A 57,671-nucleotide genomic window follows, 5' to 3' on the forward strand; every position below is an offset into this window, starting at 1 on the left:
CGGCATCGAGCGATGCGCGCAGGCGCGGACCGTCGGCCAGGGCCTGCAGCAAGGCGCGCTGCGCGCGATTGCGTTCCGGAAGCTCGGCCAGGGCCTGACGACCGGCGACGGTCAGCGCATAAGCCAGCGGTTCGATCAGCTCGGCCGGCTCGCCGTGGCGCAAGCGGCCCGGCAGCGCCGCGCCGAGCACTTCGCCGAGCGGATGGTGGTAATAGCTCGCCGCCCATTCGCAGAGTGCCAGCAGCTCGGTCGGCAACAGGGGGCTGTCGTCGAGCACCGCGCGGATCGGCCGCAACGTGGCGCCGTCGGCTTCGCCTTCATAGGGTGCGCGGACGACGATTCCGACCAGTTCGCGGCGGCCAAAAGGCACCCGCACGCGGCTGCCGCGGCGCAGCCCCGCGACCAGTTCCGCAGGGACCTGATAGTCGTACTGCGCGAACAGCGGTACGGGGACGCAAACGCTGACCAGAATGCTGCTCAAGGCCTGTGGATAAGCTTGTGGATGTCCTGCCGACCTACTGGTGTATAGGAGGTCGCAGTGCAAGATCGGGGCCCGCCCGCAAGTTGGGCAAAGGGTAAATTTCGTTTGCAAACATTGGCTTCCACGAACATTGCAAGAATCTTACGGAAGATGACCTTGATTGTGCCGCGGAACCGTGATGAGCGACTGTTGTGCATAAGGAACCGTGGCCGGCTCCCTGCAGCGCCCAGATCATAAACGCCAGCGCCCGGTGGTGGCTGCTAATCTCCGCCACCATGTTGCTCTCCTCGACGGCGTTCCCAGCGCAAATTTCACGGCGGTCGGCCATGCCGGCCGCGGTCGTTCTGGCGTGAGCGGCCCAGCCGTCGCCGCGCGGGCGCTGCCGGCGCTGATTGTCGGCGCCGTGCTCATCGGGCTGGCGCCGATTTTCGTCCGTGCCGCCGGCGTCGGGCCGTCCACCGCGGCGTTCTGGCGGCTGGCGCTCGCCTTGCCGGTCCTGGCCCTGCTGCTCTGGCGGCAGCGCCCGCCCACCGCCGCAACCACTGCTGCGAGCGGCCATCTGCCCTGGCTGTGGCTGGCGGGTCTGTGCTTCGCCGCCGATCTGGTGCTGTGGCACCAGGCATTGCGCTACACATCGGTCGCCAACGCCACGCTGCTGTCGAATGTCGCGCCGCTGTTCGTCGCACTCGCCGCCTGGCTGCTGTTCCGCGAGCGCACCGGTGGCCGCTTCGTGGTGGGCCTGTTGCTGGCGATGGCCGGCGCGGCGCTGCTGGTCGCGGACAGCCTGAAGATCGGCGTCGAGACCGTCATCGGCGATCTGCTCGGGGTCGCGTCGGCGGTGTTCTATGCCGGCTATCTGCTGACCGTCAGCCGCCAGCGCCGCTGGTTCACGACGGTGCAGGTCATGTTCTGGAGCACGCTGGTCGGCGCCCTGGTCACCGCGCCGCTGGCCTTGTTGCAGGGCGAAACCCTGCTGCCGCCGGATCAGCATGCCTGGCTGATGCTGGCCGGTCTCGCGCTGCTGTCGCATGTCGGCGGCCAGGGGCTGATCGCCTATGCCCTTGCGCATCTGCCGGCGACGTTCTCCTCGGTCAGCCTGCTGGTGCAACCGGTGGCCGCCGCGGTGTTTGCCTGGGTGCTGCTCAACGAGCGCTTTGGTCCGCAGCAGGCGATCGGCGGCGCCATCGTGCTCGGCGGCATCGTGCTGTGCCGCTTATCGATGCAGCCGGCCGTAAAGACCGGGCCGGACTGAGCGCGGTCCGCTCATCCGTGGCGCAGGTCGCAGACGGGCGCCTGCCGCTGTGGAACATTCGCCGGGCTTGCCGCCATGATGCGGCAGGGGTGATCGGCGGGGTGTGTGATGAGACTCGACCTATGCGACGAGCGGTTTTCCGAGCAGGCCACTGAACAGGACATCGCCGCGGCGCTGGCCAGGCTGCCGCGCGACGACCACTGGTCGCTGCTGCTCGAAGCCGGCAACGACTTCCTGCTCGCCGACATCGGCGAAGGCCAGGACCGCTTCGATGTGCAGTGCAGTCGCGGCGACGAACTGCTCCAAGCCCGGGCCAGACTCGACGATGCGCAGCTGCAGACCCTGTTCGTCAGTTTCCTGAATAGAGACGATCGCTGGCGCAGCCTCTGCAAGTGGCGATCCGCGGAAGCGAATGCACCGGAAGACGAGGCGCAATACTCTTCGTCGACCAACCGGGCGGCCGGAATCTACGGCACCGCCTTCGCCGCGCTGTTCTTCCTGATCGCGATCTTCCCCGACAGCTGGCTGCCCAACTGGCTGCCGTCTTCGCTGCAGAACACCGGCGGCTGGTTCGTCGTGCTGTTCGTGCTCGGCATTCCCGGCATTCTGGTCGCGGCCACGCTCGTCAAGCTGTACGAAGTGCACAAGGCGTCTTCGTGGCCGAAGACCCTCGGCAAGATCGTCAGCAGCGAGATGATCACGACGCGACGCAAGCTCAGCGGCGAAGCGGCGCGTACCGTCAATCGCCCTTCGGTGCGATATCAATATCAGGCCGGCGGCCATCGCTACACCGGCAGCCGCATCAGCATCGGCGAGATTGCCGACAACGATCCGCGCATCCAGGAAATTCTCAAGCTCTACGCGGTCGGCAACAGCGTCACGGTCTACTACCAGCCGGACCGGCCGGGCAACAGCGTGCTCGAGCGCGATCCGCCGGTCGGGCTGCACATCATCTGGGCCGTGGTCGGAACGATCTTTGTCGCGCTGGCGGGCGTCGCCTGCCTGTTCCTGTTCCCCGATCAGATCAAGGGCTGGTTGCTGCCGTTGTTGCCGCAGGTTCGCCATCCCTATCTGCTCGTGCTGTTCTCGGTACTGAGCTTTCTTGCGCTGCTGCGCACGATCCGCCTGCTACTGCGCCCGCAAGGCGCCGGCGACTGGGGCATTGCGCCGGGCAGGATCGAGATCAGCGCCGTCGAAACCCGTCAGGAAGGCTCACGCAAGCACGGCTACGCGAACCTCGAATACAGCTACAGCGTGGACGGCAGCGCGTATCGCGGCAGCCAGATCCGCAAGGGCGTGCAGATTTCCGGCTCGGCCTGGATCATCCGCCGGCAGATCGGCAAGTATCCGGTCGGCAGCAGCGTGGACGTTCACTACAACAAGGCCAACCCGGCGGAAGCGGCGCTGCAGGCGGGGTCATCCGGCAGCGTTGGCGGCGGCCTGTCGGCGCTGCTGATCTGCGGTTTTCTGGCCTGGTACTTCGCGACCCACTGAGCGGGGCTCAGTCCGCCTCGCGGAGCCGGTAGCCAACGCCGGCCTCGGTCAGGATCAGCGACGGCTGCGCCGGATCGCTTTCGATCTTGGTGCGCAGCTGACGGACATAGACGCGCAGATACTGCACATCGGATTCCAGCTCGCTGCCCCAGACCGCACGCAGTAGATGTCTGTGGGTCAGCACCTTGCCGGCATGCAGCACCAGTTGCTGCAGGATCTCGTATTCCTTGGGCGACAGATGCAGTTCCGCGCCGTCGAGCAGCACGATGCGACGGACTAGATCGACGCTCAGCCGGCCGCTGCGGAACACCGGCTGCGCGCCTTGCTGCTGCAGGCGATGGCGCAGCGCGGTGCGGATGCGCGCCATCAACTCCTCGGCGCCGAAGGGCTTGGTGACGTAGTCGTCGGCACCGCCATCGAGCGCGGCCACCTTGCTGCGCTCGCCATCGCGGCTGGTCAGCACGATGACCGGCACTGCCGAAGCCTTGCGCAGCTCGGCAAGTACTTCGAGTCCGTCGCGATCCGGCAGGCCGAGATCGAGCAGCAGCAGGTCGGGCTTGTGTTCATTCACTGCAGCGAGTGCCTGCGCCGCAGTTGCCGCCTCGACGACCGCAAAGCGCTGCGCCTGCAGCGTCGTGCGCAGCAGGCGGCGGATCGGCACTTCGTCTTCGACTACCAGTATCGTGCCGGCGTCCATCGTTCAGTCGGTCTGCGAAGCTTCCATGAACAGCGATGATGGCAGTTCGATGCCGAACACGCTGCCGCTGCGGTCCTTGCGGTTGCTCGCGCGAATCTGGCCGCCCATCGCCTGCACGAAACCGCGACACACCGCGAGGCCCAGACCGATGCCGGCGCGCTGGCGGTCGCCGCCGCGGATGCGGAAGAACGGATCGAAGATGCGGGTCAGGTCGGCCTCGGCAATGCCTGGGCCTTCGTCGCGCACTTCGACGACCAGCGCATAGCGATGGCGCTGCACCGAGATCTCGATGCGGCTGCCTTCCGCGGCGTACTTGCCGGCGTTCTCCAGCAGGTTGACCAGCACCTGTTCCATCAGCACGAAGTCCAGCGTCAGCATCGGCAGCTGCGGTGCGTAATCGGTGACGACGACATGCCCCGCCAGCAGGCGCGCCGTGCGGCGCAGCGCCGAGCCGACGATCTCCTGCATGTCGCAGCTCTCGCGCTTGGGCTGCAGCGCGCCCGCGTCGAGGCGCGTCATGTCGAGCAGGTTGCCGACGAAGCGATGCATGCGCTCGGTCTCGTCCTGCGCGGTCGTCAGCAGCTCTTCGCGCTGCTGCGTGTCGTAGAGTTTGTCGTAGGAACGCAGCGAGGAGATCGCGCCCATGATGCTCGCCAGCGGCGTACGCAGGTCGTGCGAGATCGAGGTCAGCAGGGCGGATCGCAGCTGCTCGGTTTCGGTCAGCATGCGGGTCTGGTCGATCTGCTTGGCGAGGCGGATACGCTCAACCGTGATCGCGGCCAGATCGGCGATCGTCTCGACCATGCGGCGTTCCGGCGGATCGAGCAGCGTATCGCCGCTGGTGCGGCGCACGCTGAGCACGCCGACGGTTCCCGACGGCGCGCGCAGCGGCACGAACAGGCGGCTTGCGCCCGGCAGCGTGTCGGCGCCGCGGCCGGTGGCCTGGGCTTTCTCGAAGCACCATTGCGCCGCCGCCAGATCCTTCTCTTCCAAGGGGCCGCCGTGGCCGCCAGGATGGGCCCGCAGGCGCTTGCCGCTCTCGTCCGGCAGCAGCACCAGCGCCTCGAGATCGAGAATCCGCGTGGCCTGCTCGGCGGTGACGGTCTGCAGCTCATCGAGCTTGCGCATGCCGGCGAGCCGCCGCGTGTAGTTCAGCAGCTCGGCGGTGCTGTGCGCCTGCTCGCGGGTCGCGATGCCCTGCAGGCGCAGCCGCGACATCAGCTGGCTGATCAGCACCGAGACGGAAACGAAGAAGATCAACGACAGCACGTTCGCCGGGTTGGTGATCGACAGCGTGTAGCGCGGCTCCAGGAAGAAATAGTTGTAGGCGATGCAGCTCGCCAGCGCCGCGTACAGGCTCGGCAGCAGGCCGTAGCGCGTGGCGCTGAGCATCACCGCGGCCAGGAAGATCAGCGAGACGTTGTGGACATGCGTCGCCGCATGCAGCAGCCAGCCCAGCGCGGCTGCCGCCGCGACCAGCAGGCTGACCGGAATCAGGCTCGCGAGCGTCGAGCCGGTGGCCGCCAGCCGCGGCCGCCGCGCCGCGGGCACTTCGACTTCGGCATCGGCGATGACGTGAATGGAAATATTGCTGGCGCTGCGCACCAGCCGGTCGACGACCGACCCGTGGCGCAGCTCGAACCAGCGGCTGCGGCGCGACTTGCCGGTGACGATATGCGTGATGTTGTGCTCGGCGGCATACGCCAGCGCGTCGGCGGCGATATCGCTGCTGCCGGGAATCGACAGCGCGTTGCCGCCGAGGCGCTCGGCGAGACGCAGCGTCTCGGCAATCCGGTCGCGCTGGTTTTCGTCGAGCTGCAGGCTGCGCGCCGTCTGAAGATACAGTGCCGTCCACGGCGCGTTGTAGCGGTCCGCGATCTGCTTGGCGCGGCGCACCAGGCCCGCAGCGCCGGGCGATTCGTTGACGCAGACCAACACGCTGTCCGCCGCGGCCCACACCTCGCGGATGCCCTGCGCGCGACGGTGATCGCGCAGCTGCGCATCGACCCGCTGCGCGGTGCAGCGCAACGCCAGCTCGCGCAGCGCGGTCAGATTTCCCGGTGTGAAATAGCCGCGCAGCGCGCGTTCGCCGCCGTCGCCGTGATAGACCTTGCCGTCCTGCAGTCGCTCGATCAGCTCCTCCGGCGTGATGTCGATGACCTCGATCTCGTCGGCCAGATCGAGGATCGCGTCCGGCACGGTTTCGCGCACCCGAACGCGGGTGATGCTGGCGACCACATCGTTGAGGCTTTCGAGGTGCTGGATGTTCAGCGTCGTGTAGACATCGATGCCGGCCGCGAGCAGTTCCTCGACATCGAAATGACGCTTGGGATGACGGCTGCCCGGCGCGTTGCTGTGCGCCAGCTCGTCGACCAGGACCAGCTGCGGCCGGCGCAGAAGAATGGCGTCGAGGTCCATCTCCTCCAGCGTGTGGCCCTGATAGGCCACGCGCTGGCGCGGCACAACGATCAGCTGCTCGAGCAGCGCCGCCGTCTCGCGGCGGCCATGGGTTTCGACGATGCCGACGACGAGATCGACGCCGTCGCGGCGCTTGCGCTGTGCCGAGCTGAGCATCTCCCAGGTCTTGCCGACGCCGGGCGCGGCGCCGAGAAAGATCTTCAGGCGTCCACGCTCCTCGCGCCGCGCACGTTCCAGCAGCGCCTCCGGAGAGGGCCGTGCCGGCTCAGCCGAAGCGGGGCTTTTCATGCCGTCATTCTAGTTCGTCCAGCGCCAGATTCAGTGCCAGGACGTTGACGACCGGCTCGCCGAGAACGCCGAACAGCGGCGGCTCGACATGCGTGGCAACCAGCGCCGCGAGCCGGCTTTCGGCAAGGCCGCGTGCGGCGGCAACGCGGGCAATCTGGAACTGCGCGGCGGCGGGGCTGATGTGCGGATCGAGGCCGCTGGCCGATGCGGTGACCAGATCGGCCGGAACCGCGCGCGACGCCTGCTCGCTGCGGGCGCCGGCAACATCTGCGCCGATGCGCGCCATCAGCGCCGCGGAGGTCGGGCCCAGGTTGGAGCCGCTGGACGCGGCGGCGTCATAGCCGCCGCTGCCGGCGGCCGAAGGCCGTCCATGGAAATACTGCGGCGAGGAGAAGCGCTGGCCGATCAGCGCCGAGCCGATGACGCGGCCGTCGCGCTCGACGAGGCTGCCGCGGGCCTGCGGCGCGAACAGCAGCTGGCCGAGTCCGCTGACGGCCAGCGGATACAGGCCGCCGGTCAGCAGGCTGAACAGCAGCAACAGAACCAGGGCGGGGCGTAGTTGAGTCAGCATGGAAGGCTCCGTGTTCAGACGATGTGCAGGGCGACGACGGCGAGATCGATCAGCTTGATGCCGATGAACGGCGCGACGATGCCGCCGAGGCCGTAGATCGTCAGGTTGCGTGCGAGCAGCGTCGTCGCCGGTGCCGGCCGGTAGGCGACGCCGCGCAGTGCGAGCGGGATCAGCGCGAGGATGATCAGCGCGTTGAAGATGATCGCCGACAGGATGGCCGACTGCGGCGAATCCAGCCGCATCAGATTCAGCGCATCGAGCTGCGGATAGAAGGCAATGAACAGCGCCGGGATGATCGCGAAATACTTGGCGACGTCGTTGGCGATGCTGAACGTCGTCAGCGCGCCGCGCGTCATCAGCATCTGCTTGCCGATGCCGACGATCTCGATCAGCTTGGTCGGGTCGGAGTCGAGATCGACCATGTTGCCGGCCTCGCGCGCCGCCGCGGTGCCGGTCTGCATCGCAACGCCGACGTCGGCCTGCGCCAGCGCGGGGGCATCGTTGGTGCCGTCGCCGCACATGGCGACGAGCTTGCCCTTGGCCTGTTCGTCGCGGATCAATTCCAGCTTGCGCTCAGGCGTCGCCTGGGCGAGGAAGTCGTCGACGCCGGCTTCGGCGGCGATTGCCGCCGCCGTCATCGGATTGTCGCCAGTGATCATCACGGTACGGATGCCCATCGCGCGCAGCTCCGCGAAGCGCTCGCGGATGCCGCCCTTGACGATGTCCTTGAGGTGCACGACGCCGAGTACGCGACCATCGCGCGCGACGGCCAGCGGCGTGCCGCCGGAGCGGGCGATCTGCGCGGCGATCGTGTCGAGTTCGGCCGGCAGGCGATGCTGCTCGCCGTGCGACTTCGCATAGTCCTTGATCGCATCGATCGCACCCTTGCGGATCTGCTGGCCGTCGATGTCGATGCCGGACATGCGCGTCTGCGCGGTGAACGGCACGACCGTCGCGTCGAGGTTCGCGAGGCTGCGGCCGCGCAGGCCGTAATGCTCCTTGGCGAGCACAACGATGGAACGACCTTCCGGCGTTTCGTCGGCGAGGCTGGCGAGCTGCGCCGCATCGACCAGTTCACGTTCGTTGACACCGGGCAAGGCGATCAGCGCGGTGGCCTGGCGGTTGCCGAGCGTGATCGTGCCGGTCTTGTCGAGCAGCAGGGTATCGACATCGCCCGCGGCCTCGACGGCGCGGCCCGAGGTCGCCAGCACGTTGAAGCGCATCAGGCGATTCATGCCGGCGATGCCGATCGCCGACAGCAGCGCGCCGATCGTGGTCGGAATCAAGGTCACGAACAGCGCCGCCAGCACGATGACCGGCACGCTGCCCCTGGCATAGCTGACGAAGGCCGGGATCGACGCCACCGCGAGCACGAAGATCAGGCTCATGCCGGCCAGCAACACGTTGAGCGCGATCTCGTTCGGCGTCTTCTGCCGCGCGGCGCCTTCGACGAGTGCGATCATGCGGTCGAGAAAGCTCGAACCCGCTGCCGCGGTGATGCGCACGACGATGCGATCGGACAGCACGCGGGTGCCGCCGGTCACCGCCGAGCGATCGCCGCCGGCTTCGCGGATCACCGGCGCCGACTCGCCGGTGATCGCCGACTCGTCGACGGTGGCCATGCCTTCGACGATGTCGCCGTCGCCGGGAATGATCTCTCCGGCCAGGACCTCGACCCGGTCGCCGACTTTCAGCGTGCCCGCTTCGATCTGTTCGACCCGCCCGTCGCGCAGGCGTCTGGCAAGCGTCTGGCTCTTGGTCCGCCGCAGTGCGGCGGCCTGCGCCTTGCCGCGGCCCTCGGCCATTGCTTCGGCAAAGTTCGCGAACAGCACGGTGAACCACAGCCAGGCGACGACTTGGCCGGAGAACAGCAGCCGACCGGAGCCGGCGATCGCGTCGCGCGCAAACAGCAGGGTCGACAGTGCCGCGACCACGGCGGTGATGAAGATGACCGGATTGCGCGCCAGCTTGCGCGGCGCCAGCTTGATCAGGGCATCGATCGCGGCGTTCTTCAGCAGCGCCGGATCGAGCAGGGCATGGGTTGTCGTTTTCATGATGGGCTCCGGGTTCAGTAGCTCGCGCCCTGCAGCAGCGCGAAGTGCTCGGCGATCGGTCCCAGTGCGAGCGCCGGGAAGAAGGTCAGCCCACCGACGATCAGGATGATCGCGACCAGCAGCACGACGAACATCGCGCCGTTGGTCGGAAAGGTGCCGATCGACGCGGCGGTCTGTTTCTTGCCTGCCAGCGAGCCGGCAATCGCCAGCGCCGGGACGATGATCGCGAAGCGGCCGAGCAGCATCGCAATGCCGAGCGTCGTGTCGTAGAACGGTGAGTTGGCGGTCAGCCCGGCGAACGCGCTGCCATTGTTGGCGGCGGCCGACGTGAAGGCGTAGAGCATTTCGCTGTAGCCGTGCGGACCGGCATCCTGCAGGCCGGCGAGCCCCAGCGGCAGCACCGCGGCGAGTGCGGTGAAGCCGAGGATGCAGAGCGGCGAGATCAGGATCGCGAGGATCGCCAGCTTGACCTCGTGCGCCTCGATCTTCTTGCCGAGATACTCTGGCGTGCGACCGACCATCAGGCCGGCGACGAACACGGTCAGCAGCGCGAACAGCAACATGCCGTACAGGCCGGCGCCAACGCCGCCGATGACGACCTCGCCGAGCTGCATGTTGATCAGCGGGATCATGCCGGCGAGCGGCATCAGGCTGTCGTGCATGACGTTGACGGCGCCGCAGGAGGCGGCCGTCGTCACGACCGCGAACAGCATCGACGCGGCGATGCCGAAGCGCGTCTCCTTGCCTTCCATGTTGCTGTCGAGCCCCAGTGCCGCCAGCTGCGGATGCGGCATCGACTCGGCCCAGTAGGCCGCCGTGACGCCGGCCAGGAACAGTACACCCATGGCGCCGAGCAGCGCCCAGCCCTGCTTCTCATCGCCGACCATGCGGCCGAACACATTGGTCAGCGCGGCGCCGATCGCGAAGATCGACAGCATCTGCAGCAGATTGCTCAGCGCAGTCGGGTTCTCGAAAGGATGCGCGGAGTTGGCGTTGAAGAAGCCGCCGCCGTTGGTGCCGAGCATCTTGATCGCCTCCTGCGAGGCGACCGGACCCTGCGCGATGAGCTGCGTGGCGCCTTCCAGCGTCGTCGCTTCGCTGTAGCTGAGGAAGTTCTGCGGCACACCCTGCCAGATCAGCAGCAGCGCGAAGACGATGCAGATCGGCAGCGGCACGTAGAGCGTCACGCGGGTCAGATCGACCCAGAAGTTGCCGAGCGCGTCGCCGCCGCGACGGACGAAGCCGCGCACCATCGCGACCGCAATCGCAATGCCGGTCGCGGCCGACAGGAAGTTCTGCACCGTCAGGCCGGCCATCTGGCTGAAGTAGCTCAGCGTCGATTCGCCGCCGTAGGATTGCCAGTTGGTATTCGTGACGAAGCTGATCGCCGTGTTGAACGCCAGGTGCGGCGACAGCGCGCCGAAGCCCTGCGGATTGAGTGGCAGCCATTGCTGGGTGCGCAGGATCAGGTACAGCAGGCCGAACCCGGCGGCGCTGAACACGAGGATCGCCAGGGCGTAGTCGCGCCAGGATTGCTCGGCGCGCGGATCGACGCCGGCAAGCCGGTAGAAGCCGCGCTCGAGCGGGCCGAGCGCTGCGGACAGCAGCGTCCGTTCACCGTGCAGCACGCGAAACAGATATCCGCCGAGCGGGCGCACCAGCAACGCAACCAGCGCGCAGTAAACAACGATCAACAGCCAGCCTTGGAGGGTCATGTAAATCTCCGCGGCGCTAGAAGCGTTCCGCGCGGATCAGCGCGTAGACCAGATAAACCAGGATCCCGGCGGCGGCCAGACCGCCCAGCACGTATTCGACGTTCATGTCAGAGCGTCCCTGCCGCGCGGACATACCAGGCCAGGCCGGCGAAGCCGGCGGCGCAGAGCCCGAGAAAAATCAGATCATCCATTGCCGCTCTCCGCAAACACGCCTTCAACGGCGTGAGCGCATTAGGCGGCGGAGGAGCATAGGGATTCGAGACGGGAGCACCCGTCGCGACATAAAGAATGCATAAAGATCGCCGCGCAGAGCGGGCGGCGAGTTTGCCTGCCGCTGACGAGGGTCAGGCTACGGCGCGACGCGCATCCGGCGCGACGGCTTGGCGCCGCGGGCGTTGCGCTGGATGTCGGGCGGCACGTCCATCAGGATCGCGATCTTCGCGAGTACCGGCAGCACGACGCCCTGCGACAGGGCCTTCGCCACGGTCTTGACCGGCGGCGCGTTCGGATCCTTGAGCCACCAGGTCAGCACTTCGATCGTGCCGCCGACCATCAGGCGCACGCACATCTCACCGGTCGCGCGGGCCTGCGCGGGCAGTTGTGCCGCCGCCAGGCCCAGTGACAGCCTCAGCATCTCTTCGCGCACATCGCCGGCGGCGCCGCCATTGAGGAAGGTCGACCACAGCGCGCGGTGCTCGTCCGCATAGGCGAACAGGGCTTCGCAGGCGGCCTGCGAGCCCTGGGCGTCCATCAGCGGTGCGGTCAGGCCGACCAGGCTCTGGACCTCGTCGGCGGCGAGATCGTGAAGCAGGGCTTCCTTGGTCGGATGGTGGCGGTAGAACGTGGCATGGCCGATGCCGGCCTCGGCGGCGATCTCGCGGATGCCGATCTCGTCCAGCGGCTTGCGCTTGAGCAGTGACAGCAGCGCGCCGCGCAGCGCTTCGCGGGTGCGGATCGCGCGGGCATCGCTGGCCGTCGACAGGTGTTGCCTGAACTTTTTGTTGCTGCGTGGCGCTGTTCTGGTTGCCGTCATGATGTGAGACATGCTATACCATTGAGACACGATGTACCACATCGTAGCCAATCGATCAGGCACTCGACTTCCCTTCCCGCCCGCCTCGCCAAAGGGCAGGCACGGAAGTGGCCCGCAGTTTGCGAGCGGGGCTGATCGAGCAGCGAGCGGATTCGTCTTTAAGCGCGGGTAGAGGGGAGCTTCCAGTGTCGAGCGTCGGGTTTTACAGCCGTCTGTCCGTCGCCGCAGTTGCGGCAACGACCGTGTGGCTTGCGGGCTGCAGTGGAGAGACGGCGGAAGCGCCGCCGGCACGCCCGGTGATGGCGGTCGAACTGGCCACGGCGATTCCCCGGCAGTGGCCGGACGTGCTGGCCGCCAGCGGTGAAGTCACGCCGTGGCAGGAGGCGATCATCGGTGCCGAAGTATCCGGAGTCCGCCTCGACGAAGTGCTGGCCGACGTCGGCGACGTCGTCACCAAGGGCCAGGTCCTCGCGCGCTATAACGAAGACAGCCTGCGCGCCGAGCTGGCGCAGCTTGACGCGATGGTCGCGGAAGCCGAGGTCAATGTGCAGAAAGCCCAGGCCGACGCCACGCGCGCCGACCGGCTCGAAACCTCGGATGCGCTGTCGAAGCAGGCGATCCAGGCCTATCGCGCAACCGCCGCGATCGCCGAAGCGCAGCTCGCGTCGGCCAAGGCCCAGCGTCAGGCGCAGTCGCTGCGCCTGCGCTACGCAAAGATCGTCGCGCCCGATGACGGCGTGATCTCGGCACGCACGGCGACGGTCGGCGCGGTCGGCACCCTGGGCATCGAACTGTTCCGGCTGGTGCGGCGCGGACGCCTGGAGTGGCGCGCCGAAGTGCCGGCCGAGGCGATGGCGCGGCTGGAGCCGAACGCCGGCGTCGAACTGCAGCTGCTCGACGGCACCGTGGTGGCCGGCAAGATCCGCCAGCTGTCGCCGACGGTCGATGCGCGCACGCGCAACGGTACCGTCTATGTCGATCTGCCCAAGCACGGCAGTCTGGCCGGCGGCATGTACGTCAGCGGCCGTTTCACGCTGGCCGAGCGCCAGGCACTGACGGTGCCGGAGTCGGCGATCGTCATGCGCGACGGCAATCGCTACGTGATGCGGATCGACGCCGACAACCGGGTGCAGCAGGTCAAAGTCGTCAGCGGCCGCCGTCGCGATGGCGCGCTGGAGATTCTCGACGGCCTCGGGCCCGATCAGAAGTTTGTCGTTTCCGGCGGCGCTTTCCTCAGCAACGGCGATCTGGTCGGCGTCACCGCAGCCGCGGCGCAGCCATGAACTTCTCCGCGTGGGCGATCCGGCAGCCGACGCCGTCGATCCTGCTGTTCTTCATGCTGACCATCGCCGGCCTCGTCGCCTTCCAGCGGCTCGGCATCCAGAGCATGCCGGACATGGTGTTTCCGACCGTGTCCCTGGTCGCGACCGTGCCGGGCGCGTCTCCCGAACAGCTTGAAGCCGAAGTCGCGCGGCCGATCGAAGATGCGGTGTCGAGCATCGGCAGCGTGCGCCATGTGACGACCATCATCAACGACGGCTCCGTCAGCCTGATGGCGGAATTCGCCTACGAGAAGGACACCCAGGAAGCGGTCATCGACGTGCGCGACTCGGTCGCGCGCATCCGCTCGACGCTGCCGGCGGAGATGCAGGAGCCGGTGGTGTCGCGCGTCGAGATCGCCGGCTTGCCGATGATTACCTACGCGGTATCGTCCGACGCGATGGACGAAGCCGACCTGTCCTGGTTCGTCGACGATGTCGTCGGCCGCGCGGTCATGCGCTGCCGCGGCGTCGCACAGGTCAAGCGCCAGGGCGGCATCATGCGCGAGGTGCGCGTCGAGCTCGATCCGGCGCGGATGCAGGCAATGCACGTGACGCCCGGTGAAGTCAGCACCCAGCTGCGGCGCATGCAGCAGGAAGCGCCGGGCGGCCGCGGCGATCTCGGCGGGCTTGAGCAGACCATCCGCACGCTGGGCACGGTCGCGAGCGCCGAAGAGCTGGCGCAGATGTCGCTGCCGATGCCCGACGGCCGTCGCCTGCGGCTCGCCGATGTCGCGACCATCAAGGACACGCATGCCGAACGCCGCGCGCTGGCCCTGCTCGACGGCGCCCCGGTGGTCGGCATCGACATCATGCGCGCGCGCGGTCATGACGACGTCCGTACCGCGAAGAAAGTCTATGAGGCAATGGACGAACTGAAGCGGGCCTATCCGCAGATCAAGTTCGTCGAAGTCGCGAACACCGTCGACTTCAGCCAGTCGGAATACGACGCCGCGATGCGCGCGCTCTACGAGGGCTGCATCCTTGCCGTGTTGGTCGTCTGGTTGTTCCTGCGCGACTGGCGCGCGACGTTCGTCTCCGCGGTGGCGCTGCCGCTGTCGATCATTCCGACCTTCATCGTCGTGATGGCGATGGGCTACTACCTCAACATGCTGACCTTGTTGGCGCTGACGCTGGTGATCGGCATTCTCGTCGACGACGCGATCGTCGAAGTCGAGAACATCATGCGGCATCTCGAGATGGGCAAGCCGCCGCTGCAGGCGGCGACCGAGGCCGCCGACGAGATCGGCCTCGCGGTCATCGCCACCTCGCTGACGCTGGTCGCGGTGTTCCTGCCCACCGCCTTCTCCGGCGGCATGACCGGCAGCCTGTTCCGCCAGTTCGGCTGGACCGCCGCCGCCGCGGTGCTGTTCTCGCTGCTGGTTGCACGCCTGCTGACACCGATGATGGCGGCGCGCATGCTCAAGCCGAGCAAGCACAAGCATGTCGACGGCCGCCTGATGCGCCAGTACCTGTTGTCGGCGCGCTGGTGCATCGAACATCCCTGGACGACCGTGATCAGCGCCGGCGTGTTCTTCCTGGTCTCGCTGCTGATGATCCAGCAACTGCCGATGGCTTTCCTCGCCGGCGCCGACTCGTCGGACGAAATCGCGACGATCGAAGGTCCGCCGGGCAGTTCTCTTGAACAGACCCAGGCGCTGGCCGAACGCGCGCGTTCCCTGCTGATGGCGCTGCCGGAAGTGAAGACGGTCTACACGACGATCGGCGCCGGTTCGCAGACCGGCAACATCCGCTCCGATCGCGCCGCCGCGGAGGTGCGCAAGGCGCAGCTCACCGCGGTGCTGCTGCCGGCGAAAGAGCGCAAGCGCAACATCGAAGAGATGCGCGTGGCGATGCGCGAAGCGCTCGCGGTGTTGCCGGGTGCGCGCGTGAGCATCGGCCGCGGCACGCCGGGCGAGAAGATGAACCTGATGCTGACCGGCGACGATCCGGACGCGCTGTACAGAAGCGCGCGCGCCCTCGAGGCCGAGCTGCGTTCGCTGCCCGGCCTGGGTTCGGTGACCTCCACCGCCAGCCTGCTGCGCCCGGAGATCGTCATCCGCCCGGACTTCGCGCGGGCGGCCGAACTCGGCATCACCTCGGCGGCGATCGGCGAAGTGGTTCGCGTCGCGACGGTCGGCGACTACGACTTCAATCTGCCGCGCCTCAACCTGCCCGGCCGTCAGGTCTATGTGCGCGTGCAGCTGGATCCGGCCGCGCGGGCGGACCCGTCGATGATCGGCCAGTTGCGCGTCAACAGCGACCGCGGCGTCGCGGTGCCGCTGAGCAACATCGCGCAGATCAGTCTTGGCGGAGGCCCGGCGCAGATCGACCGCTATGACCGCGCGCGCATCATCACGCTGACGATCGATCTCGAAGGACGGCCGATCGGCGAGGTGCTGAAGGAAGCCCAGGCGCAGCCGACGCTCAAGGCCCTGCCGCCTGGCGTGAAACTCGTACTTTCGGGCGATCTCGAATACATGACCGAGATGGTCGAGGGCTTCATGCTGGCGATGCTCGCCGGCATCTTCTGCGTCTACGCCGTCATGGTGCTGCTGTTCCACGACTTCTGGCAGCCGGCGACCGTGCTTGCGGCCCTGCCGCTGGCATCGACCGGTGCGCTGGGCCTGCTGTGGCTGTTCGGATTGCCGCTGTCGATGCCGGCGCTGATCGGCTTGTTGATGTTGATCGGCATCGTCACCAAGAACTCGATCCTGCTCGTCGACTATGCGGTGATGGCGCGCCGCGATCTGGGCATGAATCGCGTCGATGCATTGATGGATGCCTGCCACAAGCGTGCGCGGCCAATCGTCATGACCACCGTCGCGATGACCGCCGGCATGCTGCCGATCGCGATCGGCCTCGATGGCGACGACAGCTTCCGTCTGCCGATGGCGCTGGTCGTCATCGGCGGCCTGATCACGTCGACGGTGCTGAGCCTGCTCGTCGTGCCGGTCGTCTACGAGATCATCGACGAGATCAAGGTCCGGCTGTTCACGCGCCGCGCGCCTGCGCCGCATCGCACGGCGGACGGCGCCTTGTGACCGGGCGCGCTGCCGCTACGGCAGCGCGCTTGCTCTCGCATCAGTGGCCCCTCACAAAGACTCGACCGCAGTCGGCGGCTTCATTGCCCTTCGATGTAGCTCAAGCGTCTTGTGTACGAACTCGAGTTTTGCGATCACCGAGTCCGATATCACAAACGGATAGGCGTCGCGCAAGCCCAGCGCGCGGTTCAGCTCGTTCAATACATAGGTCAGCGAACGCCAGCGGTCGAGCATGCTGCCGAAGGAGCGGGAATGCCCCCCGCCGATGCCCGGGCGAGATGTGAAGCTGGGGTCGGAGACGTGCTTCGGCCTGAGTGTCAGGCCGCCTTCGTGGGCGGTCTCCAGACTATCGAGCATGTGCAGATAATGCGCCCAGGTTTCCGCCCAATCTTCCCAAGGGTGCGAGCTGGCATACGCGCTGATGAAATGCTGCTGCCAGTTCGTCGCCGGGCCGTTCTCGTAGTGGGTTTTCAGCGCTGCCGAATAGTCGGCTCGCTCGTCGCCGAAGACGGTGCGGAATGTCCGCAGACGCCGCGACGATCCGATCAGGCGGTCCCAGTAGTAGTGGCCGACCTCGTGCCGAAAGTGACCGACCAGCGTCCTGTACGGCTCATGCATGGTGACGCGTCTGCGCTCACGTTCCGCATCGTCGGCCTCGGCGATGTTGATCGTGATGACGCCGTTGCTGTGCCCGGTGAGGATGGGCTTGGTCTCGACCGGCGTGACTTCGTCCGCCTTGAACTCGAAGCTCAACGCGTGCGCGCCGGGATCGTCCGCGGCGTCCAGCGGCAATGACATGCCGACGAGTCCGACAATGACGCGGCGCTTTGCCGCCTCCATCCAGAACCAGCGGGTGAGATTGCCGGCAACCGTGAGATCCGGAATGATCTTGGTCAGGCGACAGGACAGACAAAGGTCTGAACCATCGTCCGCCGCGACAGCCCAGTTGCAGATGTTGTGCTCGATGTAATTGCGGCAGAGACGATAAGTTGTCTGCGCCGGTCCCAGCTCGCGGGTCGCGGTCTTGTCCGCGCCCATGCCGCCCCAAGCGACCATCTCCTGCAGATCGGGCACGAACGCCAGGCGGCTGCCGCAGTTCATGCATTGGTCGTTCCTGAAAACGACGAGAGCCTGGCATTGATCGCAGCGGAAACGTTTCACGAGGGACCTGTCACCGTCGATCCCGCGCTCAGGTACTTGCGAGGGTTCTCACCATCTTCGCAAATTCACGGCGATATCGCTTCGCCTGCCGTACCTTCTGCGTATCGCTCAGAATCTTTCCGGAGACCTGGAAGAACTTCTTCTCTTCCTCACGCAAGTGATGATGAACCTTGTCCGACAGCTTGTGCGCATTGGCCATCCACGAGCGCCCGGAGTGATCGAGAACCTGAAGATCCTCGATCAGCTCATCCATCTGATGGTGCTCATGCAAAGCGTGCCGGGCCGAACTCAGACCCATGTCTTCCATCAGGATCGGCACATAGAGGTGGCGCTCCTCGGCTGCCGCGTGCGCGGCGAGCTCGATTCTCAATGCGCTGAAAGTCTGGATCCGATGCTCGGTATGCGGCTTCGACAGCAACAGCTTCCGGCACAGCGAGCGCTGGCGGTCGTGACTCTCGCGCAAGGCGTCGAAGATGCTTTCGGTCATGATCTATCAACTACGCGTGGAACAGCGCGCGTTCAACCTGCAGCGACTTGTTGCGCAGGTAAGCATGGCGCGGACGCCGTGCTCTGGAAGCCAGGGCCGGGCTCGCCGAAAGATCGGGCTGGGAAATCAGATCGTGCGTCACGATCTGCTGATCGTCCCAGCCCTCGGCGATGCGTAGCCGCAGCGTGCGGTCGGTAACGCAGTTCGGGACCAGCGGGCGCAAGCGGCGTGCGCGTTCGAGATTGGATTCGGTCATGAGTCTTTGTTCTTTGATGGTGAATTCGCAATCGAATCTAGACATGCCCGCTGAACCCCGACTGAGCCTCTATATCTGTCCCATCAATACGAGGATGAGGAGCACGACCACGACCAGGCCAAGCCCGCCGCTCGGGCCGTAGCCCCAGTTACGACTGTGCGGCCAGGTCGGAATGGCGCCCAGCAACATCAGGATCAGGATGACGAGAAGAATGGTTCCGAGACTCATGAGGCTTCTCCGCACTTGAAGAGGACATCGAAGAACATCGCTGTTGTAGGTGTTGCAAGTGCCACGGCTCGGAACCTAGGCCGCTGGATATGAATATCAGCTGAGTTGGGAGCAGCGAGCGTGGGAATGGCGATTGCTCAACTTCATTGATGGACGGGGTCGACCATTGGTCATCCACCGATGGCCCCGCAAGGAGGAAGAGATGGATACCGCACTGCCAGTTTTTCTACTGCTGTCGCTGATTGCCCTGGGCGGGCTGACGTTCCTGCTGCTGGCCGGCCGCAAACGTCAGACGCCGCGCGGCACGGTCAACGCGCCTGCGCCGGGTAGCCCGGAATCTCCGTTGTTCGGCGAGCCCGAGCGGAAGCCGAAGAGCTGATCTGTCCGTTGCAAATAAGCGGTGTGCGAAGCCGCGTCCGTGCATTGTGCTTGGCGGACGCGGCTTGTCTGCTGTTGGCGAAACAGCCCCGCTTCGAGAATCGCGCCGGGCGCTCGCCAAGATACTGCGGCGCGCGCCAAACGGATGGCGTCACCTCACTGCAAGGGTTTCGCGCTGCCTGAGTCGCCCAAGGAGAACGGCGTGAAGCGGGTGTCGGTGTCGTAGATGTCGACGCCTTCGGCGCGCTTCAGACGATTGACGACGAAGTAAGTCACCGGCGTGAAGACGATTTCGACGCTGACCTTCATCGCGAAGTTGAAGATGATGACCGCGATCAAGGCATCGTTGGTCCAGATGCCGTAGAACGCCAGCGGATAGAACAGCAATGAGTCGCTGGCCTGGCCGCAAGCGGTGGAGCCGATCGTGCGCATCCACAGATGGCGACCTTCGCTCCAGACCTTCATCCTTGCCATCACGTAGGAATTGACGAAGTCGCCGACCCAATAGGCGAGCATGCTGGCGGCGACGATGCGCCAGGTGTTGCCGAACACGATCTCCAATGCCGGCTGCAGCGTCGCGTTCCAGGGTTCGTCCGGACTCGGCGTCATGTTGACGATGATGGCCGACATGGCGGTGGCGAAGATCATCGCCGCGAAGCCGGCCCAGATCGCGCGGCGCGCCCGCGCGTAGCCGTAGACCTCGGTCAGCACGTCACCAAAGATGTACGCGACGGGGAAGAACAGGTTGCCGGCGCCGAAGGACAGCGGGCCGAAGAACGGCAGCGTGATCGTGCAGACCTTGCCGGGGCCGATCAGGTTGGAGCACAGCAGTACCGCCACCATGCCGGCGAGCAGGAAGTCGTAGTAACGGAATGCGCGCATTGAAACCCCCGAATCCCCGTCGAGTGCGACCACTTCGATCACAAGCGGCAGTCTACGCGAGATGCGCGTCACGCCGGTGCGGCAACGGGGCTGGCACCGCCGCGGCCGGCTGACGACAATCGGTGGGAGCGTCGACCGGGGGCATGAGATGGAACTCGAACTTTGCGAGCGGCACCTGACGGCGCATGCCGGCGCAGAAGATTTTGCTGCGGCGATTGCACAGCGCCCACGCGAGCCGTTCTGGTCCTTGTCTCTGGATGACGCCGACCGCTCGCTGTACGCCGAGGCGGCGGAAGATGGCCGCAGCTTCGACCTGCATTGCCAGCAGGACAGCGAGGACCTGGTCGCCACCGAGGCGCTCGACGACCGGCAACTCAACGCGCTGTTCCTCAGTTTCCTGCAGCGCGACGAACGCTGGCGCGAGCTGTGCCGATGGCGGCCCTTTGAGGAACAGGAGGTATCGGACGAATCGGCCGATGAGGATGCGGCTGCGCCGATCGACGCTCCCGAGCCGTCGACCGTGCCGCTGTCATGGACGCTGCTGCTCTGTGTGCCACTGCTGCTGGCCGGGCTGGCCTGCTGGTGGTGGTTTCCGGAGCGCATCGACCAGTGGGTGGCGCCGCTGCTGCCGCAAGGCGCGCGGCCCCATCAGGCGCTGTTCTTCGCGATCACCGCGGTGCTGTCGTTGCTGCATATTCTTGCGGAGCGCATCGATCATCGACGCCGCGGCTGGGCGAAGACTTTCGGGACCATCCTGGTCAGCAAGCTGCAGCAGAAGAGCCAGAAGTCGCCGTACAGTCCTGCGATCGAGTACAGCTACAGCGTCGGCAATCGGCAATTTCGCGGCAAGCGTCTGGATCCCGGCATGCCGATCGTCGGATCGGCGGCGGACATGCAGAAGATCATCGACCGCTATCCGGTCGACAGCATGATTGCCGTCTACTACCGGCCCGACAAGCCGGCAGAGGCCGTGCTGGAAACCCAGGCGCGCGGTATCAACGGTACCTGGCTGTCGGTGCTGCTGTTCGGATTTCTGGCCTGGTACTTTGCAACGCCCTGAACGTTTCGTCAGTGCGCCGCGACGATGCCATCGAGAAATTCGACCAGCCGCGTGCGCATGGTTTCCCGGCGCGGTGCGTCGATGTGATTGCCGTCCGGAATCAGCCACAGCGTCTTGGGTTCGCGCGCCGCGCCGTACAGCCGCTGCGAATGGCTGGCCGGTACGATGAAATCGCGTTCGCCGTGGATCAGCAGCAACGGAATCGGGCTGAGGCCGGCAACGACATCGATCGCGGCGTAGCGATCGGAGATCAGGAACGACAGCGGCCACTGCAGCGGCCAGGTCAGCCACAGGGCGCCGAGCTTTTCCCGTGCGATGCCGCGATAACTGGAGAACGGGCTGTCGGCGATCACCGCCGCGACCTCCTCACGCAGCGGCGATGCCGCGACGAAGCGGATCGCCACCGAAGCGCCGATGCTCTGGCCGTAGACGACCAGCGCGCCGGTCTTGTGCTTGCCCTGCGCGACGAGCCAGGCGAGCGCCGCCTCGGCATCCTCGTGAATCTCGTCGACGCCGGTCTCGCCCTGCGAGCGACCGAAGCCGCGATAGTCGAGCGCCAGTACGGCATAACCCTGCGCGGGCAGCCAGGTCATGATCCGCGCGTGGGTGCTGAGGTTCTCGGCATTGCCGTGCAGGAACAGCAGCGTCGCCTTGGGCTGACCTTGTGCCGGCATCAGCAGCGCGTGCAGCTGCTGGCCGTCCGGCGCGGCGATCCAGACATCCTCGGCGGGCACGCCGAGCGGCCGGTCCGGCGCGTAGTCGTAGCGGTCCGGATGCAGGAAGATGCGCGTGCAGCCGGACAGCGACAGACACAGCAACAGCAGCGGCCACAGCGAACGCATCAGTAGTAGACCTGGTAGCGCAGGCCGACGGCGAGCGTGTCCTCAGGCTCCTGCTCGCGCCACAACAGCTCCAGATGCAGCGCCTGATTGCGCGACAGGTGCAGGTTGTTGAGCAGGTTCACGCGTGCGCGTTCCTCGCCGTTGGCGAACTTTTCTGCAGCAACTTCCCATTGCAGCGTCAGGGGGCCGCGGCCGAACACCAGGCCGCCGCGTACACCGGCCGCCGGCTGCAGCGGATCGTCGAAGCCGTAATTGTTCTCGAGCCGCGCGGTCGCGAGGCCGTAGACGAGGCTGTTGGGGAACAGCGCATACGACGCACCGACACCGCCATTGACGTGCGCGACGCGATGCTCGCGCCCGTTGGTCCATTGGCGGTCGACGCCGGTCATGATCGCCCACGACAGCGGCTGGAAGAAATCATCGCGCGGACTCAGCGACAGGATGTCGACGATGTCCCAGCGGTTGACGTCGATGTCGCCGTCTTCGTCGATGCGCGCATCGAAGTTGCCGAGATTGATCTGCGCGCCGAGCGGGAAGCCCGTGCGGTTCTCGTGCTGGCTGTGCAGCGACAGGCGCAGGCCGAGCGTGGCGTACTCGTGATCCTCCTCGGTCCAGAGACCGGCGGAGACACGCCGGCTGCCATGGCTGAGATCCGGCGATTCATCGGGATCGACGAAGCGGCTGTCGACGTCCAATGCGCTCGCCTGCTGCTGCAAGGCCTGCAGCAGGCGGAAGCTGCGTTGCGCGGCGGTCGTGTCGCGCTCGGCATTGGTCTGCTTGTAGCGCAGGTACTTGTACGCCGCTTCGACGACGCGGGCGCGCGTGCCGGCGTCGAGTGCCTGCAGCTCGGCGCTGTCGAGCAGGTCCGCGTCCGCGCTCAGGGCAATCACCGTCGGATGCAATGCGGGCGGCAGGCCGGCGAGACGTTGCTTGAGCACCGTGCCCTGCGACGGCCGGAAATGCTTGCTGTCGATCAGTCCGCCGCGCTGCACCTCGCGCACGGTGTCGATCGGGATCGCGGTCAGCGGAAATGCGCTGGTGAGGTCGATGCCGGGGCGCGCGACCTGCAGCAGTTCGAGAATGCGGTACGAGCAGTTCTCGTCGAAGAAGTAGTAGGCGAACGGAATGCCCTTGAGTTCCCAGACATGCTGCACGAGGCGCTCGGTCTCGGCCTCGCTGAGGTTGAGTGGGTATTCCCAGATGTCGCGGTTTTCGCCGCGGTTGTATTCCTGGATTTTCTTGTAGTACTGATCGACTTCGAACTGGCCCGGATAGCCGCCGGTGAGGCCCTTGAAGGCGTAGAACATGCCGTTGTCGTCGGCAGCGACGATCGCGCCGAAGTTCACCGCGAAGGACAGATACGCCGAGCCTTCGTCCGCCTCGCCCGCGTCGAGACGCAGCAGCGTATGGCCGAACATCGACGACGGGCTGTTGAGGTAGTACGACGGAAATACCAGCACCGTGCGCTTGGGCTGCACGAGCTTGCGGAACTCGCGGTAGTCGACGCAGTCGGGCTGTGGCAGCTCGCCGAGATCAAGCCTGGCGCGCAGCCAGCTCAGGCGCGCGACGAAACGACACTGCGCGTGCTCGTTGCCGAGCTCTGCCGGCGCGGCGAAGGCAGCGAGCGTCGCTTCCATCTCGGCGCGCGGGTCCTTCGCACCATTCGCGGCGATGAAGAAGCGCGCGTCGTCGGTATGGCTGTACCAGCCATTGCCGAGATCGGACGCCTTGTAGTGGCCGAGGTTCAGCCACTCCTGGTCGTGCCACAGCGCAACGGCCTGCGCCTGCACCCAGGCGTCGTCGGCTGCGCGGCCCGGAACGGGCAGCAGTGCGGAGAGTGCAATCAGTAAAGGGATCAGCGCGCGCATGGGCCGCATGGAATCGAATGCCAACAAAAAGCCCGGCATCTTGCGATACCGGGCCATACCGGACTTCCGCGGTTACGCGGTCGTCAACGGATCAGATCACGTACTTGCCGAGGCGGCTATCAGCCTTCATCAGCGCCTCCAGATTCGTGACGACTTCATCGCCGGTCACGTTTTCGCTCGGGAACAGCACGTTGAAGTTGGCGTGAGCCAGTTCAGCAAACGCGGCGCGATCTTCCTTCTCGACGCCGTAGGCGACGGCGACGGCGGTCAGGGTTTCGCCCTGGCCGACAGCGACGTCGGAGGTGAATTCATCAAGCATGGCGTTGACCATGGCCTTGCCGCCATAGGTCAGCTTGCCGTCGACCGAGCAGCCATTGGTGCCCGAGGTCATGCCGAAAGTGTTGTTGCCCGAGGTGCCGTTGGTGGTGCTGGCCAGGAAGTGATAGACCAGGCCGGACTGGCCCTTGAACAGCATGTTGCCCCAACCGCAGTTCGGACCGCCCGGGGCTTCGGCCATCGCCGAAGAAGATGCAACGAGCAGAACAGCCGCAGCCATCAGTTTTTTCATCTCGCAACTCCCAGAGTTATTTACAGAAGGATGGACCTAGCCCGCGATCCACCATCGATACTAAGCCCACGCGAAACTTAACCGCAAGGCGCGTCTCGGGCTGTGCCGTAGTTCTCTGTTCTCGGCTCGGCGGCCCGCATGCGCAACGGTTCGTTCAGCTCAGGGGTCCCAGTCCCTCGCTCCAATGCGGTAGTCTTCGCGTCATAAAGCGGGTCCATATCTGGGGGATACAAGATGAGTTACATCCATAAAGGCGGGCTCAGCCTGCTCGTTGCGGCGCTTGCCGCCTGTGGCAGCTCCAGCGTCCCGAGCGGCGGCACCGCGGGCGGTGGTGGCGGCAGCGGCAAGGGCTATGACGTGACCGTCACGCGCACGACGCTGGGCATTCCACACATCAAGGCGTCCAACTTCGCGAGCATGGGCTATGGCTACGGCTATTCCTTCGCCGAAGACAATCTGTGCGTCATGTACGACGACTTCCTGACGATCCGCGGCGAGCGTTCGAAGTACATCGGCCCGGACGGCACCTACAGCATTCCGGCCAACGATTCGGTCACGCGCAATCTGGACAGCGACTTCTTCTGGAAGCTGCAGGCCACCGACGCGGTCGTCGACCGTCTCCGCGCCGCGGCGCTGCCGGAGCTGCGCGACGCGACCCAGGGCTTCGTCGACGGCTTCAATCGCTACATCGGCGAGATCAAGAGCGGTGGCCACAGTGGCCGCCATGCCGCATGCCGCGATGCAGCATTCATGGCGCCGATCAGCGATGCCGACATGTATCGCCGCTATTTCCGGCTCTCGGTCATTGCCAGTTCCTCGGTATTCGCCGGTGGCATCGGCAGCTCGCAGCCGCCGTCGCTGACCAACCCGACCGGACCGGTGCTCGGCAAGCTCGACGCAGCGACCTTGTCCAAGGTTGATCTCGGTCCGTTGAAGTTCTTTTCCAAGGACCGCCCGTTCGGCAGCAACATGTATGCGATCGGACCGGAAGGCACGGCCGACGGCAGTTCGATGGTGTTCGGCAATCCGCATTTCCCGTGGTCCGGCACCGAACGTCTGTACATCGCCCACGCGACGATCCCAGGCAAGCTCGACATCATGGGCTCGGCGCTCTACGGCGTGCCGGCGGTGCTGATCGGTTTCAACGACCACTTGGCCTGGAGCCACACGGTCTCGACCGCGTATCGCTTCACGTTGTACCAGATCATCATCAATCCGCTGAACCCGACGCAGTACCTCTACGACGGTGCGTTCCGCGACATGGAAGCGGTGCCGCTCGCCGTCGAGGTCAAGCAGGAAGACGGCAGCCTGCAGACCGTCGAGCGCACGCTGTATCGCACGCATTACGGACCGATGGTCGGCCTCAAGCTGACGTTGCCTGCGGTCGGCGAGATCAACGCCCTGCCCTGGACCAACGCCGTCGGCTTCACGATGCGCGACGCCAACGCCGAGAACGACCGTTTGATCAACCAGTTCGCCAAGTGGGACCAGGCGAAGACGCTCGCCGAGTTCAAGCAGCTGCAGAAGGACATCCTCGGCGTGCCGTGGGTCAACACCGTCGCGACCGGCCCTGGCGAGAACGCCTGGTATTCCGACATCACCGTCGTGCCCAACGTCACCGACGCGCAGCGCAGCAGCTGCAACGCCGAGCCGCTGGCCTCGGTGTTCGCCCAGCTGGTGCCCGGCGTGCCGCTGCTCAACGGCTCGAACAGCGATTGCGAGTGGGGCACCGATGAAGACGCGCCGGCACCGGGCATCTTTGGCGCCGGCAATCTGCCGAGCCTCGAGCGTGCCGATTACGTGACCAACTGCAACGACAGCTACTGGCTCGTCAATGCCGACGAAACCGTCGACGGCTACAACAGCATCATCGGCGAGGAAGGCACGGCTCGTTCGCTGCGCACGCGCCTGTGTCTGCTGCAGGCCGAACGCCGCATCGCCGGCACCGACGGCCGCGAAGGCGAGAAGTTCACCTACGAACAGCTCAAGGAGATCACGCTGTCGAGCCAGATCTATTCCGCCGAACTGGCGCGCGAATCGGTGCTCAACACGATCTGCCCGCTCGGCTTCGCGCTCGGCACCACCGGCCCGGTCGCGATCGGCGACGCCTGCGCGGTGCTCGCTGCCTGGGACGGCCGCGCCAATCTCGATTCGCGCGGCGCGCATCTGTGGCGCGAGTTCTGGCGCCGTGCGATCTCGCTGCCCGGCGGCCTGCCGGTCAATCCGGTCGCGCCGCTGGTCTACCTGACGCCGTTCTCGGCAGACGATCCGGTCAACACGCCGAACACGCTCAACGTGCTGCTGCCGACCGTGCAGGCCGCGCTGGCCGACGCCGTATCTGCGGTCAACGCGTCCGGCTTCGCGCTCGACGCGCCGCTGGGCGAGATCCAGCATTCCGGCATTCACGAAGAAAACATCCCGATCTTCGGCGGCACCGGCACCGAGGGCGCCTTCACGATCGTCTCGGCCAACGCGCTCAACGAGACCGGCTACAACGTCGACTACGGCAATAGCTACATCCAGGCCGTGACCTGGAACGACGACGGCGTGCATGCCGAAGGCTTCATCACCTACTCGCAGTCGACCGATCCGGCCAGCCCGCACTTTGCCGACTACACGAAGGAATACTCGGCCAAGCGCTGGCACCGTTTCCCGTTCACCGCCGCGCAGATCGAAGCGGACAAGATCAGCACGATCCGGCTGGCGGAATAATGCTGCTGCAAACAAGAAGGCCGCCCTCGGGCGGCCTTCTTGCGTATCGCTACGTGCCGGCTCAGCCGGTCAGGCGCGAACCTGCATCGCGAACACCAGTCTTCAGCGACTGCCAGGCGTTGTCGACGCCAGTCTTAAGTTCGTCCCAGGCTTCGCCGGTGGCTTCGGCCAGCTCGGACAGCTTGCCGCGGCCTTCTTCGAGCTTGCTCTCCAGCGTGCGGATCTGCTTGTTCACTTCAAGCTGGACGTTGGCACTGGCCTTCGAGGCCTTGGCCTTGAGCTTGTCGATCTCAGCCTTGTACTCGTCGAGCTGAGCCTGCTGCTTCTGCTGATAAAGCGCTTTGTCGTTGTTCATCTGAATTTCCCTCTCTGACTCATTTATTTCGCATCACCCGGCTTGGGTGGCTCGACGCGGGTCGGGGGACCCTCGCCGTGGCCAACACCCTACCCATCGGGCCTGAACCGCAGCTGGCCTCCAAGCGTCACGATGTCGATTCGATCGCTTCAGCGCGTCGCGACGTTTGGCGGGGATTCGCAATCCATGGGCGCGCTTCGGCTGTAACCTAGCGGTCATATATCGCGTGACCGCCGCCCGGGTGGTTGCGCCACAGGGCTGGAGGAGACATGACCGGGATTCGGGGGCTTACGCTGCTCAAGGGCGGCGCGTTGGTGTTGTCCGTGATGTTGCTGGGGGGCTGCGGTTCCAGCGAACCGGTGAATGGCCAAGCCGGGCCATTGCCACCGCTGCGGGACGAAACGCTCGACGGCAATCTGCAGCCGGCGATGTTGCAGAGCAGTCTTCGCGGCTGCGAATTTCTCGACAGCGCGTACTGCATGTATCCCTGGCCGAACGATTACTTCACGCGGCCGGACAACTCCACCGATACCGGCAAGCGCATCAATCTGAATGTGCTGGCGATGCCGCGCGATCTCGCCGGCCTGCCGCTGCGGCCGGACGAGTGGAATCGCAACGACGGTTTCTCGCCGGGCCAGCTGATCGTGACGTACGTGCCTGGCCTCGACATGGCGGTCAGCGGCGTCGGCGGGATCAGCGATATCGAAGCCTCGCTCGAAAATAACGCACCGATCATCGTCATCGATGCCGACACCGGCGAGCGTCATCCGATCTGGGCCGAAATCGACGCCAGCGAAACCGCGAGCACGCTGTGCGATGCGCCGACCGCCGTCGTTCACACCGCGGGTCTGGTGGCCGGTGAGCTGGGTCTCGACGGACCGCTGGCGAGTCTGGACGCGGTCATCGCAGGACTCGGTGCCGGGTGCACGCTGACGCTGGAGCCTATCCTCGCCGCGCTGGGTTCGGGGCTCGACGCCGCAGGTCTGGCACGCAACAACGCACTGAAGATCGATCCGCCGGCCCTGCTGATCCGCCCGGCGAAGAATTTCAGGGACGGTCATCGCTACATCGTTGCGATGCGCAATCTGAAGAACGCCGAAGGACAGGCCATCGAAGCGCCGCCGGGCTTCCGTGTCTATCGCGATCGTTATTCGAGCGAGATCGGCGCGGTCAACGACCGTCGTGCGCACATGGAAGATCTGATTGCCGATCTGCAACGGCACGGCGTCGCGCGCGATTCGCTGTACCTCGCCTGGGACTTCACGGTCGCCAGCACGCGCAGCACCGCGGGTCGCCTGCTGGCCATGCGCGACACCGCGATGGAAGAACTCGGCGACAACGCACCGGCGTTCGAAGTCACCAGCGTTACGAACTTTGGCGACGGCGCATCGATCCGTCGCGTCGAAGGCAAGTTCACCGTGCCGAACTTCCTGACCATCCCGGACGGTCTGTGCGACAACCTCGTGCCGCCGGTCAGCGAAATGGTCGACTACTGCGCGCAGCTGCAGACGCTCGGCGATCTGCTCGGCGGTACCGGCATTCCCGGCCTCGGCGATCTGCTCGGCACCGCCGCCAGCGCCAGCGATCTGCTGATCGAACTCGGCCAACTGCCGCTGTCGCGCCTGTACTACGGCCTGCCGGGCGGCGAGCTTCCGCAGATCAATCCGCTGCAGCCGACACAGGAATATCACTTCCAGTGCGAGATTCCGCGCACTGCGGTCGGCAGCTTCGACGACGCCAACACCTGGGTGCGTCCGGCGCTGCCGACGCTTTACGGCCATGGCCTGCTCGGCAGCAAGGGCGAAGTCGGCGGCGGCAGCACGGCACGTCTGCGTGAGCAGAACTTCATGAATTGCGCGATCGACTGGATCGGCATGGCCTCGCGCGATGTGCCGAGCGTGCTGACCTTCCTGATCGACATGAGCTTCTTCCCGACGCTGCCGGATCGCGCGCAGCAGGGCGCGGTCAACTGGCATTACCTGACGCGGCTGCTGAATCATCCGAACGGTTTCGCCAGCGATCCGGCGTTCCAGACCGCGGACGGCCGTCCGGTGTTCGACCCCAGCAAGGTCGTCTACGACGGCAACAGCCAGGGCGGCATCATGGGCGGCATGGTCGTCGCGACGTCGACCGACATCACGCGCGGCTCGCTTGGCGTGCCCGGCATGAACTACTCGACGCTGCTGCGCCGCAGTGTCGATTTCGATTCATACGGGGCGCTGCTCTACACCTCGTATCCGAACTCCTTCGACCAGAGCTTCGTGCTGTCGATGATCCAGATGCTGTGGGACCGTGGCGAGACCAACGGCTACGCGAATCACCTGCGCGATCCGGCGGCGTTCAATGCGCTTGGCCATCCGACGCCGCCGCATGAGGTCATTCTCAATGTTGCGTTCGGCGACCATCAGGTTGCCGACATCACGCCGGAAGTGATGAGCCGCAGCTGGAATGGCGCGATCCACCGTCCGGGCGCTGAAGCAGGCCGCCGCTTCGGTGACACGCCATATCCGCTGATCCGCGATGCGGTCGACGGCCAGGACGATTCGGTGATGGTGGTCTGGGACATCGGCCCGCTGAATCCGGACAACGAGGACAATCCGGGCACCGCCTCGCCGCCGGCCACCAACCGTCCGCCGCGCGAAGGCCGCGACCCGCACAGCGATCCGCGTGCAGAAGTCGCCGGCGGCATCCAGCGCCGCGCCTTCCTGCATGACGAGACCTATCTCAACGTCTGCGGTCCGCGGCCCTGCTATGCGCGCGGCTATGTCGGCGCGGATGTCGCAGCCGGTACGGCGGGCAATCTCGCGCCCTTCGTCAGCAATCTCGGTGTGATCCATGCGCGGCCCGGGACACAGGTCGCGGCAACGGCGATTGCCGCCGATCCGGATCGCAATCCGCTGGCTTACGCCTGGACGGTGGCGAGCGGTGCCGAGTGCGTCAGCGGTATCGAGCAGGCCGATCAGGCAACCGCGCTGGTCAATCTCGCGGGGAGCTGCGCGGCCGGTGAGGTGCGCCTGCTGCTCACGGTCAGCGACGACAAGGCGGCGACCGCGAGCAATGAGGTCGTGATCGAGGTCGAGTAGGGCCGCAACAAGCAGTGAATGAAAACGCCGGTCCACTGACCGGCGTTTTCGTTTGCGCGACGAATCCGTAGCCCGGGTGCAACTCGGGATTGCGTGCACGGCGCATCGACGGCCCCGGGTTGCACCCGGGCTACGGGACGGTGCTAGAACATCCCGCGTTCGTTGATCATCTCGTCCGGCGGTATCTGCCCGATATCCCAGAACTCGACGATCTTGCCGCCCTCGAAACGGAAGATGTGCACGACCGCCATGCCCGACGGCGCCTGTTCGAAGCGCAGCCGCGAATGCACGGCGACCAGATCGTCTTCGGCGATCGCGCGCTGGATCTCGAAGATCTTGTTCGGATGCGTGTTCTCGCTGTCCTGCATGCCCTGGCGCAGCGTATCGGCATCGCTGCGGAAATACGGGTTGTGATGGACGAAGCCAATGCCGACGTGGCGCTGGTAAGCCTCGTCGATGCGGTTGGCAATGATCAGGGTCAGGAAGTCGCGCGCGGCGAGCTTGTTGGATTCGGCGCCATTCATCGAAATCTCCGCGGTGGATCTGTGCCGATTCTGCGCTACATGCGGCGGATCACGGAATCCGCCTTGCCCCAATAGGTGAACGCATCCTCGTAGACCTCGGCGTCGACCTCCATCACGCGCGTCTGCAGGCGCTGTTGCACGTCGACGACCGCGGCGTTGTAGGCCAGCGGACCGATTTCCCTGAGAAAGAAATCCAGCAGCGTATCGGCGGCGAGCGAGCCGATCGGCTCGTCCATGTTGCTGCGGAAGTAGCGCTCGATCGAGGCGACGGCCTGCTTGCGCGCATCGGCGGAAATCTTGATCGTCATGGGTCTCTTCGAAGTTTCAGGGTGGCAGATCATCGTGCAAAAAAATGCCCTCGATGAAGAGGGCATTTCCTGCAGCGTGTTGTACGACCGGATTTAGTGACCGCCGCCGTCCAGCGACTTCACGGCCTGGATCATCGCCATCATGACCTTCTGCGCGTCGCCATAGACAAGGTTGCAGTTGTCGGCGAAGAACAGCTCGTTCTCGACGCCCGAGTAACCCTTGCCCTGACCGCGCTTGACGACGAAGACCTGCTTGGCCTTGTCGACGTTCAAGATCGGCATGCCATAGATCGGCGAGGACTTGTTGGTGCGTGCGGCCGGGTTGACGGTGTCGTTGGCGCCGATGACGATCGCGACGTCGGCTTCCTTGAACTCGCCGTTGATGTCTTCCATGTCGTAGATGATGTCGTACGGCACGCCGGCTTCGGCGAGCAGCACGTTCATGTGGCCGGGCATGCGGCCGGCGACCGGATGGATCGCGAACTTCACTTCGACATCGTTGGCCTGCAGGATCTTCACGAACTCGAACAGCTTGTGCTGCGCCTGCGCAACGGCCAGACCGTAGCCCGGCGCGATGATGACCTTCGAGGCATAGCGCATCTGGATGCCGGCGTCGCCCGCATCGATCGGCTTCTGGCTGCCCTTGATCTCGCCCTGCTCTTCGGTGCCGGTAGCGCCGAAGTTGGAGAAGATCACGTTGCTGACCGAACGGTTCATCGCCTTGGCCATCAGCAGCGTCAGCAGCGTACCGGCGGAGCCGACGACCATGCCGGCGATCATCAGCGCCGGGTTGTTCAGCACATAGCCTTCGAGACCGACCGCGAGGCCGGTGAACGCGTTGTAGAGCGAGATCACGACCGGCATGTCGGCGCCGCCGATCGGCATCGTCATCATGACGCCGAAGATCAGCGCGGCGGCGAAGAACGCGACCGTCACCAGCGGCGGTGCATGACCGTGCGCGACGAAGACGATGTACGCACCGATCGCCAGCGTCGCCAGCATGATCGAGCCGTTGATGACCTGGATGCCGGTCATGCGCAGCGTCTTGTTGATACGGCCGTCGAGCTTGGCCCAGGCGATCAGCGAGCCGGACAGCGACACCGCACCGATCAGGCCGCCGAACACGGTGACGACGTAGTGCAGCGTGCCGTGGCCGCTGCCGTCGACCGGCGGTGCGGCGAGCAGCACCATCGCGGCGATTGCCGCGGCGGAACCGCCGCCCATGCCGTTATAGAGCGCGACCATCTGCGGCATCGCGGTCATCTCGACCTTCTTGCCGCTCCACCAGGCCCAGGCGACGCCGATGACCAGCGCGACCAGCGCGACCGCGGCATTGGTCATCAGATGCGGCTTCGCCGCTTCGACGACGCCGAAGTAGTAGAGGAAGCTGGCGAGCACCGCGACCAGCATGCCGTAGCCGGCGACGCGGATGCCCGAGGCCGCCGTCACCGGCGAGGACATGCGCTTGAGGCCGTAGATGAAGAGGAAGGACGCGGCGAGCGCGCTGACTTCGATCAGGAGTTGAGCATTCATTGTTCGTTCGTCCCTTACTTCGGCTTCTTGTCGGAGGACTTGAACATCTCAAGCATGCGTTCGGTGACGACATAACCGCCGGCGGCGTTGCCCGCACCGAGCAGCACGCCGAAGAAGCCGATCGCCTGCTCGAGCACCGAGGTGGCGTTGAGCGTGGCGTAGATCGCGCCGACGACGACGATGCCGTGGACGAAGTTGGAGCCCGACATCAGCGGCGTGTGGAGGATCGACGGCACGCGGCCGATGATCTCGTAGCCGGTGAACGCGGCGAGCATGAAGATGTAGAGGGCGACGAAGCCGGTCAGTACAGTGCCTGCATGTTCCATGGTTGTTCCCCTTAGCCCTCGACGGCCTTCTTCGCAGCTTCGTTCTTGATCTCGCCGCCGTGCGTCAGCGCGGACTTGGCGAGGACTTCATCGGCCCAGTCGATGTTGATCGCGCCGTCTTTGACGAACAGCTCGATCAGGTTGTACTGGTTCTTCGCGTACAGCTCGGAGGCGTGCTCGGCGAGCAGCGAAGGCACGTTCAGCGGGGCGTTGATCGTCACCTGCCCGACCTGGACCGACTGGCCCGGCTCGGTGTACTCGGTGTTGCCGCCGCCGTCCGCCGCGAGGTCGATGATGACCGCGCCGTTCTTCATGCCGTCGACCTGCGCCTTCGAAATCAGCTTCGGCGAAGGGCGGCCCGGAATCGCCGCGGTCGTGATGATGATGTCGGCCGACTGGATGTGCTTGGTGACCACCGCGGCGATCTTGTCCTTCTCTTCCTGGGTCAGCTCGCGGGCGTAACCGCCAGTGCCGCGCGCATCGACACCGGTGTCGATGAACTTGGCGCCGAGCGACTCGACCTGTTCCTTTACTTCCGGACGCACGTCATAGCCTTCGACCTTGGCACCGATGCGGCGTGCGGTCGCGATCGCCGACAGGCCGGCGACGCCGACGCCCATGACGAGGATCGTGCCCGGACGGATCGAGCCGGTTGCGAAGGTGGTCATCGGCATCATGCGCGCGATGCTGGTCGCGCCGAGCAGCGCGCCGTAGTAACCGGCCAGCGCAGCCTGCGAGGACAGCGCGTCCATCGCCTGGGCGCGGGTGATGCGCGGCACCAATTCCATCGCCAGGCAGGTGATCTTCTTGTCGCGCAGCAGCTTGGTGAGGTCCGCTTCCTTGTGCGCGTAGACGAAGGACAACAGGATGCTGCCCTCCTTCATCGCGTTGATCACATCGGCGGTCGGCGGCTGCACCGAGACGACGATGTCGGCGTCCGACACCAGCCCCTGCGGGTTCGCCGCGAAGGTGACGTTCTTGAACGCGGCATCCGGAATGCGGCTGGCAACGCCGGCTTCGGATTGCATGTGGATGGCGCATCCCAGCTTGGCCAGTTTGTCGGCAACGGCGGGAACCATGGCGACGCGCCTTTCGTTGGGGCGAGTCTCCTTGAGCACGGCTATTTTGACCGGCATGTACAACTCCCTGTGCAAAAGCAATTTCGAAGATCGGGACCCGCAGCCCCCCAATGGGCCGCACCGACCGTGGGACGCAGAAGTCTAGCGGATGGGCTGAGGAATAACACTCATATTCCCGGGGCAGACCGCCCTGCTTCAGATGGCTGCACCTCGACCCGCCCGGCGGCTGCGGCCTGGCGGACATCCCGGCCCATTCTGCCGCCTCTAGCGGGTTTGCGGAGCTTCTACGGCCGGCGCCGCGAGCAGTTCTGCCAACTCGTCGGCAGTCTCGGTGAGGCGCTGACGCAGCCGCGCACGCTGTTCGGCACTGAGGGTGGGGGCGAGGTCGACGAACAGCTTCCGCCACTGCGCGCTGTTCGCGGCGAAAACCTGCTTCTCGGCATCGCTTGCCAGCGCTTCGCCGCCGACCAGCAGCCGGGTCAGCGCCGGGCAGAAATCCTCGGCCTTGCGCTGCGCGAGCCGGTCGGCCAGCGCCGCGCGCCAGCGTTCGCGGTAGGCCAGGCCGGCCGCGGCCGCCGAAGGCCGCTCATTGTTCCAGGTGCGCAGTTGCGTCTGCTGGGCGGACGTCAGCGCGCCGAGATTGCGGCGCAGCGATTTCTCCAGCTTCTTCAGATTGAACTTGCGCACGGCGACCTCGGCAGGCTCGATCTGTTCCTCGCGGTACTCGTCGATGTCGTCGTCGACCGAATCGAGCAGCTCTTCGACCTGAGCGTCGCTCAGCGTCGCGCCCAGCGTGCAGGCCAGCGGCGCGAGCCGGGCCAGGATCCGCTCGCCGCTGGCGCCGTAGCGCAAGATCAGGGCATCGACCTGCTCGGCACTGACCGGGCTATCGACCGCCGCCGCGAGCTGGCGCAGCTCGGCGATCCACAACGGCAGTTCTTCAGTGCGATGCCAACGCCAGGCCTCGGCAAAGCCGGCGTCGAAGCTCGCGGTCTGGGCATCGGTCAGCGAGACATAGCTGTTGACCTGCCAACGCGCGAGCCAGTCGAGCCGCTCGTAGGCCAGCCGAGCGGCACTGCAGGCGCCAAGAAACAGGGTCAGACCGGCCAGCAGCGCCGTCAGCGCGAATGCGCGGCGGCGTCGAGGTGTGCGGTGCGGGTATCGGTTCATCGCCGTGCCCGCGGGGCCCGATCAGCCGAAGTGGCAGACGTAGTCGACCGTGTCCAGGGCTTCGATGTCGAAGTACGAATCACCCGGAACGGCGAAGGTCTGGCCGGCGCTGTAGGCGGTCCAGTCGGCAGCATCCTTGAGCTTGACCCGGCAGTTGCCGCCGGTGATTTCCATCTTCTCGGGTGCGCCGGTGTTGAAGCGCAGCGACGACGGCAGGATCACGCCGACGCTCTTGCGGGTGCCATCGGCGAACAGCACCGTGTGGCTGACGCACTTGCCGTCGAAGTAGACGTTGGCCTTCTTGACGACGGAAACCTGATCGAACTGGGTGTTGGACTGGCTCATGGGGGATTAGTCTTCAACCATCTGGAAATCGGCCTTGGACGCGCCGCAATCGGGGCAGGTCCAGGATTCGGGCACATCCGCCCAGGCGGTGCCGGGGGGGATGCCATCGTCGGGGGCGCCCGTCGCTTCATCGTAGACCCAGTCGCAGATCAGGCAGCGCCATTTCTTGTACTGCATCGAATGCTCGTCCCCAAGCTAGAGATTAAAAAATGGGCGCGAATGGTACCGCAAGCCCGCCGTTGCAAGCGCGAGAATCGTGCCCGACGGCGTTTTACAGGCAAAAAAAAGGCCGGACGAGGGCGTCTGGCCTTAGAAACCCGGATGTTGGGGGGCAAGCCGGGTTAGGGGATCGGCTCGCCTGAAGGGTCTGACGGGGGGATCAGAGGGGATCCTTCAGGCGATGGGTGCACTCTAGGCTTCGCCGCGTTGGAAAACCGTAATGCTGGACGCGTGGCGGTTTGCAGCAGACAAGCGGTGCGAGACTGCAAAAAGACCGCGATTGACCGTTGGGCAGGAGCGTTATCTGTCCATCCGTATGAGCGGATATACTGCCAATCCGCTGCTACAGCCCCGTTTTCAGAGCACTGGTCGAATCATGAAACTGCACCCCGTCTACAGCCGAATCGAGGCGCTGCTGCGCAAGCGCATCCTGGTCATCGACGGCGCGATGGGCACGATGATCCAGCGCTACAAGCTCGAGGAAGCCGACTACCGCGGCGCCCGCTTTGCCGACTGGGCGTCCGATCTCAAGGGCAACAACGATCTGCTGGTGCTGACCCAGCCGGACGTCATCAAGGCCATCCACGGCGAATACCTGGCCGCCGGCGCCGACCTGATCGAAACCAACACCTTCAACGCGCAGACGATCTCGTTGCACGACTACAAGATGGAGTCGCTGGCGTACGAGATGAACGTCGCCGCCGCGAAGATCGCCCGCGAAGCGGCCGACGAGTGGACCGCGAAGACGCCGGACAAGCCGCGCTTCGTCGCCGGCGCGCTGGGTCCGACCAGCCGCACCTGCAGCATCAGCCCGGACGTCAACGATCCCGGCGCGCGCAACGTCACCTACGACCAGCTCGTCAAGGCCTACGTCGAGCAGATCCGCGGCCTCGTCGATGGCGGCGCCGACGTGCTGCTGATCGAGACGATCTTCGACACGCTGAATGCCAAGGCGGCGATCTTCGCCTGCGAGACGTTCTTCGAAACGACCGGCGAGCGCCTGCCCGTCATCATCTCCGGCACCATTACCGACGCCTCCGGCCGCACGTTGTCCGGCCAGGTCACCGAGGCGTTCTGGAACTCGGTGTCGCATGCCAGGCCGCTGGCCATCGGCCTCAACTGCGCGCTCGGCGGCAAGGACATGCGTCCTTATATTGCGGAGCTGTCGCGCGTTGCCGACTGCTTCGTCTCCTGCTATCCGAACGCCGGTCTGCCGAATGCCTTCGGTGAATATGACGAAACACCCGACGAAACCGCGGCGATCATCCGCGAGTTCGCGACCAGCGGCCTGGTCAACATCGTCGGCGGCTGCTGCGGCACGACGCCGCCACACATCGGCGCGATCGCCAAGGCGGTCGGCGGGGTCACGCCGCGTACGCCGTCACAGCCGGAAAAGATCTGCCGCCTGTCCGGCCTTGAGCCGTTGAACCTGACGAAGGACCTCAACTTCATCAACGTCGGCGAGCGCACCAACATCACCGGCTCGGCGAAGTTCCGCAACCTGATCAAGGAAGGCGACTACACCGCGGCGCTTGCGGTTGCGCGGCAGCAGGTCGAAGCCGGCGCGCAGATCATCGACGTCAACATGGACGAGGGCATGATCGATGGCGTTGCCGCCATGGACCGCTTCCTCAAGCTGATCGCCAGCGAGCCGGACATCTCGCGCGTGCCGGTGATGATCGACTCGTCGAAGTGGGAAGTCATCGAAGCCGGCCTGAAGTGCGTGCAGGGCAAGCCGATCGTCAACTCGATCTCGATGAAAGAGGGCGAGGAGAAGTTCATCAAGGAAGCGCGGCTGTGCCGCAAGTACGGCGCGGCGGTCGTCGTCATGGCCTTCGACGAGCAGGGCCAGGCGGACAACCTCGAACGGCGCAAGACGATCTGCGCGCGCGCGTACAAGATTCTCGTCGAGCAGGTTGGCTTCCCGCCGGAAGACATCATCTTCGACCCGAACATCTTCGCGGTCGCGACCGGCATCGCCGAGCACAACAACTACGGCGTCGACTTCATCGAAGGCACGCGCTGGATCAAGCAGAACCTGCCGGGCGCGATGATCTCCGGCGGCGTGTCGAACGTGTCGTTCTCGTTCCGCGGCAACAACGCGGTGCGCGAGGCGATCCACTCGGTGTTCCTGTACCACGCGATCAAGGCCGGCATGGACATGGGCATCGTCAACGCCGGCGCGCTGGTCGTCTATGACGATCTCGACGCCGAGCTGCGTGACCGCATCGAGGACGTGATTCTCAACCGCCGCGAAGACGGCACCGAAAGATTGCTGGAGATTGCCGAGAAGTTCCGCGGCGACGGCGCGAAGCAGGAAGTCGCCGACGAAGCCTGGCGCAGCCTGCCGGTGCGCGAGCGCATCAAGCACGCGCTGGTGAAGGGCATCGACGCCAATGTCGAAGCCGACACCGAAGAGCTGCGTGCCGAACTGTCGGCCGACGGCAAGCGCCCGATCGAAGTCATCGAAGGTCCGCTGATGGACGGCATGAACGTCGTCGGCGATCTGTTCGGCGCCGGCAAGATGTTCCTGCCGCAGGTCGTCAAGTCCGCGCGCGTCATGAAGAAGGCGGTCGCTTACCTGATTCCGTTCATCGAGGCCGAGAAGAAGCCGGGCGATGTGCAGAAGGCCAAGGGCAAGATCGTCATGGCGACGGTCAAGGGCGACGTGCACGACATCGGCAAGAACATCGTCGGCGTCGTGCTCCAGTGCAACAACTACGACGTCGTCGATCTCGGTGTCATGGTGCCGCCGCAGAAGATTCTCGACGCGGCGATCGCCGAGAAGGCCGACATCATCGGCCTGTCCGGCCTGATCACGCCGTCGCTCGACGAGATGGTGCATCTGGCCAAGGAAATGAAGCGGCAGAACTTCGAGATTCCGCTGCTGATCGGCGGCGCGACGACGTCGCGCGCGCACACCGCGGTGAAGATCGATCCGCAATATCCGCACGGTGTCGTCTGGGTCAAGGACGCGTCGCGTTCGGTGCCGACCGCCGCCGCGCTGCTGTCGGCCGAACTGAAGCCGAAGCTACTTGCCGAAGTGAAGGCCGACTACGACAGCATCCGCGAACGCCACGCCAACAAGGATCGTTCGGAAAAATATCTGCCGCTCGCCACTGCGCGCGCGAAGAAGACGCCGATCGACTGGACGGCGAGCCGGCCGTTCAAGCCGCGCATGCTGCTGCAGCAGGACAAGGACGTCTGCGATGGCCCGAACTGCGACCATCAGCATCACGCGCAGGCGACGCAGCACGTGAAGCTGTTCAAGGACTATCCGCTGGCCGAGCTGCGCGAGTTCATCGACTGGCAGCCGTTCTTCATTTCCTGGGAGCTCAAAGGCCGCTATCCGGACCTGCTCAACAATCCGGCGAGCGGCGAAGCGGCGCGCAAATTGTTCGCCGACGCACAGCAGATGCTCGACCAGATGATCGCCGAGAAATGGATCACCGCGAGCGGCGTGTTCGGCCTGTTTCCGGCCGCGCAGGTTGGCGACGATGACATCGAGGTTTACGCCGACGAGAACCGTGCGACGGTGCTCGCCAAGCTGCACTCGCTGCGCCAGCAGGGCGAGCACCGCGACGGCGTGCCGAACCGCTGCCTCGCCGATTTCGTCGCGCCCAAGAGCACGGGCCTGCACGATTATGTCGGCGCATTCGCCGTCACTGCGGGCCTCGGCTGTCATGAAAAAGTCATGGCCTTCAAGAAGGCCAATGACGACTACAACGCGATCCTGCTCGAGTCCCTCGCCGACCGCCTCGCCGAAGCCTTTGCCGAGCGCATGCATCAACGCGTCCGCAAGGAGTTCTGGGGTTATGCGACCGACGAGCATCTCGACAACAGCGCGCTGATCGACGAGAAGTACCTCGGCATCCGCCCGGCGCCGGGCTACGCAGCCTGCCCCGAGCACACCGAGAAGCAGACGATCTGGAAGCTGCTCGATGTCGAGGCCAGCACCGGCATGCAGCTGACCGAGAGCATGGCGATGTGGCCGGGCGCTTCGGTCTCCGGCTGGTACTTCGCGCATCCGCAGGCGCAGTACTTCGTCGTCGGGCGCATCAACAAGGAACAGGTTGCCGACTACGCACAGCGCAAGGGCTGGGACCTGCAGACCGCGGAGAAGTGGCTGGCGCCAAACCTCGGTTACGAGCCGGAGGACTGAGTCCTCCGGCGATATCAGGACCCAGGCGGGCCGGAAGCCCGGCCGGTTTCGCCGAGCTGCTGATCCTTGCCTTGAGCGGCGTCGTCGCGCGCATCCCGATACTGCTTGTACGAGGTGCTGCGCGCGCGCTGTTCGCAATCGTAGCGCTCGCGTTCGGACAGATTGCGGCAATCCTGCGCGCGCAGCTCCGTCGTCGAGTCATAGATCTGCTGATGACTGCAGGCGCTAGCCAGCGCAGCGCAGCCCGTCAGCAACATTCCCTGTAGGAAAACGCCTCGTCCCTTCATTGATCGCCCTCCGCTTTCGTCGCATCCAGAGCCTATAGAGTCGAAGCGACTTAAATACGTTCAAGCGGCCGGGCGGCTTGAAGTTACCAGGGTGTAAATGACTACAATCCGGGATATGACCAAGACCCCCCGCGATTCCGATTGGATGGAACCACCACAGTGGTGGAAGAAGGTTCGCCCCCTGCGCTGGCTGGCGGGCTCGGTCGTGTTGCTGTTGCTTTACAGCTGGCTGGGACCGGACAGCAAGGACGACAAGCCTGCGCCGGCCGCCGTCGCTGCCGCGCCGACTCAGGTTCCCGTCATCGCGCCAGCGGCCACGCCCGCCGACGCGCCAACGCCCGAAGCAACCCTTGCGGCGCGTCCGACCCTTGCCTCGACCGCAACGCCGACGCCCACAGCGACGGCTACGCCTACCGCCACTGCCACGGCAACCGCGACGGCCAGCACCGCAGCGGCGACCGCAGCGCCGGTTGCGACCGCGAGCGCGACGGGTTCGGAGAAGGCGGCTGCCGCAGGCGATGACGCCGAAGCGTTCATCTACGAAGAAGAAGAGATCGACCCGAACAGCCCCGAGGAAACCGATCTCGCCGAGTTCACGGCGGTGGCCGAAGATCCGGTGCGTCTGGTCAGCACGTTCAGAAGCTATGCCTCGGTCGATGCCATCGTGTTCGAGCTGGAGCGCGCCGGTTTCCGTCCGATCACCGAAACCTCGAATGCCAAGAGCCGCTCCGGCGTCCCGCCGCGAGACCTGACGACGGTGGAAGTCAGCCAGTTCCGTCATTGGAACGTGACCGGCAAGCTGATCCTGCTGTTCTTCAACGACCGCCTGTACCAGTCGGAATTCGAGCCGGACGACGCGAAGACCTATGCGAAAGCGCAGCATCGCGAGCTGCCGCAGGTGAAATCGGAAAAGTCCGGCCGCGCGGTCTGGGTCGGCGGCAATCTGCGCATCGCCAGCAGTCTCGATCTCGCCATCAGCGAGGTGGGCCAGAAGCTCAAGACGCGGCCTTTCCTGCTCTGGCAGGACCGCCGTCTGGTGCGTCAGCGCGACGAATGGGATCGCCGCTTCGCGCTCGCCGCCGCCGGCAAGAAGAAATAAAAAAGGCCGCTGCGCGCGATGCGCAGCGGCCCGGGTTCAGCCTGCCCGCCGAAGCGCGCGTCGCTTAGTGGTGATGACCGCCGGCGCCGTGCACATGACCGTGGGCGAGTTCCTCTTCTGAGGCTTCGCGCACTTCGGTGATTTCGACGTCGAAGTTGAGCTGTTCGCCGGCCAGCGGATGGTTGCCATCGACGGTGACCATGTCGCCGGCGACGCGGGTCACGACCACGCGCATCGGGCCGTTGCCGCCGTCAGCCTGGAACGACATGCCGACCTTGATGTCCTTGATGCCCTGGAAGGCGCGGCGCGGCACTTCCTGGATCAGCGACTTCTCGCGCTCGCCGTAGCCGTCCTTCGGCTCGACCTTGACCGTCAGCTTGTCGCCCGCCTTCTTGCCCAGCAGCGCGTTTTCCAGGCCGGGAATGATGTTGCCGGCGCCGTGCAGATAGGCGAGCGGTTCATTGCCGCTGGAGCTGTCGAGCACTTCGCCCGCCGCGTTGGTGAGCGTGTAGTGGATCAGGACGACACGCTGATTGGCGATTTCCATGAGGTTGTCTGTTTCGTCGGTTTGGGGCGCGCATGCTACCAACACCGGCTTTGGGCCGCGAACGGGCGTGATGCAACGTTTTTCCGCTCAGACGCGTCCAAGCGGGGAAGGGGATAATGCAGGGGGCGCCATCTGTGATAATTAATTGCAGAATATATTTTTATATTCTCTATAAGCACATTGCCGTCCGCGACGCTTTTGCCGCGCGTTAGCGTGAATCCCTACCTGATGGTGAAGCCGGCTATGTGGCCAAGGCCACGGCTGGCCTGGGTGTTTTCAGAATCTATTCAAAACAATGGCTTGCAGCGCATTATCGCTTGGCATGGGTCTAGCGATGCCAGCCCAACAATCTTGATCGGAGTGTCCCGCATGTCTTTGCCGCGTATCGCGATCCTCAGCCTGTTGATGGCGTTGCCGCTGCTGGGCTGCGGCGGGGGCAAGGCGGAAGCCGACAAGAAAGAAGAGCCGAGCATTCCGGTCGAGGTGGGTACCGCCAGCATCGGCGTGATCGACGCCGCTTACCGCGGCACCGCGACGCTCGAAGCCGAGGACGAAGCGACCGTCAACGCCAAGACCGGCGGCGTGATCGAACAGATCATGGTCGAGGAAGGCGATGCGGTGAAGGCCGGCCAGGTGCTCGCCCAGCTCGAGACCGACAAGCTCAAGTTCGAGGTCGCTCGGGCACAGGCGACGCGCGACAACCTGGAGCAGGCCTTCAAGCGTAACGAGTCGGTGTATCAGCGCAATCTGGTTTCGCGCGAAGCCTACGAGAAGACCAAGTCCGATCTTGAAGTCGCGCGCGCGGCGTACGACCTGGCGAGCCTTGCGCTGCGCGAGTCGGCCATCCGCTCGCCGTTCGATGGCGTGGTGTCGCTGCGCCACATCAAGATCGGCAACATGATCCAGCCGAACAGCCCGGCGTTCCGTGTCACGCGGATGAGCAGTCTGCAGGCACAGATTTATGTGCCCGAACGCGACATCCACAAGCTTGCCGCCGGCCAGCCGGCGGTGCTTGCGGTCGACGCCTGGCCGGGCAAGCAATTCACCGGCAAGATCCTGCGCGTCAATCCGGTCGTCGATGCGGCGACCGGTACGGTCAAGGTGACGGTCGCGATGGGCGCCGACCAGCCGCAGCTCAAGCCCGGCATGTTCGGCCGCGTCGAGATCCGCTACGACCGCCGCGAGCAGGCGCTGCTGATTCCGCAGGACGCGGTGCTGACCGAAGACGCCGCGCAGTCGGTGTTCGTCGTCACCGACGGGCGCGCACGCCGGCGTCCGGTCAAGACCGGGTACAGCGATGCCGAGCATTACGAAGTGCTCGAAGGCCTGAAGGTCGGCGAGCAGGTGGTGACGATCGGCCAGTCCAGCCTCAAGGACGACGCCAAGGTCGAGGTCGTCAAGCCAGGCGGCCCGGCGACGCCGGTCGCCGTCGCTTCGCCTGCTGCGAAAACGCCTTAAGGCCGGACCCCGCCCATGAGCTGGATTGAGGTCTGTACCCGCCGTCCGGTCGCCATCACGATGCTGACATTGGCCGTGCTGCTGTTCGGCATGGTGTCGATGTCGCGCCTGCAGGTGACGCTGCTGCCGGATCTGTCGTACCCGACGCTGACGATCCGCACCGAGCTGCCCGGCGCGGCGCCGACCGAAGTCGAAACGCTGCTGTCGAAGCCGGTCGAGGAAGCGCTCGGCGTCATCAAGGGCGTGCGTCGCGTCGCCTCGGTATCGCGCGCCGGCCAGGGCGACGTCACGCTGGAGTTCAACTGGGGCACGGAGATGGACTTCGCCGTGCTCGACGTGCGCGAGAAACTCGACGCGCTCGAGCTGCCGCAGGAAGTCGTGCGGCCGGTCGTGCTGCGCTTCGACCCGAGCCAGGACCCGATCATCCGCATGGGCCTCGCGTTCAAGCACGTCGAAGGTCAGCCGGCGCTGAAGACCGACGAAGCCGCGCTCAAGCGCCTGCGGCGGATCACCGAAGATCTGGTGCAGAAGCCGCTCGAAGGGGTCGACGGCGTCGCCGCGGTGAAGATTTCCGGCGGCCTCGAGGACGAAGTGCAGGTGCTGGTCGATCTGCAGAAGCTCGCTCAGCTGAACCTGACGTTGGAATCCGTCGGCAACCGGCTCAAGGCCGAGAACGCCAACATCTCCGGCGGCCGCGTCGATCAGGGCTCCGCGTCGTATCTGGTGCGCACGCTCAACCAGTTCCGCTCGCTGGACGAGATGGCCGATACCATCATCTCGACGCGCGACGGCCGCAATGTCTACCTGCGCGACTTCGCCGAAGTGCGCAGCGGCTTCAAGGAACGCGAGGCGGTGATCCGCATCGATGGCGAAGAAGCCGTCGAGATCGCGCTGTATCGCGAAGGCGACAGCAATACGGTCGCGATCGCCGACAGCGTCAAGCAGCGCATCGAAACGCTGCACAAATCCTTGCCGCCGGATCTCGAGCTCAAGCCGCTCTACGACCAGTCAATCTTCATCCGCCAGGCGACCAACGAGGTCATGAAGTCGGCGATCGAAGGCGGCCTGCTCGCGGTGCTGGTGATCTACCTGTTCCTGCGCAACGCCGCGGTGACGGCGATCGTCTCGGTGTCGATCCCGGTGTCGGTGATCGCGACGTTCAACGTCATGTACGGTGCCAACCTGTCGTTGAACATCATGTCGCTTGGCGGCATCGCGCTGGCGATTGGTTTGATCGTCGACGATGCGATCGTTGTGCTGGAGGCGATCTTCCGCAAGCAGGAAAGCGGCATGTCGCCCGCGCTGGCCGCGGTGGCCGGTACGCAAGAAGTTTCCGGCGCCGTCGTTGCGTCGACGTTGACGACGGTCGCCGTGTTCTTCCCGATGGTCTTTGTGCAAGGCATCGCCGGCCAGCTGTTCTCCGACCAGGCGCTGGTCGTGACCGCATCGCTGATGTTCTCGCTGCTCGTCGCGGTCACCTTGATCCCGATGATGGCGGCGCGCATCCACGAGCGCCGCGAGGTGCCGGATGCGCCGCCGCAGGTCGACAGCCCGCAGCGCTGGCGGCGCGGCGTGTCGCAGACCCGCTACGCGATCCTCGAGACGGCGCCGATGTGGATTCTGCGCGTGCTGATCGTCTGGCCGGTGCGGGTGATCGGCCTGCTGCTGGGCGCCGTGCTGCGCCCGGCGGCGGCGGGCTGGCAGCGCGGCTATCTGCGTATCGAAGCGAATTACCGCCAGCTGCTGGAATGGGCGCTCGACCATCGAGCCGCGGTGCTGGGAACGGCGCTGGCGCTGTTCGCGTTTTCGATGTTCCTGATGACGCGCCTGGGCGTCGAGCTGATTCCGCCGTTCAGCCAGGGCGAATTCCACGCCGAGCTGACCCTGCCGCCGGGTACCGCGCTGGAGAAGACCGATGCCGTCGTCCGTTCGGTGTCGACCGCGCTCAGCGGTCATGAAGCGCTGGCGGCGAACTACTCGGTGGCCGGCAGCGGCAACCGCCTCGATGCCAATGCAGAATCCGGCGGCGAGAACCAGGGCACCGTCACGCTCGTCCTGAAGTCCGATGCTTTCGATCGCGAAGGCGAGATCACCGAACTGCTGCGCACGCGCATCGAAGCACAGCCGGGTCTGAGCTATCGTTTCACGCGGCCGACGCTGTTCACGCTGAAGACACCGCTGGAAGTCGAAATCATCGGCTACGACCTCGATTCGATCGCGCGCGTCGCCGAGCAGATCCGTGCACAGATGCTGCAGTCCGACCGCTATACCGAAGTCGAGAGCACCTTGCTTCCGGGCCATCCGGAACTGCAGATCCTGTTCGATCAGGAACGCGCGGCGGCGTTGGGCCTGGATACCGCGCAGCTGGCCGAGCGCGTCGCGCAGGTCGTGCAGGGTAAGGTTGCGACGCGCTATCGCATGGGCGATCGCGAGATCGACGTGCTGGTGCGCGGCGCCGTCTCCGACCGTTCGACCGCGGACGCCGTCGCCAACCTGCTGGTCAATCCGGAATCCGAGCGGCCGGTGCGCCTGTCGTCGGTCGCGCAGGTGCAGAACCGTTCCGGCCCGGCGGAAATCCGCCGTGCCGATCAGCAGCGCGTGATCGTCGTTTCCGCCAGCCTCGCCTACGGCGATCTCGGCGAAGCGGTGGCCGAACTGCAGGGCATCATCGACCGCACGCCGATGCCGGCGGCGGTCGGCGCCGAGGTCGCCGGCCAGAGCGAGGAAATGGAAGTGTCGTTTCGCTCGCTGCAGCTCGCGCTCGGCCTGGCAATCTTCCTGGTCTATCTGGTGATGGCCTCGCAGTTCGAATCGCTGATCCATCCGTTCGTGATCCTGTTCTCGATCCCGCTGGCGGCGATCGGCGCGATCGGCGCGCTGTACATCACCGGCACCGACATCAACGTCATCGCGCTGATCGGCATGGTCATGCTGATCGGCATCGTCGTGAAGAACGGCATCATCCTGATCGACCTGGTCAATCACCTGCGTGAACAGGGCCTCGGCCAGCGCGAGGCGTTGCTGCGCGCCGGGCCGATCCGCCTGCGACCGATCCTGATGACGACGCTGACCGCGATCCTCGGCCTGGTGCCGATGGCGATCGGTGGCGGCGAAGGCTCGGAGATGCGCGCGCCGATGGCGATCACCGTGATCGGCGGCCTCGCCGTCTCGACCCTGCTGACATTGGTCGTGATTCCAGTCGTCTATACGCTGCTCGACCGCGGCGTGCGCAAGGCGCCGGGCCTCGTGAGCGAAACGCCATGAGGCTGACCGGCCTGGCGCTGCGGCGTCCGGTGACGACGGCGATGTTCTTCGTCTGCGTCACCGCGATCGGCCTGATCGGCGGCAGCCGCTTGCCGCTGGAGTCGCTGCCGGACATCGAGTTCCCGTTTCTCGTCGTCAACGTTCCCTATCGCAATTCGACGCCGGAAGAAGTCGAGCGGCGCATCACGCGGCCGATCGAAGAAGCGCTGGCGACGATGCCCGGCATTCGCGAGATGGAGTCGACCTCGGGCGACGACGGCGCCGAGATCGAGCTGCAGTTCGAATGGAATTCAGAACTCGCCGCCAAGGGTGCGGAAGTGCGCGACAAGATCGACGCGATCCGCGGCTCGCTGCCGGACGAGCTGGAACGCATCACCGTGTTCAAGTTCTCCGGTGGCGATCAGCCGATGCTGGTGTTCCGCATCTCCGCGGAGCGCGATCTGTCGAGCGCGTACGACATGCTGGAGCGCAACCTCAAGCGCCGTCTGGAGCGCCTGCCCGGCGTGTCGCGTGTCGAGCTGTACGGCGTCGAGCCCAAGGAAGTGCGCATCGAACTGTCGGCCGCGCGCGTCGCCGCGCACGGCGTCGATCTGCGTCAGCTGGCGCAGACCCTGCAGCGCGCCAACTTTGCGCTGAGTGCGGGCGATCTGGTCGAGGCCGGCAAGCGCTACTACGTCAAGCCGGAGGGCCGCTTCGCGACGCTCGACGACATCGGTGCGATGGTGATCTCTACGCAGGGCTTGCGCCTGCGCGACATCGCCGAGCTGGCTTACGCCGAGCCGGTACTGCTCTACGGCCGGCATCTGAACCAGCGCTACGCTGTGGGTCTGAATGTATTCAAGGAAACCGGCTCGAATCTGGTCGAGGTCTCGGACCGCGTCAAGGCGGAGATCGAGCTGGTCAAGGCGATGCCGGAGATGCAGGGCATCGCGCTGATCATGTTCAACGACGCCGCGACCGATGTGCGCAACTCCCTGCGCGAACTGCTCGAGGCCGGCATCCTCGGCGCGCTGTTCTCGGTGCTGGTGCTGTATCTGTTCCTGCGCGACCTGCGCATGACGCTGATCGTCACGCTGGCGGTGCCGCTGTCGCTGGTGATGACGCTGGCGGCGATGTACTTCCTCGGCTACAGCCTCAACATCCTGACGCTGATGGGCCTGATGCTGTCGGTCGGCATGCTGGTCGACAACGCGGTGGTCGTCACCGAATCGATCTTCAAGGAACGCAGCCTGATCAAGGATCCGGTCGACGGCACGCTGAGCGGCGTTTCCAAGGTCGGCCTCGCCGTGGTCCTCGGCACTCTGACGACCGGCATCGTGTTCCTGCCCAACCTGTTCGGCGTGCAGAGCGAGATGACGATCTTCATGACCCACGTGGCCGTGACGATCTGCGTTTCGCTGGCGGCTTCGCTGCTGGTGGCAATCACCCTGATCCCGCAGCTGACGACGCGCCTGCCGCTGGCGGCCGGCGGCGGCGCGCGCTGGATCCGTGTGCTGTCCGAGCGCTACGCCGGTTGGCTGACCTGGACCCTGAACCATCGCCGGCTCACCGCACTGTTCATCGTCGCGGTGCTTGGCAGCGTTGCGATCCCGGTGATGTTCGTCAAGGCCGATCTGTTTCCATCGACCAGCCCGACGCGCATCTTCATGGAGTACAACCTCAAGGGCATCTACCGGCTCGACAAGGTCGAAGAGGCGGTCAACACCATCGAGAACTTCCTGGCGGCCAACAAGGAGCGCTTCGAGATGGAGTCGGTCTACAGCTACTTCGATCTCAGTCAGGCGCAGACGCTGATCTACCTGCACGCGGACGAGACCAAGCGCAAGCGCACCGCCGAACAGATCAAGGAAGAAATCCGCAAGGAGTTGCCGAAGATCGCGATCGGCGAACCGAGCTTCGAGCAGAACCGCGGCGGTGGCGACAAGCTCGCGGTGCAGATCTACGGCGAGTCGAGTGACCGCCTGCGCGAAGTCGCGAACAGCACCGCGCAGGTGCTGAAGGGGCTCAAGGGCTTGATCGACGTCCGCGTCGAGGCCGGCGCCGAAGGCTGGGAAGTGCGCGTGCGGGTCGATCGCATCCGTGCGCGCGCGCAGGGTCTCTCCAGCCAGGATGTCGCCGAAACGGTGGCCGCCGCGATGCGCGGTACCCAGCTGCGGCCGTTCCGCACGACGACCGGCGAAGTCGACCTGCTGCTGCAGTTCCGCCCGGAAGACCGCACCGATCTCGATGCGTTGATGTCGCTGCCGATCCAGTCGCCGGACGGGCGCCGGGTGACGCTCGGCACGGTCGCCGATCTCGACATCGGCGACGTGCCGAGCCAGATCAAGCGTGAAAACCGCCGCACCGCGATGGCGATCAACTTCGGCACCGCCGAAGGCGTGACGCCCGAAGATGCAAAGAAGCAGGTCGACGCCGTTCTCGATGCGATGGCGTTTCCCGCCGGCTACGGCTGGGGTTACGGACAGGCCTTCGACGATGAGGCCGAGAGCATGAACGTGATGATCACCAACATGCTGCTGGCGCTGGCCTGCATCTACATCGTCATGGCCGCGTTGTTCGAATCGGTGCTGGCGCCGACGGCGATCATCACCGGCATCATCTTCTCGTTCATCGGCGTCTACTGGTTCTTCTTCATCACCGCGACGACGTTCTCGTTCATGGCGATGATCGGCATGCTGGTGTTGATGGGCGTCGTCGTCAACAACGGCATCGTGCTGATCGATCATGTGCATCAGCTGCGCGACGCCGGCATGCCGCGCGAGCAAGCATTGATCGAAGGCTCGCGCGACCGCCTGCGGCCGATCCTGATGACGGCGGCGAGCACGATCCTGGCGATGATTCCGATCGCGCTGTCGGACACCGCGGTCGGTGGCGACGGACCGCCGTACTACCCGATGGCGCGTGCCGTGATCGGCGGCCTCGCGTTCGCGACCGTCGTCAGCCTGCTCGTGTTGCCGACGCTGTATCTGGCGATCGAGGATCTCGGCAACTGGGGCACGCGGCAGATGCGCAAGGCAAGGCGTCTGCCGCTGGAAGGCGCCACCGCAGAATAGAACTGCAGCCCGGGTGCAACCCGGGGACGCGACACTCGCCGAAGGGCATTGTCCCGGGTTGCACCCGGGCTACACTCGGGTCATGAAAAAAGTTCTGCTTGTAGCCTGTCTGGCAGTGCTGATGTTGATCGGGGCTGGCGTACTGCGTGCGGCGCGTCTGCAGCCGCGTGCGCCGCTGGCGCCGGCAATAGCGCCGCTGGCGCTCGATGCCGACGCACTCGCCTCCCGCCTTGCCGAGGCACTGCGCATCCCGACCGTGTCGCAGGCTGTCGATGTCGCGATCGACAGCCAGGCCTTTGCCGACTTCCATGCGCTGCTTGCGGCACGTTTTCCGCGCGTCCATGCGCAGCTGCAGATCGAACGCATCGGCGAATGGAGCCTGCTGCTGCGCTGGCCCGGCAGCGATGCCCAGCGCAAGCCGGCGATGCTGCTGGCGCACATGGACGTTGTGCCGGTGGATCCGGCCACTGTGCAGAGCTGGCAGCATCCGGCGTTTGCCGGCGCGGTCGCCGAAGGCTACGTCTGGGGTCGCGGCGCGCTCGACGACAAGTCCAACTTGATGGCGCAGCTCGAAGCGATCGAATGGCTGCTGGCGCAGGGTTACGTGCCGCAGCGCAGCCTGTACTTTGCCTACGGCCACGACGAAGAGATCGGCGGCAACCAGGGTGCGAAGCAGATTGCCGCGGCGTTGGCCGAGCGCGGCGAGCGCATGGCCTATACCCTCGATGAAGGCAGCGCGATCACGCAGGGCATCGTGCCCGGCATCGACAAACCGGTTGCCGCGATCATGTCCGGCGAGAAGGGTTACGCCAGCTTCGAACTGCGGGTGGAGACCGAAGGCGGGCATTCTTCGATGCCTAAGCCCGATGGCGCGATCATCCGCCTGGCGCGCGCGCTGACCAGGATCGACGAACATCCGCTGCCACCGCAGCTGACGCCGCCGGTCGCGGCGATGATCGATCGCATGGCGCCCTATCTGCCGTTCTCGACACGCCTGATCGTCGCCAATCGCGAAGTGCTGGAGCCGGTGCTGCTCGGCGCCCTGGGTCGCGGTTCGATCACCGCGGCACTGACCCGCACGACACAGGCGATGACCCAGCTCGATGCCGGCTTCAAGGACAACGTGCTGCCGACCAGTGCGCGCGCCGTCATGAATTTCCGTCTGCTGCCGGGACAGGGTATTGCGGATCTGGAACGGCATCTGCGCGAAGTCATCGACGACCCGGGCGTCACGCTGACGCTCGATGCCGCGTTCGCCAACGAGGCGCCGCCGCTGTCCGATCCGGCGGCGCCGGAGTTCGCGCTGATCGAGAAAACCGTCAACGAGGTGTTCCCGGACGCGCTGGTGTCCAGCGGCATCGTCATGGCCACGACCGACAACCGCCACTACGCTGCGGTCAGCGACCAGCGCTACGGCTTCGCCCCGTTCGTCTACGGCCCCGAGGATCAGGCGCGCGTGCATGGCATCAATGAGCGTATCCCGGTTGCGGGCTATGCCGACATGGTGCGTTTCTACGTCCGGCTGCTGCAGAACAGCGGCGCGTGAAGCTGAATCTCAAGGTCACACCGAAAGCCGCGCACACCGCAATCGGCGGTTGGATGGGCGAGACGCTCAAGCTGACCGTCACCGCGGCGCCCGAGCGCGGCAAGGCCAACGAGGCGGTCGTCGAGCTGCTGGCGCGGGTGCTGGACCTGCCCAAGTCCGCGATCAGCGTCGTCCACGGCCAGACCAGTACGCATAAGCGGGTGCAGATCGACACGCTGGCCGATGGGGAAATCCTCAGGCGTCTGAATCACCCGAATCCCTAGACTCGCGGCAGCGCAACCACCGAGACCAAGACGGTCATGACCCAGAACAGCCTGTCTACCCGCATGCCGCCGGGTATTCCGTACATCGTCGCCAACGAGTTTGCCGAGCGCTTCTGCTACTACGGCATCAACGCGATCCTGTCGGTGTACATGGTCAACTTCCTGCAGTTCGGCGAAGCGCAGGCAACGACCTGGCAATCGCTGTTCAAGTCCGGCGCCTACGTCTGCCCGCTGATCGGCGCGATCGTCTCCGATGTGTTTCTCGGCAAGTTCAAGACGATCATGATCTTCTCGCTGTCCTACGTGCTGGGCTGCACGCTGCTGGCACTGTCGTCGACGCCGACCGCGATGGCGGTCGGCCTGTTCTTCATCGCGCTCGGCACCGGCGGCATCAAGCCTTGCGTGTCGACCAATGTCGGCGATCAGTTCACCGCGGCCAACCAGCATCTGATCGAACGCGCGTTTTCTTGGTTCTACATCTCGATCAATGCCGGCTCGCTGATCTCAATCACGCTGTGCCCCTGGTTGCTGCCCAAGTACGGGCCGAAGGTTGCCTTTGGCCTGCCGGCGGTGATGATGGCGGTGGCCGTCGTCGTGTTCTGGGCCGGGCGCAATCGCTTCGCGGTCGTGCCGCCGGCCGGCAAGGCCTGGCTGCGCGAGGTCTTCTCGGCCGAGGGGCTGGGCATCATCGCGCGCCTGGCATTGGTCTACCTGTTCGTCGCCTTCTTCTGGTCGCTGTGGGAACAGTCCAACGGCCAGACCTGGGTGCTGCAGGCGACGTCCAACCTGATGGACAAGAACCTCGGCTTCGGTTTCACGATCCTGCCCGCGCAGATCCAGGTCGTGAACGCGCTGTTCATCCTGATCCTGGTGCCGATCTTCAGCTACGGCATCTACCCGCTGGTCGGGCGCTTCACGGCGGTGACGCCGCTGCGCAAGATTTCCAGCGGCATGTTCCTGACCGCGACCTCGTTCGTCGTCGTCGCCTGGATCGAGGCGCGGATCCAGGCGGGCATCGTCACCAGCGTCTGGTGGCAGATCCTCGCCTACTTCCTGCTGACGGCATCCGAGGTACTGGTCTCGATCACCGCGCTGGAGTTCAGCTACAAGCAGGCGCCGCTGAAGATGAAGAGCTTCATCATGGCGCTGTTCCTGTTGTCGGTCAGCGTCGGCAACCTGTTCACCGCAGGGGTCAACGGCTTCATGGTCGAACCGGTGGAAGCGGTGGCGGGACAGACCGGCGAGCGGACCTGGGTCCAGCTGGCCGACGCCGGCCGCTTCGTGCCGGGGCAGAAGATCGACTTCGGCGGCGAAACGGGGGTCACGGTGCTGCGCCCCGACGGCAGCAGCCAGCCGCTGCTGGGCACCTATCTGGTCGGCGAGATCGACACGGCGGCCAACCGCGTCGGCCTGCTCGACGCGACGACCCGCCAGCCGCTGGTCAGCCAGGGCGAGTTCTCGGTTTCCGCTTCGACGGTTTCGACCTATGCGCTGGTCGGCCCGATGTACTTCCTGTTCTTCGCCGCAGTCATGGCGGTGGCGGCGCTGATCTTCATCGTCGTCGCGGTGTTCTACCGGGAAAGAACATTCGTACGCGAAAATGCGTGAAACCGCCGTGCCCGGCCGTCTCGTGTTGAGGTTCAATGAGTGCAGCCCGACGGTCCTCTCTGGCGGCTCTGGTTATGCTTCCGTTAGACCCGCTGGCGGTCGAATTTCAAGGAGTGCAAAGTGAAGCTGATATACCCGATGGTCCTGGCAATTGCCGCGGCGCTGGGAGGCTGTGCAGCGACATCCCCCACGCCGAGCGAGCCGCCGCCGGTCGCCGGCGAGACGCGCTACGAGAACATGGCTGCGGCTACCGCCGCCGCCAAGGACGACGACCTGATTTGCCAGAATGAAACGGCGCTGGGTTCGCGATTCCGCCAGAAGGTCTGCAAGACGCGCGCTCAACGCGAAATGGAGGCCAAGCAGTCCAAGGAAGAGCTCGAACGCGCCAATTCGCGCGGGGCGCCCATCACGAGTCGCTGAGAGTGGCGGCGGGCCATTTCAGCGAGGTGGGCGGACCGTGCGAGAATATGCCGTCCACAACTTCCTTGAATGGCTGCTCCGATGGCGACGCCCGCTGCTGAAATTCCGCTTGCCGACCTGCGCCCGCAGCGCGGCGAACGTGAGCGGCATGACCTGAACAAGCTGTCGAAGCGGCTGCGGCGGCAGGTCGGGCAGGCGATCATGGACTACAACATGATCGTCGAGGGTGACCGGGTCATGGTCTGCCTGTCCGGCGGTAAGGACAGCTACACGATGCTCGACATGCTGCTGCAGCTGCAGCAGCGCGCGCCGGTGAACTTCGAGCTGGTTGCGATCAACCTCGACCAGAAGCAGCCGGACTTTCCCGAGCATGTGCTGCCGACGTATCTGAAGTCGCTCGGCGTCGCGTATCACATCATCGAGCAGGACACCTATTCGGTCGTCAAGCGGGTGATCCCCGAAGGCAAGACGATGTGCTCGCTGTGCTCGCGCCTGCGGCGCGGCGCGCTGTACACGTACGCAAAAGAGAACGGCTTCACCAAGATCGCGCTCGGCCATCACAAGGACGACATCGTCGCGACCTTCTTCCTCAACCTCTTCCACGGCGGCAAGCTCGCGGCGATGCCGCCCAAGCTGCAGTCGGACGACGGCGACAACGTCGTCATCCGTCCGCTCAGCTACTGCCGCGAACGCGACATCTCGGCGTATGCGGTGGCACGTCAGTTTCCTATCATTCCTTGCAATCTTTGCGGTTCGCAGGAGCAGCTGCAGCGCAAGCAGGTGCGTCGGATGATGGACGACTGGGAGCGCGAGCATCCGGCGCGCATCGAGCAGGCGTTCGCGGCGCTGACCAACGTCGCGCCTTCGCAGCTTGCCGATACGCGGCTGTTCGACTTCGCCGGGCTTGGCGGCGATCAGGCCCCCCGCCGCGACTGGCTGATGCCGGAGGCCGAATGATGCGTGGCCTGCCGTTGCTGCTGGTCCTGTGCGTGTTCCCGGCGTTTGCGCAGAAGCCGCCGGTCGCGACGCCGCTGCCGTCATCTGCGCCGACCGCAGTACCCGCGCCCGCAGCTGCGCCGGTACCGATTCCGTTCCTGTGGCAGGTCAGCGGTCCGCAGGCCACGCACTACCTGCTCGGCTCCATTCATCTGCTCCCCGAGACGACGCACCCGCTGCCGGACCCGCTTGAGCGCGCCTATGTCGCCGCCGAGCGGCTCGTGCTTGAAACCGATCCCGATGCGCTGGCTTCGCCGGAGGTCCAGCAGCGCTTCCTGAGCGCGGCGCATCGCGAAGCGGGCAATGCGGCGCAGCAGTTCGGCGACGGCCTGACGCAGAAGCTGAAAGCGCAGGCGCAGCAATCCGGTCTGCCGGCGACGGTCTGCGATGCCTATCGCGCCTGGTTCTGTGCGCTGACGCTGGAAATCATCGCGTTCCAGCGGGCGGGCTTCGAAGCGCAGTACGGCATCGACCAGCATTTCCACGAACGCGGCATCGAAGACGACAAGGGCTTTGCCTTTCTTGAGGCGACCGAGCAGCACCTGAGCCTGTTCACCGGCATGAACCCGGTCGACGGCCGCGCCCTGTTGACGGAAACGCTCGACAGTCTCGGCCCCGGCGCTGCCGATGCGCCCAAAGAGATGCTGGCCGCCTGGAACAGCGACGACATGAGCGGCATCGAGCGGCAGCTGGCGGAGCTGCAGCAGCGTGCGCCGGCGATCTACGCGCGGCTGATGCGCGATCGCAACCAGGCCTGGCTGCCGCAGCTCAGCGGATTCTTCAAGAGCGAAGTGCCGACGCTGGTCATCGTCGGTGCGGCTCATCTGGTCGGCCCGGAAGGCTTGCTGGCGAAGCTGCGTCAGGAAGGCTGGAGCGTGACGCCCGCCGGCGCCGCGGCTTCAACGGCGGACGACGACGAGCCCGTTGCCGGTCCTGCCGGCGCCGCCGGCCTGGCGGGCACTGTCCCCAAGCCCTAGTCCGTCGGCAAAATCACCGAACGCAGGCGCGGGCTTTCCTTGCCGGCAGTGGGCGCCGCGGGTTTGCTGGCCGGAGCGGTCTGTCTAGCGGCTGGCGCTGGTTTTGCGCTGATCGCCGCTGGCGCCGCGGCCGACGTTTCCATCGCCGCGGCTTCGATCCATTGCTGGACCGCCTTGTGGTTGAGCACGGTCTGGACATAGGCGCGCTCGACCTTGCCGAGATTCACCGCGTAAGCCTCGAAACGCAGCGCAACCGGCGCGAACATCGCATCGACGATGCCGAACTCGCCGAACAGCCAGGGGCCGCGCCCGCCATGTTGCTGGCGTGCTTCGCGCCAAATGGCGCAGATGCGTTCGATGTCGGCCTGCGTCTCCGGGTCGATGCGTGTTGCCGACGGATCGCGTGTGGCGTTGAACGGCAGATGGCGCCGCAGCGCCGCGAAACCGCCGTGCATTTCGGTGGCGCAAGCGCGCGCCAGTCCGCGCGGAGCGAGGTCCGCCGGCCAGGCATGCCGCAGCGCGTAGCGTTCCGCCGCGTACTCGCAGATCGCCAGCGATTCCCATACGCGGGTCGTGCCGTCGACCAGCAAGGGCACGCGGCCGCTGGGTGAATGCGCGAGGATGCGCTCGTGCGTGTCCGGTCGATCCAGCTCGATCAGCTGCTCGGCAAACGAGACGTTGTGATGACGCAGCAACAGCCAGGGGCGCAGTGACCAGGACGACAGATTCTTACTGCCGATGTACAACGTGACGGTGCTCATCGGTTAACCTGATTGGGGGGTGGTGCCGCATCAACGATAATAGGACAAAACATGCTTCTCTCCGCCCTTACTGTTTACCCCGAAACCGGCTGAATGTTGCGCCCGCTCGTCGCCCTTCGTCCGGCGTTGGTCTGCCTGGCCCTGTTTGCCGCTCCGGCGTGGAGCGGAGTGGCGGTGACCGTGGACGGACTGAGCAACGAGCTGAAGGACAATGTCCTGTTGCGCATCGGCATCCAGGATCAGGCTGAGCGCGCCGACCTGGATCAGAGCCTCGTCGACGGCCTGCATAAAGATGCGCCGGACGACATCCGCGGCGCCTTGCAGCCCTTCGGCTACTACAACCCGAAGATCGAGGGAGAGCTCAGCGGCGAGTCGCCGAACTGGCGCGCGCACTACCGGGTCGATGCCGGCCCGCAGACCTTGATCGACAGCGTGAATCTGCAGATCGAAGGCGACGGCGCCGCCGGCCTCGAGGACGATCGCGAGCGCGTGCTGCGGCGCCTGCGCAAAGGCGAGCCGCTGTTGCACAGCCGTTACGAGACGGCCAAATCGCGGTTGTCGAACGCCGCTTACGCCGCCGGCTATCTCGATGCCCGTTATTCGCGCGCCGAGCTGCGCATCCTCGCCGACCAGAACCTGGCGCAGATCACGCTGATCTTCGAAACCGGCAAGCGCTACGAATTCGGCGCGGTCAGTTTCGAGCAGGACGCCATCAACGAAGACGTGTTACGCCGCTACGTGATGATCCAGCCAGGTGCGGTTTACGACCCGCAGGTCGTACTGGACACTCAGTTCGCGCTCAGCGATCTGGGTTACTTCTCCAGCCTGGAAATCCTGCCGCAGCGCGAGCAGACCGAAAATCAGCAGATACCGATCGTGATCCGCGCCACCACGCTGCCGCGCAACGTCTACAACACCGGCCTGGGCTACGGCACCGATACCGGGGCGCGGATCAGCGCCGGCGTGCAGGTGCGGCGCGCCAACCGCGAAGGACACACCGCGAAGATCGAAACGCGGGTATCCGAGGTCAAGCAGACGGCGGGCGCGTCCTACACGGTGCCGCTGGGTCGCCGCATCGGCGAAAGCGTCGGCCTGGCGGCCGAATACTCCGACGAAAAGGTCGCTGACGACGACGGTGCCACCGAGAAGTGGAGCATCGAAGCCAGCCTGTCGCGCCTGCCTGGCAAATGGCAGCGGCGCCTGTATCTGGGTTTTACCCACGAAGAATCGGTACTCGGCGAAAACAGCCTGATCAGCAACCTGCTGACACCCGGTGTGTCGTTCAACCGCACCGAGCTCGACGATCCGATCTACGCGCGCCAGGGCTGGGCGCTGTACCAGGACGTGCATGGCGCAGTCCGCGAGGTTCTTTCGAATGCGAGCTTCATCCGTTCGCAGACGGTGCTGCGCGGCGTGACATCGTTCGGACGGCAGACCCGCCTGCTCGCACGCCTCGAGTACGGCGCCAGCATCGTCGAGG

General features: G+C 65.5%; 48 protein-coding genes (2 of these 48 cut by a window edge). 20 read left to right on the forward strand and 28 right to left on the reverse strand.

Annotated features, from left to right (window positions below):
- Positions 1–481: the start of a primosomal protein N' gene (locus AC3WUF_RS01320; RefSeq protein ID WP_492421636.1), read on the reverse strand. Its footprint begins 1,685 nt before the window's first position; only the first 481 of its 2,166 coding nucleotides appear in the window; its start codon is at positions 479–481; the stop codon falls past the left edge of the window.
- A 349-nt stretch (positions 482–830) separates the two neighbouring features.
- Between AC3WUF_RS01320 and AC3WUF_RS01325 the strand changes: the two genes are divergently transcribed.
- Both AC3WUF_RS01325 and AC3WUF_RS01330 read left to right on the forward strand, forming a co-directional pair.
- A complete protein-coding gene (locus AC3WUF_RS01325; protein ID WP_492421638.1) occupies positions 831–1,733 on the forward strand; it encodes a DMT family transporter in 903 nt (300 codons plus the stop codon).
- A 108-nt stretch (positions 1,734–1,841) separates the two neighbouring features.
- Positions 1,842–3,227 (forward strand): DUF3592 domain-containing protein, encoded by a 1,386-nt coding sequence (locus tag AC3WUF_RS01330; protein ID WP_492421640.1) that lies wholly within the window; start codon positions 1,842–1,844, stop codon positions 3,225–3,227.
- 7 nt (positions 3,228–3,234) lie between these two features.
- On the opposite strand, the gene AC3WUF_RS01335 is transcribed toward AC3WUF_RS01330, so the two are convergent.
- From AC3WUF_RS01335 to AC3WUF_RS01365, 7 genes are all read right to left on the reverse strand, one after another.
- Positions 3,235–3,924, reverse strand: coding sequence for a response regulator (locus AC3WUF_RS01335; RefSeq protein WP_492421642.1), 690 nt, complete (start codon positions 3,922–3,924; stop codon positions 3,235–3,237).
- Positions 3,925–3,927: 3 nt separating this feature from the next.
- The gene (locus AC3WUF_RS01340) at positions 3,928–6,630 is read right to left on the reverse strand and encodes a DUF4118 domain-containing protein (RefSeq protein ID WP_492421644.1); all 2,703 of its coding nucleotides are present in this window, start codon (positions 6,628–6,630) and stop codon (positions 3,928–3,930) included.
- Between the two features lie 4 nt (positions 6,631–6,634).
- Positions 6,635–7,201, reverse strand: a complete 567-nt coding sequence (kdpC, locus tag AC3WUF_RS01345) for a potassium-transporting ATPase subunit KdpC (RefSeq protein WP_492421646.1) — start codon at positions 7,199–7,201, stop codon at positions 6,635–6,637.
- 14 nt (positions 7,202–7,215) lie between these two features.
- Positions 7,216–9,255 carry a potassium-transporting ATPase subunit KdpB gene (gene kdpB / locus AC3WUF_RS01350; RefSeq protein WP_492421648.1) on the reverse strand — a complete coding sequence of 680 codons (2,040 nt, stop codon included), beginning with the start codon at positions 9,253–9,255 and terminating at the stop codon, positions 7,216–7,218.
- 14 nt (positions 9,256–9,269) lie between these two features.
- Complete coding sequence (gene kdpA / locus AC3WUF_RS01355; RefSeq protein ID WP_492421650.1) at positions 9,270–10,970, reverse strand: potassium-transporting ATPase subunit KdpA; 1,701 nt, start codon at positions 10,968–10,970, stop codon at positions 9,270–9,272.
- Positions 10,971–10,986: 16 nt separating this feature from the next.
- Complete coding sequence (kdpF, locus tag AC3WUF_RS01360; RefSeq protein ID WP_492421652.1) at positions 10,987–11,076, reverse strand: K(+)-transporting ATPase subunit F; 90 nt, start codon at positions 11,074–11,076, stop codon at positions 10,987–10,989.
- Between the two features lie 243 nt (positions 11,077–11,319).
- Entirely contained in the window at positions 11,320–12,003 is a 684-nt protein-coding gene (locus AC3WUF_RS01365) for a TetR/AcrR family transcriptional regulator (protein WP_492421654.1), read from the reverse strand.
- A 185-nt stretch (positions 12,004–12,188) separates the two neighbouring features.
- Between AC3WUF_RS01365 and AC3WUF_RS01370 the strand changes: the two genes are divergently transcribed.
- Complete coding sequence (locus AC3WUF_RS01370; protein ID WP_492421656.1) at positions 12,189–13,286, forward strand: efflux RND transporter periplasmic adaptor subunit; 1,098 nt, start codon at positions 12,189–12,191, stop codon at positions 13,284–13,286.
- Positions 13,283–16,366, forward strand: a complete 3,084-nt coding sequence (locus tag AC3WUF_RS01375; RefSeq protein WP_492421658.1) for an efflux RND transporter permease subunit — start codon at positions 13,283–13,285, stop codon at positions 16,364–16,366. Before AC3WUF_RS01370 ends, AC3WUF_RS01375 begins: the two co-directional genes overlap by 4 nt.
- A 51-nt stretch (positions 16,367–16,417) precedes the next feature.
- Here the strand turns inward: AC3WUF_RS01375 and AC3WUF_RS01380 are convergent, their stop codons facing one another.
- The 4 genes from AC3WUF_RS01380 to AC3WUF_RS01395 form a co-directional block, all read right to left on the reverse strand.
- A complete protein-coding gene (locus AC3WUF_RS01380; RefSeq protein WP_492421660.1) occupies positions 16,418–17,527 on the reverse strand; it encodes a zinc-binding metallopeptidase family protein in 1,110 nt (369 codons plus the stop codon).
- A 28-nt stretch (positions 17,528–17,555) separates the two neighbouring features.
- Positions 17,556–18,014 carry a hemerythrin domain-containing protein gene (locus AC3WUF_RS01385; RefSeq protein ID WP_492421662.1) on the reverse strand — a complete coding sequence of 153 codons (459 nt, stop codon included), beginning with the start codon at positions 18,012–18,014 and terminating at the stop codon, positions 17,556–17,558.
- Positions 18,015–18,024: 10 nt separating this feature from the next.
- Positions 18,025–18,270, reverse strand: coding sequence for a hypothetical protein (locus AC3WUF_RS01390; protein ID WP_492421664.1), 246 nt, complete (start codon positions 18,268–18,270; stop codon positions 18,025–18,027).
- A 69-nt stretch (positions 18,271–18,339) separates the two neighbouring features.
- Entirely contained in the window at positions 18,340–18,498 is a 159-nt protein-coding gene (locus tag AC3WUF_RS01395) for a DUF3309 family protein (protein ID WP_492421666.1), read from the reverse strand.
- A gap of 202 nt (positions 18,499–18,700) precedes the next feature.
- Between AC3WUF_RS01395 and AC3WUF_RS01400 the strand changes: the two genes are divergently transcribed.
- A complete protein-coding gene (locus tag AC3WUF_RS01400; RefSeq protein WP_492421668.1) occupies positions 18,701–18,877 on the forward strand; it encodes a hypothetical protein in 177 nt (58 codons plus the stop codon).
- Between the two features lie 155 nt (positions 18,878–19,032).
- On the opposite strand, the gene AC3WUF_RS01405 is transcribed toward AC3WUF_RS01400, so the two are convergent.
- Positions 19,033–19,758, reverse strand: a complete 726-nt coding sequence (locus AC3WUF_RS01405) for a queuosine precursor transporter (protein ID WP_492421670.1) — start codon at positions 19,756–19,758, stop codon at positions 19,033–19,035.
- Between the two features lie 148 nt (positions 19,759–19,906).
- Here AC3WUF_RS01405 and AC3WUF_RS01410 point away from each other — a divergent pair, with 148 nt between their 5' ends.
- The gene (locus AC3WUF_RS01410; RefSeq protein ID WP_492421672.1) at positions 19,907–20,818 is read left to right on the forward strand and encodes a DUF3592 domain-containing protein; all 912 of its coding nucleotides are present in this window, start codon (positions 19,907–19,909) and stop codon (positions 20,816–20,818) included.
- 8 nt (positions 20,819–20,826) lie between these two features.
- On the opposite strand, the gene AC3WUF_RS01415 is transcribed toward AC3WUF_RS01410, so the two are convergent.
- The 3 genes from AC3WUF_RS01415 to AC3WUF_RS01425 form a co-directional block, all read right to left on the reverse strand.
- On the reverse strand, positions 20,827–21,660 hold the full coding sequence (locus tag AC3WUF_RS01415) for an alpha/beta hydrolase (RefSeq protein WP_492421674.1): 834 nt from the start codon (positions 21,658–21,660) through the stop codon (positions 20,827–20,829).
- The gene (locus tag AC3WUF_RS01420) at positions 21,660–23,528 is read right to left on the reverse strand and encodes an Lnb N-terminal periplasmic domain-containing protein (protein WP_492421676.1); all 1,869 of its coding nucleotides are present in this window, start codon (positions 23,526–23,528) and stop codon (positions 21,660–21,662) included. Before AC3WUF_RS01420 ends, AC3WUF_RS01415 begins: the two co-directional genes overlap by 1 nt.
- A gap of 91 nt (positions 23,529–23,619) precedes the next feature.
- Positions 23,620–24,096 carry a DUF3015 domain-containing protein gene (locus tag AC3WUF_RS01425; RefSeq protein ID WP_492421678.1) on the reverse strand — a complete coding sequence of 159 codons (477 nt, stop codon included), beginning with the start codon at positions 24,094–24,096 and terminating at the stop codon, positions 23,620–23,622.
- 234 nt (positions 24,097–24,330) lie between these two features.
- Here AC3WUF_RS01425 and AC3WUF_RS01430 point away from each other — a divergent pair, with 234 nt between their 5' ends.
- A complete protein-coding gene (locus AC3WUF_RS01430; RefSeq protein ID WP_492421680.1) occupies positions 24,331–26,808 on the forward strand; it encodes a penicillin acylase family protein in 2,478 nt (825 codons plus the stop codon).
- Between the two features lie 61 nt (positions 26,809–26,869).
- On the opposite strand, the gene AC3WUF_RS01435 is transcribed toward AC3WUF_RS01430, so the two are convergent.
- Entirely contained in the window at positions 26,870–27,163 is a 294-nt protein-coding gene (locus tag AC3WUF_RS01435) for a sll1863 family stress response protein (protein WP_492421682.1), read from the reverse strand.
- 269 nt (positions 27,164–27,432) lie between these two features.
- Here AC3WUF_RS01435 and AC3WUF_RS01440 point away from each other — a divergent pair, with 269 nt between their 5' ends.
- The gene (locus AC3WUF_RS01440; RefSeq protein WP_492421684.1) at positions 27,433–30,246 is read left to right on the forward strand and encodes a hypothetical protein; all 2,814 of its coding nucleotides are present in this window, start codon (positions 27,433–27,435) and stop codon (positions 30,244–30,246) included.
- Positions 30,247–30,389: 143 nt separating this feature from the next.
- Here AC3WUF_RS01440 and AC3WUF_RS01445 read toward each other — a convergent pair whose 3' ends face one another.
- From AC3WUF_RS01445 to AC3WUF_RS01480, 8 genes are all read right to left on the reverse strand, one after another.
- Complete coding sequence (locus tag AC3WUF_RS01445) at positions 30,390–30,770, reverse strand: nuclear transport factor 2 family protein (RefSeq protein WP_492421686.1); 381 nt, start codon at positions 30,768–30,770, stop codon at positions 30,390–30,392.
- Between the two features lie 35 nt (positions 30,771–30,805).
- Entirely contained in the window at positions 30,806–31,078 is a 273-nt protein-coding gene (locus AC3WUF_RS01450; protein ID WP_492421688.1) for a DUF2164 domain-containing protein, read from the reverse strand.
- Positions 31,079–31,171: 93 nt separating this feature from the next.
- Entirely contained in the window at positions 31,172–32,611 is a 1,440-nt protein-coding gene (locus AC3WUF_RS01455; protein WP_492421690.1) for an NAD(P)(+) transhydrogenase (Re/Si-specific) subunit beta, read from the reverse strand.
- A 14-nt stretch (positions 32,612–32,625) separates the two neighbouring features.
- Positions 32,626–32,937, reverse strand: coding sequence for an NAD(P) transhydrogenase subunit alpha part 2 (locus AC3WUF_RS01460; protein WP_492421692.1), 312 nt, complete (start codon positions 32,935–32,937; stop codon positions 32,626–32,628).
- A gap of 11 nt (positions 32,938–32,948) precedes the next feature.
- The gene (locus AC3WUF_RS01465) at positions 32,949–34,073 is read right to left on the reverse strand and encodes an NAD(P) transhydrogenase subunit alpha (RefSeq protein WP_492421694.1); all 1,125 of its coding nucleotides are present in this window, start codon (positions 34,071–34,073) and stop codon (positions 32,949–32,951) included.
- Positions 34,074–34,280: 207 nt separating this feature from the next.
- Positions 34,281–35,186: a DUF6279 family lipoprotein gene (locus AC3WUF_RS01470; RefSeq protein ID WP_492421696.1), complete on the reverse strand. Its 906-nt coding sequence runs from the start codon at positions 35,184–35,186 to the stop codon at positions 34,281–34,283.
- 21 nt (positions 35,187–35,207) lie between these two features.
- Positions 35,208–35,531 carry a pyrimidine/purine nucleoside phosphorylase gene (gene ppnP, locus AC3WUF_RS01475; RefSeq protein WP_492421698.1) on the reverse strand — a complete coding sequence of 108 codons (324 nt, stop codon included), beginning with the start codon at positions 35,529–35,531 and terminating at the stop codon, positions 35,208–35,210.
- 6 nt (positions 35,532–35,537) lie between these two features.
- Entirely contained in the window at positions 35,538–35,708 is a 171-nt protein-coding gene (locus AC3WUF_RS01480) for a rubredoxin (protein WP_492421700.1), read from the reverse strand.
- Positions 35,709–36,126: 418 nt separating this feature from the next.
- Here AC3WUF_RS01480 and metH point away from each other — a divergent pair, with 418 nt between their 5' ends.
- Positions 36,127–39,912 (forward strand): methionine synthase, encoded by a 3,786-nt coding sequence (gene metH / locus AC3WUF_RS01485; protein WP_492421702.1) that lies wholly within the window; start codon positions 36,127–36,129, stop codon positions 39,910–39,912.
- Positions 39,913–39,926: 14 nt separating this feature from the next.
- Here metH and AC3WUF_RS01490 read toward each other — a convergent pair whose 3' ends face one another.
- Positions 39,927–40,199 carry a hypothetical protein gene (locus tag AC3WUF_RS01490; protein WP_492421704.1) on the reverse strand — a complete coding sequence of 91 codons (273 nt, stop codon included), beginning with the start codon at positions 40,197–40,199 and terminating at the stop codon, positions 39,927–39,929.
- 115 nt (positions 40,200–40,314) lie between these two features.
- On the opposite strand from AC3WUF_RS01490, the gene AC3WUF_RS01495 reads away from it, so the two are divergent.
- Complete coding sequence (locus AC3WUF_RS01495) at positions 40,315–41,298, forward strand: hypothetical protein (protein ID WP_492421706.1); 984 nt, start codon at positions 40,315–40,317, stop codon at positions 41,296–41,298.
- 64 nt (positions 41,299–41,362) lie between these two features.
- Here the strand turns inward: AC3WUF_RS01495 and AC3WUF_RS01500 are convergent, their stop codons facing one another.
- Positions 41,363–41,845: an FKBP-type peptidyl-prolyl cis-trans isomerase gene (locus tag AC3WUF_RS01500; protein WP_492421708.1), complete on the reverse strand. Its 483-nt coding sequence runs from the start codon at positions 41,843–41,845 to the stop codon at positions 41,363–41,365.
- 369 nt (positions 41,846–42,214) lie between these two features.
- Between AC3WUF_RS01500 and AC3WUF_RS01505 the strand changes: the two genes are divergently transcribed.
- The 9 genes from AC3WUF_RS01505 to AC3WUF_RS01545 all read left to right on the forward strand — a co-directional run bounded on the left by AC3WUF_RS01505 (position 42,215) and on the right by AC3WUF_RS01545 (position 55,430).
- Entirely contained in the window at positions 42,215–43,303 is a 1,089-nt protein-coding gene (locus AC3WUF_RS01505; protein ID WP_492421710.1) for an efflux RND transporter periplasmic adaptor subunit, read from the forward strand.
- Between the two features lie 15 nt (positions 43,304–43,318).
- Positions 43,319–46,567, forward strand: coding sequence for an efflux RND transporter permease subunit (locus tag AC3WUF_RS01510; protein ID WP_492421712.1), 3,249 nt, complete (start codon positions 43,319–43,321; stop codon positions 46,565–46,567).
- Positions 46,564–49,620 carry an efflux RND transporter permease subunit gene (locus tag AC3WUF_RS01515; protein ID WP_492421714.1) on the forward strand — a complete coding sequence of 1,019 codons (3,057 nt, stop codon included), beginning with the start codon at positions 46,564–46,566 and terminating at the stop codon, positions 49,618–49,620. The genes AC3WUF_RS01510 and AC3WUF_RS01515 overlap by 4 nt, the downstream gene beginning before the upstream one ends.
- Positions 49,621–49,702: 82 nt before the next feature.
- Complete coding sequence (locus AC3WUF_RS01520; RefSeq protein ID WP_492421716.1) at positions 49,703–51,166, forward strand: M20 family peptidase; 1,464 nt, start codon at positions 49,703–49,705, stop codon at positions 51,164–51,166.
- Between the two features lie 53 nt (positions 51,167–51,219).
- Complete coding sequence (locus AC3WUF_RS01525) at positions 51,220–51,429, forward strand: DUF167 domain-containing protein (RefSeq protein WP_492423521.1); 210 nt, start codon at positions 51,220–51,222, stop codon at positions 51,427–51,429.
- Positions 51,430–51,465: 36 nt separating this feature from the next.
- Positions 51,466–53,037, forward strand: coding sequence for a POT-type proton-dependent oligopeptide transporter (locus tag AC3WUF_RS01530; RefSeq protein WP_492421718.1), 1,572 nt, complete (start codon positions 51,466–51,468; stop codon positions 53,035–53,037).
- Positions 53,038–53,157: 120 nt separating this feature from the next.
- Positions 53,158–53,457 (forward strand): hypothetical protein, encoded by a 300-nt coding sequence (locus tag AC3WUF_RS01535; RefSeq protein WP_492421720.1) that lies wholly within the window; start codon positions 53,158–53,160, stop codon positions 53,455–53,457.
- 81 nt (positions 53,458–53,538) lie between these two features.
- Positions 53,539–54,414, forward strand: a complete 876-nt coding sequence (gene ttcA / locus AC3WUF_RS01540; protein WP_492421722.1) for a tRNA 2-thiocytidine(32) synthetase TtcA — start codon at positions 53,539–53,541, stop codon at positions 54,412–54,414.
- Positions 54,411–55,430 carry a TraB/GumN family protein gene (locus AC3WUF_RS01545; protein ID WP_492421724.1) on the forward strand — a complete coding sequence of 340 codons (1,020 nt, stop codon included), beginning with the start codon at positions 54,411–54,413 and terminating at the stop codon, positions 55,428–55,430. Before ttcA ends, AC3WUF_RS01545 begins: the two co-directional genes overlap by 4 nt.
- Here AC3WUF_RS01545 and AC3WUF_RS01550 read toward each other — a convergent pair.
- Positions 55,427–56,191 (reverse strand): glutathione S-transferase family protein, encoded by a 765-nt coding sequence (locus AC3WUF_RS01550; RefSeq protein ID WP_492421726.1) that lies wholly within the window; start codon positions 56,189–56,191, stop codon positions 55,427–55,429. The genes AC3WUF_RS01545 and AC3WUF_RS01550 overlap by 4 nt on opposite strands.
- Positions 56,192–56,284: 93 nt before the next feature.
- On the opposite strand from AC3WUF_RS01550, the gene AC3WUF_RS01555 reads away from it, so the two are divergent.
- A protein-coding gene (locus AC3WUF_RS01555; RefSeq protein ID WP_492421728.1) for an autotransporter assembly complex protein TamA crosses the window boundary here: on the forward strand, positions 56,285–57,671 show its 5' portion. The gene runs 368 nt beyond the window's last position; 1,387 of the gene's 1,755 nt are visible here — the first part of the coding sequence; it begins with the start codon at positions 56,285–56,287; its stop codon lies beyond the right edge, outside the window.

Source organism: Fontimonas sp. FW305-C-3, assembly GCF_058783185.1.

Coding starts and splice junctions, on each gene's coding strand:
- AC3WUF_RS01440 (WP_492421684.1), top strand. CDS start 27,433: ATGACCGGGATTCGGGGGCTTACGCTGCTCAAGGGCGGCGCGTTGGTG.
- AC3WUF_RS01340 (WP_492421644.1), bottom strand. CDS start 6,630: ATGAAAAGCCCCGCTTCGGCTGAGCCGGCACGGCCCTCTCCGGAGGCG.
- AC3WUF_RS01520 (WP_492421716.1), top strand. CDS start 49,703: ATGAAAAAAGTTCTGCTTGTAGCCTGTCTGGCAGTGCTGATGTTGATC.
- AC3WUF_RS01480 (WP_492421700.1), bottom strand. CDS start 35,708: ATGCAGTACAAGAAATGGCGCTGCCTGATCTGCGACTGGGTCTACGAT.
- AC3WUF_RS01400 (WP_492421668.1), top strand. CDS start 18,701: ATGGATACCGCACTGCCAGTTTTTCTACTGCTGTCGCTGATTGCCCTG.
- AC3WUF_RS01495 (WP_492421706.1), top strand. CDS start 40,315: ATGACCAAGACCCCCCGCGATTCCGATTGGATGGAACCACCACAGTGG.
- ttcA (WP_492421722.1), top strand. CDS start 53,539: ATGGCGACGCCCGCTGCTGAAATTCCGCTTGCCGACCTGCGCCCGCAG.
- AC3WUF_RS01330 (WP_492421640.1), top strand. CDS start 1,842: ATGAGACTCGACCTATGCGACGAGCGGTTTTCCGAGCAGGCCACTGAA.
- metH (WP_492421702.1), top strand. CDS start 36,127: ATGAAACTGCACCCCGTCTACAGCCGAATCGAGGCGCTGCTGCGCAAG.
- AC3WUF_RS01450 (WP_492421688.1), bottom strand. CDS start 31,078: ATGACGATCAAGATTTCCGCCGATGCGCGCAAGCAGGCCGTCGCCTCG.
- AC3WUF_RS01530 (WP_492421718.1), top strand. CDS start 51,466: ATGACCCAGAACAGCCTGTCTACCCGCATGCCGCCGGGTATTCCGTAC.
- kdpB (WP_492421648.1), bottom strand. CDS start 9,255: ATGAAAACGACAACCCATGCCCTGCTCGATCCGGCGCTGCTGAAGAAC.
- AC3WUF_RS01395 (WP_492421666.1), bottom strand. CDS start 18,498: ATGAGTCTCGGAACCATTCTTCTCGTCATCCTGATCCTGATGTTGCTG.
- AC3WUF_RS01425 (WP_492421678.1), bottom strand. CDS start 24,096: ATGAAAAAACTGATGGCTGCGGCTGTTCTGCTCGTTGCATCTTCTTCG.
- AC3WUF_RS01545 (WP_492421724.1), top strand. CDS start 54,411: ATGATGCGTGGCCTGCCGTTGCTGCTGGTCCTGTGCGTGTTCCCGGCG.
- AC3WUF_RS01420 (WP_492421676.1), bottom strand. CDS start 23,528: ATGCGCGCGCTGATCCCTTTACTGATTGCACTCTCCGCACTGCTGCCC.
- AC3WUF_RS01445 (WP_492421686.1), bottom strand. CDS start 30,770: ATGAATGGCGCCGAATCCAACAAGCTCGCCGCGCGCGACTTCCTGACC.
- AC3WUF_RS01335 (WP_492421642.1), bottom strand. CDS start 3,924: ATGGACGCCGGCACGATACTGGTAGTCGAAGACGAAGTGCCGATCCGC.
- AC3WUF_RS01455 (WP_492421690.1), bottom strand. CDS start 32,611: ATGAATGCTCAACTCCTGATCGAAGTCAGCGCGCTCGCCGCGTCCTTC.
- kdpA (WP_492421650.1), bottom strand. CDS start 10,970: ATGACCCTCCAAGGCTGGCTGTTGATCGTTGTTTACTGCGCGCTGGTT.
- AC3WUF_RS01490 (WP_492421704.1), bottom strand. CDS start 40,199: ATGAAGGGACGAGGCGTTTTCCTACAGGGAATGTTGCTGACGGGCTGC.
- AC3WUF_RS01465 (WP_492421694.1), bottom strand. CDS start 34,073: ATGCCGGTCAAAATAGCCGTGCTCAAGGAGACTCGCCCCAACGAAAGG.
- AC3WUF_RS01550 (WP_492421726.1), bottom strand. CDS start 56,191: ATGAGCACCGTCACGTTGTACATCGGCAGTAAGAATCTGTCGTCCTGG.
- ppnP (WP_492421698.1), bottom strand. CDS start 35,531: ATGAGCCAGTCCAACACCCAGTTCGATCAGGTTTCCGTCGTCAAGAAG.
- AC3WUF_RS01505 (WP_492421710.1), top strand. CDS start 42,215: ATGTCTTTGCCGCGTATCGCGATCCTCAGCCTGTTGATGGCGTTGCCG.
- kdpF (WP_492421652.1), bottom strand. CDS start 11,076: ATGAACGTCGAATACGTGCTGGGCGGTCTGGCCGCCGCCGGGATCCTG.
- AC3WUF_RS01435 (WP_492421682.1), bottom strand. CDS start 27,163: ATGAACAACGACAAAGCGCTTTATCAGCAGAAGCAGCAGGCTCAGCTC.
- AC3WUF_RS01390 (WP_492421664.1), bottom strand. CDS start 18,270: ATGACCGAATCCAATCTCGAACGCGCACGCCGCTTGCGCCCGCTGGTC.
- AC3WUF_RS01410 (WP_492421672.1), top strand. CDS start 19,907: ATGGAACTCGAACTTTGCGAGCGGCACCTGACGGCGCATGCCGGCGCA.
- AC3WUF_RS01375 (WP_492421658.1), top strand. CDS start 13,283: ATGAACTTCTCCGCGTGGGCGATCCGGCAGCCGACGCCGTCGATCCTG.
- AC3WUF_RS01460 (WP_492421692.1), bottom strand. CDS start 32,937: ATGGAACATGCAGGCACTGTACTGACCGGCTTCGTCGCCCTCTACATC.
- AC3WUF_RS01405 (WP_492421670.1), bottom strand. CDS start 19,758: ATGCGCGCATTCCGTTACTACGACTTCCTGCTCGCCGGCATGGTGGCG.
- AC3WUF_RS01525 (WP_492423521.1), top strand. CDS start 51,220: ATGGGCGAGACGCTCAAGCTGACCGTCACCGCGGCGCCCGAGCGCGGC.
- AC3WUF_RS01365 (WP_492421654.1), bottom strand. CDS start 12,003: ATGACGGCAACCAGAACAGCGCCACGCAGCAACAAAAAGTTCAGGCAA.
- AC3WUF_RS01415 (WP_492421674.1), bottom strand. CDS start 21,660: ATGCGTTCGCTGTGGCCGCTGCTGTTGCTGTGTCTGTCGCTGTCCGGC.
- AC3WUF_RS01515 (WP_492421714.1), top strand. CDS start 46,564: ATGAGGCTGACCGGCCTGGCGCTGCGGCGTCCGGTGACGACGGCGATG.
- AC3WUF_RS01430 (WP_492421680.1), top strand. CDS start 24,331: ATGAGTTACATCCATAAAGGCGGGCTCAGCCTGCTCGTTGCGGCGCTT.
- AC3WUF_RS01470 (WP_492421696.1), bottom strand. CDS start 35,186: ATGAACCGATACCCGCACCGCACACCTCGACGCCGCCGCGCATTCGCG.
- AC3WUF_RS01510 (WP_492421712.1), top strand. CDS start 43,319: ATGAGCTGGATTGAGGTCTGTACCCGCCGTCCGGTCGCCATCACGATG.
- AC3WUF_RS01385 (WP_492421662.1), bottom strand. CDS start 18,014: ATGACCGAAAGCATCTTCGACGCCTTGCGCGAGAGTCACGACCGCCAG.
- AC3WUF_RS01500 (WP_492421708.1), bottom strand. CDS start 41,845: ATGGAAATCGCCAATCAGCGTGTCGTCCTGATCCACTACACGCTCACC.
- kdpC (WP_492421646.1), bottom strand. CDS start 7,201: ATGCTGACTCAACTACGCCCCGCCCTGGTTCTGTTGCTGCTGTTCAGC.